Source organism: Bradyrhizobium sp. 195 (assembly GCF_023101665.1).
GTDB lineage: Bacteria > Pseudomonadota > Alphaproteobacteria > Rhizobiales > Xanthobacteraceae > Bradyrhizobium.
Genome location: NZ_CP082161.1, coordinates 737,024 through 794,694, shown reverse-complemented (window position 1 = coordinate 794,694; position 57,671 = coordinate 737,024). Strand labels below are relative to the sequence as shown.

Sequence of the window (57,671 nt, the reverse complement as noted above, 5' to 3'; positions counted from 1 at the left end):
CGCGCGCTTTTCCTGCCCAACACGACGGCCGTCTTCGCACGGGTGCGACCGGCGCAGCTGCTGACCGCAGCCCGCGCCGTCGTGCCCGACCTGAACCATGTCGTGCTCGTCGGCGAGGCCTGGAAGAATCCGCTGACCTACGGACAGTGGAAGCAGGATTTCGCGGCCGCAATGCCCGACCTCGAAGTCACTGATCTGTCCGGCGCAGTGCTGCGCGAGGTCCGCGAACACCTCGCCTCCCTGCCTGCCCGCTCTGCGATCCTGACCTCGGCGATGTATTCCGACGGCGAAGGCACCTATTATTCGCCGGCCTCGGCGCTCGCACGCGTCGCCGAAAAGGCCAACCGCCCGATCATCATCACGTCCGATACGTTCCTCGGGCGTTCCGGTGTGGGCGGATTTCTGCTGCTGCCCGAAATGATCGGACGGGAGGCCGGCGAAGTGGCAACGCGGATCCTCGACGGCGAAGCACCGTCGAGCATCGTCCCCTTCGCCGGAGACAACGTGAAACCGATCTTCGATTGGCGGGAGCTGAGACGCTGGAACGTGAATGAAGCCAACCTGCCCCCCGGCAGCGAGATCCGTTTCCGTGAACAGACCTTCTGGCAGCAGTATCACTGGCACGCCACCATCGTCGCGAGCGTCGTTTTGGTGCAGGCGCTGATGATCGCCATCCTGCTGCGCGAGCGCCGCTTGCGCTTCGTGGCGGAGGTCGAGGCGCGTCAGCGCATGTCGGAGCTTGCCCACTTGAATCGCCGCGCAACCGCGGGCGAGATGTCGGTCTCGCTTGCCCACGAGCTGAACCAGCCGCTTGCCGCCATCCTGATCAATGCCGAGACGGCCCAGCAGATCTTGCGGAATCCGGCGCCTAACCTCGACGAGGTCAGGGACATATTGGACCACATTTGCCGGGACGATCAGCGGGCCGCGGAGGTCATCAGCCGGCTGCGCGCGTTTCTGAAGCGGGACCCGACCGAACGGCGCGAGCTCGACCTCAATGCGATGGTCGGCGAGGTCTTTCGATTCCTCTCCGTGCAGGCGCTGACGCACGATGTCGAGCTGGTGACCGAGCCCTCATCCGGAGAGATCCGCGTCAAGGCCGACAAGATCCAGCTCCAGCAGGCCATTCTGAATCTCGTCGTGAACGGCATAGATGCAGTGGCGCATCTACCGGACAAGCGGCGCCGCGTCGTCGGCCGAACCAGCCTCGCAGATGGCAATGTGGCCCTCGTCTCCGTCGCCGATACCGGTGACGGGATCCTCGCGGAAAAGGTGACCGAGATCTTCAAGCCGTTCTTCACGACCAAGGCGCAAGGCATGGGCATCGGCCTCTCGATCGCCCATACCATCGTCAAGGCGCATGGCGGGCGTATCTGGGCCGAAAACGTACCGTCGGGGGGCGCCGTCTTTCACGTCAGCCTGCCACTGGCAGCGCCGCGATAGCGGCGCCCGCAGGCGCCAGTGGCGCCGTCGGTCGTCACGCGAACGCCTTTTCCAGCCGCCGAGGACATCCATGCGATCGAATCTGAATGGCGAGTTCGCCCGCATCGGGTCCACTGGGGACGCGAGCGCGTCATTCGCGGCCAAGTGATGGCAGCAATGCGATCAACCCCGTTGATGCGACAATAAATCTCACGAAACCCACTCATGAGCGATTCGCGGCATCGCGATACTGCGTCGTTTCGACGCCTGCACTGGCCGGAACGCGGCGAAGGCCCATCTGTTGTCACACGACATTCAACTGGAGTGATGACATGAAGTATCTCATTGTCGCGATGGCGGTCGGAGCTGCGGCGCTTGCCGGCGGATCGGCGGCGAACGCGGCCGACAATTCAAGCGCGAAGCGGAACGCGCCGGCCGGCCAATCGACCGACATCAGTGCGCAGCACCGGCACCACCATCACGGCCATCGCCATCATTGGCGCCATCATCACCACCATCACGGTTATTACCGTCCGCACTACCGGAGCTACGGCTATTACCCCAGGCATCACGGCTATTACGGCGGCGGGCCGTACGGATATTACGGCGGCGGCGGCCCCAGCGTGACATTCGGCTTCGGCGGCAGTCGCTGGTGAGAGATGAGGCCCGCAGAGATGCGGGCCTTTTTATTGACGTCCTGATTTCCGCAGGATCATCCCGGCCGTCTCCAGGCCGCTCGCCAGGGCGGCTTCCACCGTGCCCATGTCAGCTCCGCGATAGAGCGCTTCACCGGAGAACAACACCAGGCCGTCGGCACGCGCGAGGATCGCTTGTGCCGCGCGCGTCCGCGGCGTCGCCCAGGAATAGGCGCCGCGAGCGAATGGTCCGCCGCCAGAAAGTCGATCAGCGCGCCATAGCCGCCATCGATGCGCGCCTGCGGCGCGTGCCCGCCATCCATCCATTCCTCGCGCAGTGCCAGCGTCGAGGCGCGCTCGGGGTCGGCCGCGTCATAGCCCTCGACCATCCGCCCGATCGAATGGCGCATCGGCGCATAATCATCCCCGGCAAAATGCCGGCGCAGGAACTCGGCGACGGTGAGATCGTCCTTCAAGTCCCTTAGCACGGCTTGAAGCTCCGCCTCGTGCGGATCGTCGCCCTGTTCGCGCGAGAGCGTCGTCCCGTCGAAGCTCCACTGCTCGCCCTCGATCTCCTGCAGCGACAGCCCGGCCTCGCGCAGCAGTCCGCGCGTGACCGGCGCCTCGCCATGAACGAATTCGGCGCCGCCCGCAGCGGGATAGCCGAACTCTTCAGCCGGCAGCGGATGGATGCGGCCGCCGCAGCGCCCGCGCGCCTCCAGCACCGTGACCTTGCGGCCGGCACGCGCCAGCTCGCGCGCCGCCATCAGGCCGGCCGCGCCTGCGCCGACGATGACGATATGCTCTGTTATCTCGGGCATGGCCGCGCGCTACCGATTCGCGGCTTGCGGATCGTTCTTGATCAGATAGCGCAGCAGCAGGACGCCGCCGCCGAGCTCGCGCGTGCTCTCCAGCGTCATCGCGGCGATCGGCGCGCGCTTGTCGCCCTCCCCCTCCGTCGAAGAAAACACGAAGGGCGCGCCCGTTGCGCCATCGATCGCGGGGCTGAGGATCAGGTTGAATTCGTCGATGAGACCGGCACGCAGGAACGCGCCATTGGCAACGCCGCCGCCTTCCACCAGCAGGCGCTTCACGCCTAGCTCTCGGGCGAGAATGTCCAGTGTCAGCGCCAGATCGATCTCGGACTTGCCAGCAAAGATGTAGGATACGCCCTCGCCGCGCAGCGCCGCGAGATGCGAATCCGGCACGCTCTCGGTCAGCACGACGACGATCGGGTCGCCACCGATGTCCGAGCGGCCCCAGCCAATCTTGCCCTGCGCATCGAGCACGACGCCATAGGTTTTCGCGTCGCGCCGCGCGAACCAGTTTTCGCGCGGGAGTTTCGCGTCATTCACGGGATAGGGCTGGCCCTTGGCGAACTCCGACCCGGTGACGCGGCCGATCACCCAGGCATCGCCGCCGAGCTCGTCATGAATCTTCTCGAACCAGTCCGTCCCCGCCCCCTTCGGTCGCCAACGGCTGGGGTGGGTGCGGCCATCGAGGCTGGAGTGCATCAGGCAGATGACATACGGTTTCATGCAAGCCTCCGGGCAGCGCTTCAGGCCGCTGAGCCATTGCCGGGCGCATTCTCCTTGGCGCGATCGTTGACGATCGCCGCGAGCGGATTGAGCTCCGGCGGCGCCACCAGCTGCAGCGTGTTGGTGTCGCGATGATTGAACGGCGCGCCGCGCACGAACAACTCGGTCTGGATCAGATAGGTCCAGCTGCCGTCGTCGTTGAAGGTGATATCGCAACGGTAAGCATCGGTGCGGAAGGCTTGTTCCAGAAAATCGGTCGAGCAGATCCCGTAGGCGGTGTCGCCGCGCTTCGCGGTGACGGAGATTGTCCTGTCATCAGGCCCGGCCTTGCCCGAGGCCAGCAGCACCTGACCGCGCGGAATGGCCAGCGTCTGCATGATCAGTCCGGTCGCGGGCTCCCACAGCCAATAGCCGACCTGGTCGTGGAAGGTGATGTCTTCCTCGGGCGTGTTGATGTGGATGTGATAGCGCAGCCCATAGAGGAGCTGCGGCCCGTTGGCCTGCGGATCGATCGGGTCCATGCGGATGCGCTCGATGAACGTCCGCCGCTCCGGACCCTCCGCCTTCGGATTGATGTCGATGCCCTTGTCCGCCTGCCAACGGCCTGCGAGGCGGCGGAGCGGGCCGAGATTGGCAAGGCCGTCGGGCGAGGCGTCCTCGCGCTCGGTGAAGATGTCGGCGGGAATGGGGAGCATGGCGGCCTCACGTCGTTGCGGAGGCAGCAATAGCATGAGAGCGCGGGCGTGGCTCGTGCTCAGACCTCACGATCGCGAATGACATAAGCGCCATGCGCAGGTGATCGTGGGTTTGTCGCCCGACTTGAAGCTCGACTGGCAGCCTTCGACGCAGTCGTTCGTGGTGGCGGCGAGCTTGGCAAGCTTCGCGACGTCCGACGTCGGCACGGCCGTTGACGGCGTCGAAGAGACCAACCTGTTGCCGCGAATGGCGGCATGATGCACCGGCTTGTGAGGTCTCGCCATCTGCTTCGGTGCTTCGACGGTGACACCGGGAAGCTGGGTGTCGGCTCCGGTCGGCGTCGGTTGCGACATCGCCGTGCCACTCAAGCCGCACAGCAGCAGGGCAATCGACGGGATGGCGACGCCGGCACGAGCGACCAAGCGTGGCGACAACGTCATGAACCATGTTCTTCCCAATGCGGGGACAGTCAATTCCGTCCCGAAAGTGAGAATATCACGCACGAATTGAGGTTGCATCGCGGAAACGTGCAACTCGAGACGCCATGGACACAATCAATGTCGCGTCAGCCCTAGCCGCGAACGACGACCGGGAATCTCCACCTGAACATATGCCCAATTTCGAAGTGTATCGTGGCCGTATTGCCACTCTCGCGCTTTTGCTGCAGGCCATCGATTGTTCTTTATTGCCACTGTTTTGCCGAGCCAGATATCGTAACTCGTCAGAAACATTCGGATCCTGAAGGGCCGGATGCGCCAAGGATTGGTGCACCAGCGAAGGTTCAGGATCGCACAACAGGCTTATGTGACGGAGCGATGTCGCTTTCTTCCCGCCTGCCGCTCGCATCGAGTTGTGCGCCTCGTCACACATCCCGGCTCGGGCGAGCCCTGCTCGTCACCACGGCTTTGTCGTCCTTTCCTGAGTTGGCCTCGGCGCAAAGCGTGTGGATCGGGATATCGGGCAACGGCAACAGCGGCGCCTGGGGAACGGCTACCAACTGGTCGCCGAACACGGTGCCGAACGCCGTGGGCGCGGAAGCGGTCTTCAGCGGCACGCCGCCTGCAGGCGCCTATGCCGTCGACCTCGGCAACAACACCTACACGATCGGCACGCTCCGCCTGCAGTCCGCCACGCGCTACGTGATCGCCAACTCCGCTGGGGCCGCCGGCACCATCAACTTTCAGGTGGCCGCGGGCAACGCGCTTCTGGCGGTGACCGCCTCGAACACGCAGACGCCCTTGTTCGCCAGCTCGGCGGACACCGTCGGCCCGGTCAATATCAATCTGAGTTCGAGCCTCGACGTGAACGTGGCCGCCGGTCAATTCCTTCGGTTCGGCAACGCCACCACCATCACGGGCGCCGGCGATCTGAACTTCATCGGCGCGGGCACGGTCCAGCTGGACAACGCCAACACCTATACCGGCCAGACACGGCTGACCGCCGGAACGGTCGTGCTGGAGAATCTCAATGCTCTCGGCAGCGGCTTTGTCCACTTCCAGGGCGGGACCTTGCGGGCAAATGTCAGCGGCACGCTCTCGGAAGGTTTCGTGGTCGATAGCGGCGGCACCGCGCACATCATTGCGTCAAACGGTGTTACGCTGAATCTCGGAGGTGCCTTCAGCACCGCTCCCAATGCTGCGGCGATCCAGTTCGGTGAATCCGGCAACACCGGCATCATCGTATGGAACAACTTACCTTCCGCCTTCAACGGTCCAAACGTCTTCACCCTCGACGTTCTCGGCGGAACGTTGCGTGCTGCGCCGGCCAGCAGCACGCTGAGCAATTTTGCGAGCATCGCCGTCGCGACCAACGTCGCAGCGGGGGCGACGCTCGATTTCGGCACCGGCGTGAAAAACGTCCGCAATCTCCAGGCGGCAGGCACCGTCAATGGCGACAACGGAGCGATCAATATCGGCGGCGGTCAATCCAGCGGTGCCATTACCGGCGCGACCGGACTTGTGGCCGCGGCCGCGGGCGCATTTACGAGCAATACCGGCATCCTGACCTTGTCCGGCGCCAACACCTACACCGGCGCCACGACGGTCAATGGCACGCTGGTGGTGAACGGCTCGATCGCCGCATCAACCCTCACCACCGTCAACAACGGCGGCACCCTGACCGGGACCGGCACGGTCGGAAACACGTCGATCAATGCAGGGGGCAGGTTCGCGCCCGGCTCCGGCCTGCCCGGCAGCGCCATGACCGTCGCCGGCAACCTCGCCTTCCAGTCCGGCGCGCTCTACCTCGTGCAGGTCGATCCGTCGAACGCCTCGAAGGCCAACGTGACCGCCGGCGGCGCGGCATCGCTGGCCGGCACGGTGCAGGCCTCGTTCGCGGCGGGAAGCTACGTCACGCGCAGCTACACGATCCTTTCGGCCGCGGGCGGGCTGGGCGGCACCACCTTCGACGGCGTGACGACGAGCAGTCTGCCCACGGGGTTCAAGGCCAGCCTCGGCTATGCCGGCAATGACGTGATATTGAATCTTATCGGCCAGCTCGGCGCCAGCGGGCTCAACCAGAATCAGCAGAACGTCGCCAACGGGCTGAACACCTACTTCAACAATGGCGGCGCGCTGCCGCCCGGCTTCGTCAGCATCTACGGGCTCACCGGCGGCAATCTCGCCAACGCCTTGTCGCAATTGTCGGGCGAAGCCGCAACCGGCGCGCAGCAGAGCGCGTTCCGCTTCATGGGCCAATTCCTCGGTCTGATGCTCGATCCCTTCGTCGACGGCCGCGGCGGCGCAGACGGTGCGAGCAACCTCGCGCTCGGCCTTGCGCCGGATCGTGACGCGCTGCCCGAGGACATCGCGCTGGCCTATGCCAAGGTGATGAAGGCGCCGGCGTACAAGGCATCGCCGCCTCCCGGCTTCGAGCAGCGCTGGACCGCCTGGGGCGCGGGCTTCGGCGGCTACAACAAGACGAGCGGTGATCCCATCGTCATCGGCAGCCACGATCTGACGGCGAGCGTAGCCGGTGTCGCCGCCGGCCTCGACTATCGTCTCAGCCGCGACGCGGTGATCGGCTTCGCGCTTTCGGGCGGCGGCACCAAGTGGGATCTCGCGCAGGGGCTTGGCGGCGGCAAGAGCGATGCCTTTCAAGCCGGCGTCTATGGCGCGGTACGTTCGGGCCCGGCATATCTCGCCGCCTCGCTCGCCTTCGCCAATCACTGGATGTCGACGGATCGCTTCGCGCCGTTCGGCGATCATCTCACCGCGAGCTTCAACGCCCGGAGCATCGGCGCCCGTCTCGAGACCGGCTATCGGCTGGGCACGCCCGCATCCGCCGTCACGCCCTACGGCGCGCTCCAAGCGCAGGGCTTGCGCACACCGAACTACACCGAGACCGACCTTGGCGGCGGCGGCTTCGGCCTGACCTACGATGCCCGCTCCGCAACCGACCTGCGCAGCGAGCTGGGCGCGCGCGTCGACCATCTGGCCGTGACCGGTCCGTCCGCGGTCCTGACGTTGCGCGGCCGGCTTGCCTGGGCGCATGACTGGGTCAGCGATCCCTCGCTGACGGCCGTGTTCCAGGCGCTGCCCGGCGCAAGCTTCGTGGTGAATGGCGCAGGTCCGGTGAAAGATTCCGCGCTTGCATCCGCCGGCGCGGAGTTGAGTTTCGCGAACGGCGTGTCCCTGCTTGCCAAGTTCGACGGCGAGTTTGCGAACCATGGCACCAGCTATGCCGGCACCGGCACGCTGCGGGTGAACTGGTAGTCATCGCCGCCGCAGCCGAAGTCCGCTCTCAAGCCGCTTCCGACACTGATTTCGCACGCTCCTCGAGCACGCCGATCGTGGAGACCAGATTGTCGCGCCGCGCTCGAAGATTAAGCGCAAGCAGCGGATATGTCGGCTGCTGCACGTCAAACACCCCGGATTTGGCCTCCTCCTCGAGAATATCGGTATTCAAGAGCCGAACGCGCCACCACAAATCGGCGATCAACGCGTCCAGCTTGAGTTCACCGGTAGCACCAGAACGGGACACTTCCTGCATCGCTTTGCCTCAACCTGAAACGGCCTCCCTGCTGAGGCCTGGATTTAGGGTTGATTTAGCAAGCGAAGTGCCAGGAAGGCGGGCGCAAATCTGGCTCGAGAATTAGTTGCGCGCGGCGCGATGCTTCGGTTTCAGCCGAAGCCGAACGTGCCATAGGGGCCCGCCTAAGCCCCATCCTGGCAAGCCATCAACAATACGAGACAACTTTGGCGAACGAAAGTCGCCTGCTCAGCCGCTCTTCCGTGCGCGACCTGTCCCCACTCGCCCCGTCTCACGCCACACGTCGTCTCCGGCGCGCCACGGGGACCTGCCAGGACAAGTCGGCGAGCGGCACTGGTTTGCTGAAGTGGAACCCCTGGCCGAGCGGGATGCCGAGTGATTGGAGCCGTCTGACCTGTTCGGAGGACTCCACCCCCTCGGCGACGATCGACAGCTTCAACGTCTTCGCGAGCTGCACGATGGACTTCAGCACGGCGACGGTCTCGCAGCGATCGATCCTGTCGATGAATGACTTGTCGATCTTGACCTTGTCGAACGGAAACGCCGTCAGATAGGACAATGACGAGTATCCGACACCGAAATCATCGAGGGCAATGGAGACGCCGAGCGCCTTGAGGCGCTGGAGCGTCTTGAGGTTCTCCTCACTGTCGGCGAGAAATACGCTCTCAGTGATCTCGAGCTCGAGCCGGGTTTGCGGGAGTCCGCTCTGCGCCAACGCAAACGTCACGTTATCGACGAGATCGGTGCCGGCAAATTGCAGAGCGGAGAGGTTGACAGCGACCTTGACGTCGGCCGGCATGCTCGTCGCATCGCGACAGGCCCTGGCGAGCACCTGATTGCCGAGCTCGACGATCAAGCCCCCCGCCTCCGCCACCGCAATGAACTCCGCCGGAGGAATGTAGCCCCTGCTGCTGTGATGCCAGCGCGCCAGGGCCTCGACCGATTTTGCCCGACCGGTGCCGAGCTCGATCACGGGCTGATAAAACACCTCGATCTCCTCGCGCCAGATCGCTTCACGCAGCTCGATCTCGAGTACGTTGCGCTGATCCGCTTCGGCCTTGAGCTCCGCTGAATAGACGTGGAAGCAGCTTCGGCCGGAATTCTTTGACCTGTAGAGCGCAAGATCGGCGTTGCGAAGTATCTCGTCGACCCGCGTGCCGTGCTCGGGCACGAGCGCAAGGCCAATGCTACAGCCGATCACGACGGGATGGCCATCGATGTGATAGGGCTCGGCGATGGCCTGGACCAGCCGCGCCGCCAGGCTCTCAGCGCCGTCGCGCAACGCGGCCCGGCCCGGCGCCACGATCACGGCAAACTCGTCGCCGCCGATTCGCGCCGCCGTATCGACGTCACGAATTTGCGCCTTGATCCGGTCGGCAACCTGCTTCAGCAACGCGTCGCCGCATTGATGGCCAAGCGCATCATTGACGGACTTGAACTTGTCCAGATCGAGCAAGAGCACCGCGAACGCGGGCTCCAGCCGGCGCGAGCGGGCCAGCGCCTGGTCGATGCGCTCCTTGAACAGGTTGCGATTGGCAAGAGCGGTCAGGCTGTCGTAATGCGCCAGCCGCTCGATGCGGTCCGCCGACGCCTTGCGCTCGGTGATGTCCTCATGAGTAGCAACCCAGCCGCCACCCTCGCGCCGGCCGTAGGAGATGTAGACGACCCGTCCATCGGGAAACTGCACAGTGTTCGAGATCTGCTCCGACTGGGCGAGCCGGTTCTTCAAATCGACGAGGTACGCCTCGACGTCGAGCACGGCGGTCTGCTTTGCGAACACCTCCCGGAAGTCCATGCCGATCCGAATGTCTTCCGGTACGAGTCCGTAGAGTTCGAGCCACTGCCGGTTGAACGCAATCAGGCAGTCACGGCCGTCGAACATGCTCAAGCCCTGGGGAAGGGTCCTGAGCGCATCCTCGAACTTGCTGGCAAAATCGCGCAGCTCGCGGTGAGCGCGATTCAGCGCCTGCTGCCGCCGCCAATGGAATGTCGTCGCGGCCAGGATGATGAACGTAAGCAGCAGCGCGCCGCCGAGATAGACCTTCTGCCTGAAAGCGGAGCGGGAATAAATCTCCTGCTCCGAAATGCCGACGGTGAAGATGAGCGGAAACGCGCGCGACCTGCGCGCGGTGATCAGCCGGTCGCTGCGGTTCGGGCGGTTCTCGTTCCAATATTGCACATAGAAGCCGTCCCCCAGCTCACCCTCGACGCGGCTCGGCGCGCGCTGTCCCAGCACGGAGCCCTGGTCCACGCCCCGGGCGGCAAGCACGACGTGGTTCGCATTTCTGAGCACCAGCGTTCCTCCGACGCCGAGCTTTGCGGTGTCGTAAAACCTGCCGACGACGTCGACGCTGAGCGAGCCGACGGCCACGCCTACCGGATTCCCGGCAAGGTCGAACAGCTTTCGCGCGAGCTGGATGGTCCATTTGTGCGACGCCCGCCCCAGCACTGGGGTGGCGACGTAGAGGCGGTCATCGGCTTGCGCCATGACATTGATGAAGTGCTCGCGATCGCCAAGATAGAGCGGCGGGCCCGAATAGCCCGTGGTCGTATTGATCATGTAGCCGTCCAGTCCGATCAGCGCGAACTGAACCACGTCGCCGGTCGCAATGCGGGCCTTGTGGACCATGACTTCAGACTAAAGGTGAGCGGCTCCTGGGCGTAGAGCGTTCGCACCACCAGCAACGACTGATCGACGCGCTCGAAGATGCGTTCGGTGTTCTCCTCGAACAGTTCGGCGACGCTGTCGCCGTGCGACCGCGCCTGCCCGACCGCGTCCGCCCGCTCCGATGACGTAATCGCGATGTAGCCGATCCAGACCAGGGGCAGGAAGAAGAATGCGATCTGCAGCGGGGCATTGCGCAGAATCGTCAACGCCGCCCTGCGAATTGATCTCGTGAGCATTACCCTGCCCAATCCCCGCGTCAGCCACAAAGGCAGTGCAGAGCTCATCGCCGAAAATAGCACCGCCTCTCTCCGCCTTGCACCGGGGCGGCCCGGCCGGGAACCGGACGCGGGCCTGTCCATGGCGCCGAAGTTAAGCGGGACAGCCTTAAATTTTGGTTGGAACAATGCTCAATTCTTAGGTTTGCGGCGTCCGTATGATCACGGAAGTCAGCCGTTTTTGAGCAGCCGCGCGATATTGGCATATTGGGAGCAGCATTTGAGCGGCCCCCCAGTTCAGGCCTCACACCGCGCGCGCAAGAACGATTGCGCCCGACAGGACGAGGATCGCGCCTGCCGCATAGCTCAATCTTCGGCCGAACGGCAGCAGCTTCTCGCCGGCGACATAGAGCATGATGCCGACGATCCAGACCAGGTTCATCACGCCGCCGACGAACAGCAAGACCATCAGAAACCAGCAGCAGCCGACGCAGTAGCTGCCGTGGCGCAGCCCCATGCGGAATGCCCCGCGCGTGCCGGGCCGCCAATGCCGGCTGAGAAACAATAGCGGGCTCTCGCAGTACCTCAGGCAGGCGTGTTTGAGTGGCGTGAACTGGTAAAGTCCCGCGGCAAGCAGGATGACGCCGCCCAAAACCGCGCTGGTGCTTGCCATCGCCATCGACAAGAGGCCGAGGCGTTCAAGCACCCATTGCGCCAGGACTGCTGCGAGACTGAACCCTGCCCATGTCACGAGGTACCCGGCGAGAAAGATCCAGGCATCGATTGCCGCGCGGGGTGCCGTCTCGTGCTTGTGCCTGACGGTCGCATACAAGAGGACGGTGGGCGCCGCGCTCGGCGCCATCATCGCGATCATCATCACCCACCACATCGCAAACAGCAGCGCGGCAGAGCGCAGCGTCCACGGCATCGGGGCCATGTCCGGCATCTCGGCCATCATGTCGGTGTCCATGCCGGCGCCGCCCGCAAGATAGGCCCAGGCGAGCGCCGCCACAGCGGCAGTCCCGATCGCGACGATCAAGCGATCGCGGGAGAGCAGGTGTTCCAGTATCGCGGGCCCGTGCATTGGTTGACCGCCAGCGCAGTGACGAATCCGGGAGCCGGACCTTCATCCTTCACGACGCGCGTTGTCGCGCTCCCCGGAACATAACGAGCTGACACCGATGGTACGGCCTCGGTGTCAGCGCTGCATCACGCCGCAACGCCCTCGGGCGTCTGTACGACATTGGCGAGCGAGCTGTGCGTGCCCTGGGTCTCGAATAGGATCGCGCCGGTCGAGCGGATATTGGCGGACGCGACCTCGGCAGCTCTGTGCTCGAAGCCTTCGGGCATGACCACCTGAACTCGATGCGGAGCACCGGTCACGGGATTCTTGATCGGCTCAACCTCGGTCTCGAGCAGATCGCCGGCGACGAGTTTTGCGACACGGCCATCCTTGTCGAAGGAGAATTCGAACGGCGCGAAAACCGGATCGTGAATCGTCGTCACGATCAGGCTGAAAATGTGGAACAGCGTGCCTTCCGCCGAATGCTTGCCCGACAAAATGTTGAACAGCGCCTGTCGCTGCTCCGGCGTGGCGCGCTGGTCGACGATGGGCTGCATCTTGCCGTTGCCTTGATGCAGCGCGCCCGGAAAGTCCACCACGACCGCAAAACAAATGCCGTCGAGCTTGACGCCCTCAAAATGCCCCGTGGTGATCCGCATGCCGACCATGCCTTTGCAATAGCCGAGGGTCGGTAGAGCGTTGAAATCGCAGGGGCAGCCAAACGCGCAATTGCAATTCTTCATCCATTCGCCTTCGAGACGCCAGTCCGATGCAGCCATGGCACATCTCCCAATGTGAGCGGGGACAGCGGCAGCCATTGACGAATTTGTTCGGCGTTCTTGTCGAGCCGAAGCGAAAAGCGCGCGAGCGGGATCGAATCCGATCAGAAGGCCGGCATCGCAGAAAAAGGTACGGTGGCGAGCTGCCGTTTACCGTCCCAATAGCGAGAGATCATATCAGCGGCAGCCGGTCTCGTATAGCGAACCAGGATAGTGGCTCAAGAGCAGCCACATCTCGGGGAAGTCCGACGTCAGGGGCATGGTGCGCCATTCAGGACAAAATTGCGAACTCGTATGCCATTGAATTAGCTATACAATTAAGACACAAGCACCTGAACCGCGTGCGCGGATCTCATCCCGGCCTGGCTGTAACAGCAGTCCACCTTCCAGAACGTCCTTAGGCCGCATTGCCTGTGCGCCGGCCAGCAACAGCTTCAGCCGCGTGTTCTCGTCCTCGAGCGTCTTCGGCCGCTTGGCCTCCGACACCTCCATCCCGCCGAGCGTCGCTTTTCATTTGTAGCTGCTGGCGGCGCTGACGCCATGCTTGGGGCAGATCGGAGGCCGAAACGTCGGCCTCATGCTCATTCAAAATTCCGATGATCTGCCGTTCTGAAAAGTAGCGATGCTTCGTGATCCGGTTGCGGCGCGTCATTACCGCAATCCGCGTCGTAGCGTCGCATCACCGGGAACATTCTTGCCAAACCCCGGCGCGCGTCTTTGTCTTCTCCTCATAAAACAGGGTGATCCGCAACGGATCGCCACACCAGAGGGAGGAAGCCATGACCAAATCAGGTAAAGGAGGTACGTCCAGTCGACGCCGCTTCCTGAAAGTTGCTGCCGCTGGCGCCGCCGCCACGGTCGCCGCGCCGGCCATCGTCAGTGCGCAGGGCCCGATCAGCATGCGCTGGCAGAGCACCTGGCCATCCAAGGACATTTTCCACGAATACGCCCTCGACTACGCCAAGAAAGTCAACGACATGACCGGCGGCGACCTCAAGATCGAGGTGCTTCCCGCCGGCGCCGTGGTGCCTGCCTTCGGCCTGCTCGACGCGGTATCCAAGGGCGTGCTCGACGGCGGCCACGGCGTGCTCGTCTATCACTACGGCAAGCAGACGGCGCTCGCTTTGTGGGGATCGGGTCCGGGCTTTGCGATGGACGCCAACATGCTGCTGGCCTGGCACCGCTACGGCGGCGGCAAGGAGCTGCTCGCAAAACTCTATGAATCGATCGGCGCCAACGTGGTCTCATTCCCTTACGGGCCGATGCCGACGCAGCCGTTCGGCTGGTTCAAGAAGCCGGTCACCAAGCCCGAGGATGTCAAGGGTCTGAAATTCCGCACTGTCGGAATCTCCATCGATGTGTATTCGGGAATGGGCGCGGCCGTGAACGCGCTGCCCGGCGGCGAAATCGTAGCTGCCATGGACCGCGGCCTCTTGGACGCGGCGGAGTTCAATAATGCCACCTCCGACCGCGTGCTTGGCTTCCCCGACGTCTCCAAGGTCTGCATGCTGCAGAGCTATCACCAGAATGCCGAGCAGTTCGAGATCACGTTCAACAAGGACAAGTACAACGCGCTGCCGGACAAGATAAAGGCGATCATCGCCAACGCGGTGGACGCGGCTTCGGCGGACATGTCCTGGAAGGCGATCGACCGCTACTCCAAGGACTATGTGGAGCTGCAGACCAAGGACAACGTCAAGTTCTACAAGACTCCCGATGCCATCCTGAAGCAGCAGCTTGAGATCTATGATAGCGTGGTGAAGAAGAAAGCGGCGGAGAATCCCCTGTTCAAGGAGATCGTGCAGTCGCAGATCGAATTCGCCAAGCGCGCGACGCAGTGGGAGCAGGATACGGTGGTGAACCGCCGCATGGCCTACGACCACTATTTCGGGCCCAACGCGGCGGCCAAGAAGCTCTAGCGGCGAAATAATACCGGCAAGGCACCGTCCGGATCATCACCTGGGCGGTGCCTTGTGCTACGTTCAGCTATCCTCTTTTCGCCGAGGCGGCCGCATCACATGAGCGTCCAGAGTTTACTGCACACGATCGACGGCATCTCCACCTGGGTCGGCAAGGCGACCGCCTGGCTGATGATCGTCCTGATGGGCGTCGTCTGTATCGAGGTGTTCAAACGCTACGCCGTGAACATGCCGACGGCATGGATCTTCGACGCCGAGAACATGCTGTACGGGTCGCTGTTCATGCTGGCCGGCGCCTATACGCTGGCGCAGAACGCCCATGTCCGCGGCGACTTCCTGTATTCCTCGATGCGGCCGCGAACGCAGGCCGCGCTCGACCTCATTCTCTACTTCGTCTTCTTCATTCCGGGCATCGCTGCGCTGATCTATGCAGGCTATTTCTACGCCGCCGATTCCTGGCACATCAACGAGCATTCCAACGTCACGGCGGATGGCCCGCCGGTCTACCACTTCAAGACCGTCATTCCGATCGCGGGCGCGCTGATCATGCTTCAGGGGATCGGCGAGATCATCCGCTGCATCGTGTGCCTGACGACCGGCGAATGGCCGAGCCGGCTTGCCGACGTCGCCGAGACCGACGTCATCGAGGAACAGCTCGCACACTCTGAATTCGTGGACGAGGAATCGCGCAAGCTCGCCATCGAGGGCGCGGCGCGCATCGATGAAATGGCGCGGCAGCGTGGTATGGGTGGGGACCTGAACACATGAGCGACCCGGCACTTGGCCTGTTGATGCTGACGCTCATCGTCGTCGTCATCATGATGGGCTTTGCCACGGCCTTCACGCTGATGGGCCTCGGCATGTTCTTTGGCTTCATCGCCTTCTACGACCCGTCGCAGAGCTGGACGCACAACAAGGTTTTCGAGCTGATGGTCCAACGCACCTACGGTGCGATGACCAATGACGTGCTGATTTCCATCCCGTTGTTCGTGCTGATGGGCTACGTGATGGAGCGCGGCGCGCTGGTCGACAAGATGTTCTATTCGATCCAGCTCGCCTTCCGCCGCCTGCCTGCCTCGCTCGCCGTTGCGACCCTGATCGTGTGCACGTTCTGGGGCATCGCCTCCGGGCTCGTCGGTGCGGTGGTGGTGCTGATGGGCGTGATAGCCTTCAACCCGATGCTGCGCGCCGGCTATGACGTAAAACTCGCCTCCGGCGTCATCACCGCGGGCGGCACGCTCGGCATCCTGATCCCGCCTTCGGTGATGATCATCGTCTATGCCGCGGTCGCCGGCCAGTCCGTGGTCAAGCTTTACGCGGCGGCGATGTTCCCGGGCTTCTTCCTGGCGTTCCTCTATCTCGTCTATGTCATCGGCTGGGCGATGATTAACCCGAAGATCGCCCCGCCGCTGCCGGAGGAACAGACCCGCGTCCCGCTGCCTGAATGGATCAAGAGGTTCGCGACACTGTATTCGCCGAATCTGTTCGTCGGCCTGTTCAAGGCGCTGTTGTCGCCCGCAAAGGCCATGACCCTCGAGATCGACGGCAAGCCGGTGGGCTATGGCGCGATCATGAAGCACTTCTTCATTTCGCTGGTGCCGTTGCTGCTGACCGTCATCATGCTCGGCACGGTCTGGTGGTATGTCGTGATCCACCAGCAGGCCGGCGCGGCGAGCGAGGCCGTCGAAGGCCTGCAGCAGCTCGGCAGCGCGGTCGAGACGAAGGAGCTGTCGCCGGCCGAAAAGGGACCGGACACCCAGTTCTATATCTGGTTCGCGATATCGGCCGCCGTTTTGGCGGCATGGACCGTGCGCTCTTACTTGCGCATGGACGGCGAGCGTTTCGAAGTGCTGAAGCTCCTGACGTCGTCGGTGATGCCGCTGGGTATTCTCACCATCGTGGTGCTGGGCGTGATCCTGTTCGGCATCACGACGGCAACCGAATCCGCCGGCGTCGGCGCCGCCGGCGCCTTCATCCTTGCGTTCCACGCCCGCACGCTCAACTGGAAGCGCACCAAGGAAGCGGTGTTCCTGACCGCGAAGACGACCGCGATGGTGTGCTGGCTGTTCGTCGGCTCCGCGCTGTTCTCGGCGGTGTTCGCCATCCTCGGCGGTCAGGCGCTGCTGGAAAGCTGGGTGCTCTCGCTCAACATGTCGCCGGTGCAGTTCATGATCCTGTCGCAGGCGATCATCTTCATCCTCGGCTGGCCGCTGGAATGGACCGAGATCATCATCATCTTCGTGCCGATCTTCCTGCCGATGCTGAAGCATTTCGGCATCGACCCGGTGCTGTGGGGCGTGCTGGTGTTCGTGAACCTGCAGGCGGCGTTCCTGTCGCCGCCGGTGGCGATGTCCGCGTTCTACCTCAAAGGCGTCGCACCGAAGCATGTCACGCTGAACCAGATCTTTTCGGGCATGATGCCCTACATGCTGATCGTGATCCTCTGCATGGTGATCATGTATCTTTGGCCCGGTATGACGCTGTGGCTGCCGAACTATCTGTACGGAAGTTGAGGCAAAGCGGGGAGCACCGGGCGCTTGTCACACGGAATGGTGCCCAGGGGCGGACTGGACATCAATCTACCAAAGTACAGCAAAATCAACGATTTACTGCGCCGACTGATTTGGCGTTTGTACCACCCAAATGTGCTTTTGTCGACAGCGCCACTCCTTCCCACCTGCCAAGCCGCACCGCCGAGCGGCACACAAGCCCGCGGAACTGGCACCGGGCTGCAAATTTCCGGTCTGCCCTCTTGAGCCGACATGCATCGACGCTGCATCAACGGAAGCGACGGCCAGAAGCTGACCTCTGATGTTATTCGATCACTTCGTCGGCGGTAGCGAGCAAGTTCGCGGGAAACTCCAGGCCCAGCCCACGCGCTGCCAGCCGATTGAGCACCAACTCGAACTTTGTCGGTTGGTAAAATGGCATATTGTCCGGTCTCGCGCCTTTAAGCACCTCGACTGTCATGTCGGCTAGCCTTCCGAACAAGGACAGTTCAACAACAGATTTCGTTCGGAGAAGATCAAACGTCGGCTCCCACAGCGGCTCTTCGCTCCAACTTCCGCACAAGATCGACACCGCGTTCTCAATGCGCCAACTCCACTCGACCATCAGCTGGAATTCGCCTTGTGGGCCAGCCAGCTTCCCCAGAAGAGCGGATTCCGGGTGTGAGACGCCCGAACTCCAGGAAAATGGCGGAGCCGTACAAAGCCAGCCGCCAACATGCGTCGAGCTTGAGCGCGGCTGAGCACGCTCCGGCCGCCGAAGAGTCCGTCCTGTTGTTGACGAAGTGCAGCGAGGCGCAGCTGAGATCTGGTCTTGCGCGGTCGGGCGCTAGGCGGGAGGGGCTCGCGCTTGGCCGCGTTGCGCCAAGTGAATACCGGAGAGCGCGCCGCTCTGGCCGCAGTGAAGCCCGCCACATCACCTCATCCGGTTGATGAAGCGCTTCGGCGCGAGCGGCTCCTCGCTGGATCTCCGTGGCCTGCCGAACGACTGGCTGAGGCCAGCAGCATCAGAAAGAGCGCCCGATTGGCTTGGTACCTAGCAGCCGCGCGGCTGGGTTCCGCGCCCTGCATGATCGGGTGCCCCTCGGGCGTGCAGAGATACCATCTGCATGACCGGCGGCGGCGCCTGAGGTGGATTTGGAAGAGCGGCAATTCGTTCGGCATTTCCGGTGTCCCACTTACTGCATTGTCTTTGCAGCAGGCTCGAGGTTCAAGTGTTCATGAAAAAGGATTTGAAAGGTCGAATCCTTGGATATAGCCTCTCTCCGTCGGAGCTCACGTTCTTGCAGCAAGCGCAGAATGCGAGTGAGCGGCGGGCCAAGGCCGCCCCGTACCCAAACTCCATCTTTGACAAACGATTCGCATGCGGGAGCGGTGCTTCCGCTGGATCATGCGGGCTGCCAACATGCCATCTTCGCCCAATAGGATTGCTCTGTTCATCGACGGCGCCAATCTTCACGCGACGTCCCGAAGCCTTGGCTTCGACATCGACTACAAGCGCCTTCTGAAGGAATTCCATGGCCGAGGTATCCTGCTGCGGGCCTTCTACTACTCGGCCGTCATCGAGGATCAGGAATTCTCCTCGATCCGACCGCTGCTCGATTGGCTCGACTACAACGGCTACACCGTCGTGACCAAACGAACGAAGGAATTCGTCGACTCATCCGGACGGCGCAAGGTCAAAGGAAATATGGACGTCGAACTGGCCGTGCATGCCATGGAGCTGGCCGGCGAGGTCGACGAAATGGTTCTGTTTTCGGGCGATGGCGATTTCCGTTCGCTGGTGGAGGCGGTGCAGCGCCGCGGCGTGCGCGTGACCGTGGTCTCGACCATGGCGACCCAGCCGCCAATGGTCGCGGACGAGCTCCGGCGGCAGGCGGACGTCTTCACCGACCTGGTGGAGCTGCGACCCGAGATCGGCCGGGACCTCTCCGCGCGCCCACCAGCTCGGGAGCGCGGCGATGTTCGCGGGCCGCCGTTGCGGGGCGCCACCACGCCGGCTCCGCGTCCAGAGCCGGACGAACTCATTCCGTAGCGCGTCGAGCGCACCCGCGGGGGCGCGAGTTCGGCTTGCCGGCATTCGGTCATGAGTTTGCGACGTCGATCATAAACTCCGGCGAAGCCAGGCGCTCCCGTGGCAGAGCTCGACTGCGCGACCTGGCTGTATGGGGCAGAGATGCCGCGACCGCCCGGTTTCGTCCGGTCTAAACCTAGCCGTTCCCACAAGAGAGTCGTCTCAGCTCCAGGATTGTGCTATGTTGGAAGCATCGCAGCACCCTTCATCGGCGCGCTGACGGCTGAGAGATCCGCGCGCTCCCGCCTAAACACAGGAGGGGCGCTTGGTCTCTTCATTCAATTCCACCACCAACAATCCCATAATCCGGAAGCTTCAAACTGTTCTTTCTCTCTCGGATGAAGAACGAGCAGCGATACTGGCGCTCCCTCTCGACGAGAGAGAGGTTCGCGCGCGCCAGGAAATCGTGCGCGAGGGAGACCGTCCGACCCGTTCTTTCGTCATTCTGGAAGGCGTGGCTTGCGCGTTTAAGTTGACCGGTGAGGCGAAGAGGCAAATCCTCGCATTCCACATCGCCGGTGACATGCCCGACCTGCAGAGCCTGCATCTGGAGACGCTGGACATCAGCATTGCCACCATTTCAGCTTCCCGGGTCGGCTTCATTCCGCACGCAGCCCTACGTCATCTGTGCGAGCGCAACACTCGGGTCGCGGCTGCGCTTTGGCGCGAAACGCTGGTTTACGCGTCGGTATTCCGAGAGTGGATGACCAACATCGGCCAACGCGAGGCGCTAAGCCGGGCGGCTCATCTCATGTGCGAATACGTGGTTCGCATGCGGGCGATGGGTCTGGCGGAGGATCACTCCTGCCAAATACCAATGACGCAGGATGATCTGGGGGATGCCATGGGGATCTCGACGGTCCACGTCAACCGCGTGCTCCAGGAACTGCGTCGGCTAGGCCTAATCAAGCTCGGGAGCGGGAACTTGACTGTTCTCGATTGGGAGCGGCTCAAAGCAGTCGGAGACTTCGATTCTGGTTACCTTCACTTGCGACGTGCCGAACCAGCGACGGCGTAGCGTTCGCCCGTGCTCACAGTCACAAGGCGAATGATCGGTTTGCATATCGAGGCGGCTTCTTAGGTGGTCAACCTTGCGGCCGCTCCACGTCTGACGCTTGTTCAAGCGCCTCTTCGCCTGGGAAGACAGATCGGCAGCCTTGGAAAGAAGGCCGGCCGCAACGTCTGGACTGGTCGGCCTTGGCAAACTTCAGAAGGGCGGCGGCTTGCTCCGCCAGATACTTTTTACCGGCCATCGTCAGTTGCAAATGCCCCTGCGACGACTCTCTCTGCGGTACCTCGAAAATGCTCAAAATGCACAGACGGATTTCGGTTCGTCGAAATCGGCCGCATCCAAAACCAGGGCCACCGGGGTCGTAAGCAGGGCGGCTCGTGACCCAGAGCAGAGTAGTAGAGGATCGCTCTCTTCGTAGAACGCGGCACAGGAGGGTCGCTACGCTCGATCTATATCGACAAGATACGCTAGGACCAGGTCTTCGGTCTGAGCTTGGATAGCTGCGTTTCGATAGATGACAATCTCGGCTTCGTCAGCTCTGCGAACTGTCAACTTGGCCGTCGAGGAGCAAAGCGGGAGGCGTTCGAGGTAATCGTGGTGAAGTCATCACGAACCCAGTCCTCTTTGCACAACTCCAACGCTTCCCGGAAATTCTTTGCCTCGAACGCGAACGTAGCTTTGCCGTCAACGTCCATCGCGAACACCAAGCCCAAGAAAACAGTCATTGACACTCACTTTCACCAACGCAGCCGCGGTTCGCAATCCGTTTTCGCTTGCCGACTTGTTCTCACTCGCTGCCCGGTACTGGCCTGTTTCCGAGCCCGGTGGCGTAGCTTAATTTCAGCAGTGGCCTAGTTTGTTCTATGCTATTTTCGCGCGTCCGGGGAACAAGCTGGCCTGAACGTCCATCAATGAAAATGAGCGATCCGATCAAGGGGATTGGTCATGGGCATCGAGAGAATGCACTCTCCGAAGTACTGGCGGGACCGCGCGGAGGAATTACGCGCCAAGGCAAACAATTGCGCATATCCCGAAACGCGGGATGCTCTTCGCGCCGCTGCTAAGAACTACGACGATCTCGCGCGGAGCGCCGAGGAAACTCGACGTACCGCTGAAGCTCGCCTAGCAGCTGAGGAATATGCCGACGATCAGCGCGAGCTAGAGAGGAAGCTCCGTGGCCAGATGAATTAAAGCTTCGTCAGCGTGCTTGCGCCAAAGGGGCATTTGACAGACGAGGCCCGCACAAGAAGTTGGCGGCTTTCCTCGATCCGCTCCCGCGTTTCAGCGATGGCAGACCTAAGCAGTTCCGCCTCCATCGTATCTTCTGCACAGCTTCCTTGGCTTCGTCGCGGGCGCGGCGTTCATCGTTTTCCATGGCGAGCAAGATCATCTGGATTCCACTCGCATGAATGCAGCACCTGTTCGCGCGGTCGGCCATGCCGGCCACCAGACTCGTGCCTCGCCTTGCAGCAGAGGCGTTAAGGCGGAAGAAACCAAGCGCCTTTACGCGTCCTTTCTGTGTTCTGCCTTAGCTTGACGCCGGCTAGGGCTAACTCGATGGGCATACTTAAGCAAATCCGTGGCGCATTCTCAGTGGGCGATACGACCGATCCAGTCGGTCGCTCGCTGCTGGTCGAGCAATTCCGTATCCTGCGCAAACAGGTGCCGGCGCTCTACGCGGCGCTGCTCGTCGACAGTATCAGCGTAGGGTTGGTCCTCCCGTCCACCGTCTCGCCATGGCTGAGGTTCGGCTTGCCGGCCGCGCTCCTCGCCATGTGTCTCGTTCGATTGTCCCAATGGATCCGCCTGAACGGCACCGATTTCTCGCCCGAAGAGGCTTACCGTCAACTTGCCAAGACCCGCCTTGTTGCCGTCGTGCTCAACGCCGGCTTCGTGTTCTGGATCCTGGCGCTGTTCGGGACAGTTGAGCCTAATCTGCGAGCACCGGTGGCATTGCTCGTCTTCATGGGCTGTGTGGGCACCGCCTACTGCCTCGGCAGCTTTCCACCTGCCTCTCGGGTGACGATGCTGATTGCCGGTGCACCGATTGGGACGTTGCTGCTCCTCTCCGGCGACGGAATGATGATCTCACTCGGGATCAATCTGTTGCTGCTGCTCGGTCTGCTGGGCCGCATGATCAACACGAACTTCCGGTCCTTCGTTCAACTAGTCCAGACCCAAAGCAAGATGACCGAGGAAGGTGCGCGCGCGCGGGCTGCCGAGCAGACCGCCACCGCTTATGCCGAGCGGTTCGACACCGCCCTCAACAACATGTCACAAGGGCTCTGTTTCTTCGACGAGGACCAGCGCCTAATCGTCTGCAACCGCCAGTACCTGGAAGTCTACGATCTCGATCCGGAACTCGTTTGGCCGGGCATGAGCCTGAATGCGATCGTGGACCTTCGGTACTCGGTAGGCAGTGCACCAAAGATGTCGAAGGCCGAATATCTCGTCTGGCGCAACAGCGCCCCGGTGATCGCGCGACAGTCCGATACCACAGTCGAACTGACGAACGGTCGCATCGTGCGTATCCGGCACCGGCCAATGGAGGGGAACGGATGGGTCGCGACTCACGAGGACATCACTGAGCGCCACCGGACCGAAGCCGCACTTGCCGAGGCCAAGGCCGCTGCCGAGCAGGCGGAAGCTGCCGCCCGGTCCGCGCATACCCACCTCACGGATGCCCTCGACGTCGTCCCGGAAGGGCTGGCGGTATTCGACAAGAACGATCGTCTGGTTCTTTGGAACCGACAATACGCCGAGTTCTATACGGCCAGCGAAGAGGCGCTCGAGACCGGAGCGCCGTTCGAACATATTCTCCGGGTTGGCCTAGCTCGGGGGCAGTACCCGGACGCTATCGGGCGCGAGGATGAATGGCTTTCAGAGCGCATGGCCTGTCACGTCATGCCGCGCTACTCCCATGAGCAGCATCTGGCCGGTGACCGGTGGGTGCGCGTGGAGGAGAGACGCACGGGGGACGGAGGCAGTATCGGGGTCCGGATCGACATCACCGACCTGAAGCGCCGCGAAGCGTCCTTCCACCTGCTCTTCGAGGAAAACCCTCTCCCCATGTGGGTGGCTGACGCCAAGACGCGACAACTCATTGCCGTGAACGGCGCGATGTGCCGCCATTACGGATATGCCCGCGAAGCTCTCCTAGCCATGTCCGAAACGCAGCTCGAGCATGGTGAGACCGATGACGGTGCCGAACGCGATTTCGAACTGCACAAGAGCGCCTGCGGGGACGCAATCCAGGTCGTGATCGAGTCGCGACCGCTCATCTATGAGGGACGCCAGGCCTACGTTAGCGTCGCCTTCGATGTCACGGAGCGCAATCGGACGCAACAGAAGATCAGCTATCTGGCTTGCCACGACGCGCTCACGGACCTGCCCAACAGGACCGCATTGGATCAGCATCTCGTTGCCGCGATCCAACGAGCGGAAGTCTCGGACCGCGGGCTCGCGGTGCTCTGCATCGATCTCGACCACTTTAAGGAAATCAACGATCTCTTTGGACACGCGATCGGAGACGCCGTCCTTCGCGAAGCATCCAGGCGTCTGCAGGAGGCAGCGCAAGGCTCTTATGTGGCGCGCGTCGGGGGAGACGAGTTCATCGGTCTCACCGACCAACTACCTTTGCCGGGCAGTGCGGAATTGCTTGCCACCAGGATGCGAGCAGCCTTCGATCAGCCGATCGAGGTCGAAGGTCACGCCTTGAAGGTAGATTTGTGTGTCGGCGTTGCCCTCTTCCCGAGAGACGCCGGTGATGTCGTCTCACTGTTGGCCAACGCCGATGCAGCACTCTATCGCGCGAAACACGAAGGCAGGGGCGCAATACGTCTGTTCACGAGCGCCATGGATCAGCAGCTGCGCAACCGTCGCGCCCTCGAGCACGATCTCCGGCTCGCCGTAGAACGGGGAGAGTTGTACCTCGAGTACCAGCCGCAGCAGCGCCGGGATGGGCGGATCGCCGGATACGAAGCGCTTGTGCGTTGGAAACATCCCGTGCGCGGCATCATTGCTCCGGGAGAGTTCATCCCCGTCGCCGAGAAGAGCGGGGCAATCGCGCAGATCGACGACTGGGTGCTGATGGAAGCGTGCAGGGAGGCCGCCTCGTGGGATCAGCCGCTCCGGATTGCGGTGAACGTCTCGGCCGCGCAGTTCCGCCGGGAGAATCTCGACGCGCATGTCCGCAAGGCACTTCGTGAAACCGGGCTGGCGCCATCGCGGCTCGAGCTCGAAATCACGGAAGGCGTCCTGATCGAGGACATCGCCCGCGCCAAGAAGACAATGCAATCTCTCAAGACCTTGGGAATTTTGTTCGCACTCGACGATTTCGGCACGGGGTATTCCTCCCTGTCGTACCTCGAAGCGTTTCCTCTGGACAGGATCAAGATCGATCGGTGCTTTGTTGCATCGCTCGGCCAGAGCGAACGATCGCTCGCCATCGTCCGAGCCGTTCTCGGCCTCGCTCACGGGCTAGGCGTGCCGGTCCTTGCCGAAGGGATCGAGACCGACGCGCAGATGTCGCTCCTGCTGCACGAAGGCTGCGACGAAATGCAAGGCTACCTGATTGGGCGTCCCCGGCGCTTGGCGGTCAACAGAGAGACCAAGCACGACGTGAAGCAAGCGGCATCGTAAGGCACGGGACGGTCCGGCGGCAGGGTCTCGGCTCCTGGGCACGAACTGCCGCCCTCGCGCAAGCGGCTGCCAGTAAACAGCAGACCTCCGGAACAAATCTCGAATCAAGACGTTCGATGTCGCGGAGCCATCGCCCGCCGTTCACAACGGCGCCAGTCGCGGATAGCCAAAGGTCGACGGACCCGCTGTTATTCACCACTAGCGCTCGCGCGGATAGCCAAAGGCGATGGCTCCGTCCCGAAGCATTTCATGTCCGCGACATGTGAAGCAAGGCCCACCTCGTCACCGGCGGTTGATGAGGCGACAACCTCCGATAGGCTCGAATTGATACGGCGGTAGTTTGCCGACCAGATCAGGCCTTAAGGCGTACGCTTGCTTGTGAAGCCGTAGCAGTCGGAGAAGGCACGATGACGCCGCCGTCGAGCTTCTCCTCTTTGCGGCTACGTCCAATCTGGTTTCCTAAACCTTGCGACACTTGAACTTGCCCCGACGGCTTCTAACTTAAATAGTTGCCGGGCAGCAGTTCGGCAAAGTGAAAATCAAGAGGGAAGACAAGCGCTCCTTTCGCGCGGGAATTTTGGAGGAAAGTGACATGAGAAAGCTTGCTCTTGCAATCGTCGCGGCAGCAACGCTCCTCATCGGATCGGTTGCGCCGGCTTCGGCTCATTGGCGTCATCATCATTGGGGCGGCCCGGGCATCGGCCCCGGACTTGCTCTCGGGCTATTTGCCGGAACATTGGCTGCTGCGGCCGCGCCGCCGGTCTATTATGGACCGGTCTATGGCCCGCCACCCTACTACTACCGTCCCGGATACCGGGTGGTCCGCTATTATCGGCCGGCCTATCCCTATTGGTACGGTTGGTAGCCCAGAAGGAGGGCCCGGTTTCAAGCGAACCGGGCCCTTCCTGCGAACGCGCAGGCTTCAGCGCTTTGCTGAGATGATCCTGTTGATGTGCCTCCGTCCTGTCCGGCACTCGTCCTGAAACCTCGCCTGTTCTTACTAGTTGTTCCAGAGACCAACAGCCCGTCGCTACTCAAATCGAGCCTATGGCATGACTCAGAAGAGCCGATTTAACTTCGCGTATGCTGTTTTCGCGATCTTTGCGCTGCTGTTCATTCAGTACGTCGTCGCTGCGGCGAACAGAATCGCTGTCATTCCCTACAGTGAATACCAGCAGCTGCTCCGGGACGGCAAAGTCGACGCCGTCGGTATTTCGGATCGCACGGTGCAGGGGACGCTGAAAGAGGCATTGCCCGGCGGGCAGAAGCAGTTCGTGACCACCCGCGTCGATCAGGACGTGGCGCAGGAGTTAGAAAAATACCACGTCCGTTTCACCGGCCAGATCGAGAGCACGTTCCTCCGCGACTTGCTTTCATGGATCATGCCGGTGCTCCTTTTCTTTGGCGTATGGTGGTACATCGGCCGCCGCGTTGCCGAAGGAGGTGGCCTCGGAGGAGGCCTGATGCAGATCGGGAAGAGCAAGGCCAAGATCTACGTCGAGTCCAACACCGGCATCACCTTTGCGGATGTCGCTGGTGTGGACGAGGCCAAGGACGAACTTCGCGAGGTCGTCGACTTTCTGAAGAAACCCTCCGACTATGGCCGGCTCGGCGGCCGTATGCCCAAAGGCGTGCTGCTGGTCGGTCCGCCCGGGACGGGCAAGACCTTGCTCGCCAAGGCGGTTGCCGGCGAAGCCAAGGTGCCGTTCTTCTCGATCTCGGGTTCGGAGTTCGTCGAAATGTTCGTCGGTGTCGGCGCGGCACGCGTGCGGGACCTGTTCCAGCAGGCACACGAAAAGGCGCCCGCGATTATTTTTATCGACGAGCTCGACGCGCTGGGCCGGGCCCGCGGCATTGGCCCTTTTGCTGGCGGACATGACGAGAAGGAACAGACACTGAATCAGCTCCTGGTCGAGCTCGACGGCTTCGACTCGCGCTCGGGCCTGGTGATCCTCGCTGCAACAAATCGGCCAGAAATACTCGATCCTGCGCTGCTCCGGGCCGGCCGCTTTGATCGCCAGGTGCTGGTTGATCGGCCGGACAAGAAAGGCCGTATCGAGATCCTGAAAGTTCACATGAAAAAGGTGCAGATCGCACCTGACGTTGCTCCGGATGCCGTCGCCGCATTGACACCGGGCTTTACCGGCGCCGATCTCGCGAACCTCGTCAACGAGGCGGCACTCCTCGCCACTCGACGCGGCGGAGATGCGGTCACGATGAGCGACTTCAATAATGCGGTAGAGCGCATGGTCGCAGGTCTGGAAAAGCGCAACCGGCTACTCAATGCCAAAGAGCGCGAGATCGTTGCCTATCACGAGCTGGGCCACGCGCTGGTCGCGCTCTCATTGCCCGGCGTGGATCCGGTGCACAAGATCTCGATCATTCCTCGGGGCGTCGGAGCCCTCGGCTACACTATTCAACGGCCCATCGAAGATCGCTTCCTGATGACCAGAGAGGAGCTCGAGAACAAGATGGCGGTCCTGCTGGGCGGTCGAGCGGCGGAGTTGATCGTCTTCGGTCATTTGTCAACCGGAGCGGCGGACGATCTGCGCCGTGTCACCGACATCGCCCGCAGCATGGTGACCCGCTACGGCATGTCGGAAAAGCTCGGCAGCGTCGCCTATGAACGCGAGCCTGGCAATTTCCTGGCGAGCACGGACCGGCCCTACCCGGTTCGCGAGCGTGACTACGCGGAGGAAACCGCTGCCACCGTGGACCGCGAGGTCAAGGACATTGTCGATCGGGTTCTGGAGCGGGCCGAAGCCATCCTGACGACTCGCCGTCCGATCCTCGACCGCGCGGCCAAGAAGCTATTGGAGAAAGAGACGCTGGAGCAGAACGATATTGACGCGCTGATCCGGGAGATGCCCAAAGAAGCTCTGCGGGCCGTGTGAGCAGGACGTTCGCGCTCGCGAGGCGGCTCAGCCGGCGTGGTTCCGCTCAGGGCCCTTGCGCGGCTCAGTCGTCTTCTCATGTGCTGACGGCGTGTCCAGATCAGGGTTGGCAAAGTAGATCACGGTCGCGGCGAGTGGACCGGTCGGCTTGCTGGTGTTGCGGTGCTCGAATTAGAGCTACCCGCCGACAAACATGATGCCGGCCCACAACAGTGTCAGGCTTACAGTCACGAGATCTCGATAATCCCTCTCACCGCGAGATTGACGGACCACTGAACGTCGTCATTTGCGCCCGTGTGTCACTTGCTTAACCGGAACGCTGGACCGGTATACGCCCCGTTCTGGCGTCGGCCTTACAAGGCGAAAGGCAATTGCAGAGCCGGGCATCGGATCTTCGCCCGCTCGTGTGAGTAGCCCGCGCCCGATGAGGTGTTTCAAGGCGAGTGCCAGCTCCTCTGGCCGCCCCGCGATGCCCGGTGTGGCGGCCAGACTCTCGATCGTCATGGCTCCACCGTCAGGGCCATGACGTTCGAAGGCCGCAAGAAGCTCGCGCTCAATCTGCTGGACGTTCATTGAAGTCCCGCTTTCCATGGCTTTCTTCCTGTGATGCGCGCGGAGATCAACAGCAATGGCTGTTCCGGCGGGTGCAGCCAAGGTTCTTCCCCGCGCAGCAGCCGCGCCGGGGAGAAGTCAGCGGCAGAGGCTCAGGACGTCTGCTGGTGTTCTCACTGGTGATTGTCGTTGCCGGCCTGAATCGGATCTGCCGCGGCTTCATCGCATCAGGAACCTCACGCACCCAGCTCGATCTTGAGCATGCCGTCCACGAAGGAAGCGGCCTTTACTTGGACGTACTCGGCCAGATCGAACTGCCGCCGGAACGGGCGAGACGAGATTCCCTGATACAGCAACTGATGCGCACCTTTATTAGCCTTGCGGCCTTCGACGGTCAGCACGTTCTGGCCCGCGCTGATGGTCACCTCGCGACGCACGAACCGGCCAGAGCGAGCGATATCTGATAGCGGTCCTCTTCGCTCCACTCGATGTTGTGGGGCGGATAAGCGCGCGGACACCGTATCCGGGCCGGTAGCCGGCTCCTAAGAAAAGGCACCCGGAGCAGCACATCAAGCAGCTCTGCACCCTTTGAATTAGAATGGACTCGTTCACTTTCAAGGCCTTATGCCTCGCAAGCTGATGCCGAAGAGAGCTCCACCTGCGAGCTTTGGGTGCTTTGCACGGCCGGGCTACGGCTCGACCCGCCACTGACCGGTTTCATATCCTCTCGCTGGGCCTGGGCTTTTCAATACCGGGCGCAACCAGGCCAGCAGACGCACTCGGGCGATGCCGACCACTCCAGGACGATCAGGATGTTCAGCGGAACGGCAGCACCCTTTCGAGCTTGTCGGCAGCGGACGTCATCCAACAGCGACACCTGTGCAGGGGCTATCCCGCATCCGGACGCCAGCGCCTCTTAGGGGCAAGTCCATGATCAACGCCCGAAGTCGCCAGAGGGGCCGCAGATCGCGCGTACTCCAGGCACGGCGGTGCGAACAGCTGGCCACGGGGTGTGGGACGAAGCCCTGCTCCATCGTCCGGTCGCATTTCGCGGGCGAAGGTCGACGATCTCTGCCTGCCGCGAGCGGGACTCTTCCCGCAAGGCCGAGAGCGAGGTCGAGCGCCGCACTGGATCATGCGATCTACTCAGGGTCGGGAAGAGGAAGGTCAACGATTCGGTTCATCAAATCGCGGAGATCAGAGGCCTCACGTTCGCCCACGGCCTCTTCAAAGGCGGTCTGCGCGCGCCGCCATGCGGGCAGGGCTCTGGTATGCGTTCTGTGACCCAGCTTTGTGACGGTAACGATCCGTTCCCGCCGGTCAGTTTCGCCGACTGAAATCTCAACGAAACCGTCACGCACCAGCGGTCTGAGGTTATGGCCTGTGGTGGCGCGGTCCATGGACATCAGCTTGGCGAGACGCGCCATCGTCATTGGCCCCGACGTCACCAGATAACTCAACAGACCATATTGCGTCGCTTTGAGCCCAGTCGGGGCGAGGGCGAGGTCATAGTAGCGCGAGAGACGACGGGCTGCGCGGCGGACCTGATTGCAGTTACAGCGCGCCGGGTCATCAACGAAATTCGATGCTCCTACAGCTGCTCTCGTCATCGATCCCCTCCGATGCGCAAGATATCACCCGCGCGTGTTTGCTGTCGATAGTTCCAGAGCGGCGGGATCCGAGGGACCAGTTGAACGAGGGCTCCTTCTGCTGTATATCCGATATAGTTTGATATGCCCCTATTTTGGCCCGACGCCGCCTCGGCTCGCTGGGGGCTCCGGAGGAGGAGATATGGATTGTCCTGTCTTGATCTCGGATGCCGCAGGGACTGTCGATCATGCCGTATGCGAGCTGCTGATCCGACAGGTCTCCAAGGTCAGAGCTCTCGTGCGCCACGCGGATTGGTACACGGCTGGACATCCGGGCTGCGCGCTATGAACCGCATGGGCTTGTCGCTGGGCCTGATCATGGTGGCCACCTCCGCGCTGGCGCGTGACGATGGGCGCTACACCGGCTCACCACTGAAGCCTTGGTTCGAAAGCCTGTCCAGCGACTTTGGGCAGTGCTGCTCGGATGCGGATGGATACTTCGTCGCGGATGTCGACTGGGAATCCGACCACGGCCACTATCGTGTGCGCATCAACAATGAGTGGGTGATGGTGCCGGACGGGGCCGTGATCACACAGCCTAACAAGGTCGGGCGAACTATGGTTTGGAACTACTACATTGATGGCCACCCGCGGGTGCGCTGCTTTTTGCCGGGCACCATGATGTGACATGAGGGCCTCGAGCCGCAGTCACGCCGATCATGCGCCCTCCAGTGCTTTGCGGATACGCGGATTGTGTTCGAGAGCCCATCGGACGGTCTTTGGAGCGCGCCCAAGCAATCGCTCGAGCTCGTCGGTGACAACGTCATAACGTCCGCCTGCGACCAGGCGGGTGATGGCTTTCAGGTGGTCCGCAATGTGCGGATTGCGAGATGCCAGAGCCCTGTCGATGTATGTGCCGATCCAGGCGTCCAGGTCCTGGGGTACGTACGAAACCTGGCGCCCCAGCGCGGCGCCGTAGTCCTCAGCAAACCCGTGCATGTCCTTCAACACCGGTCCCGTGAGCGCATACGACATTGATATGTGCGACGGCGGGTCGGTCAGGATTTTCGCGCAAACTTCCGCAACGTCATAGGCAGCGATTGGCGCGATCTTCTGAGTGCCAAACGGCAGATGAAGTTCGCCCGCGCTCAGCAATTGCTTGAGCGGAAACCAGGAAAGGATCGGGTTCTCGGCGAATATCGTTGCTCGGATGTTGACGACCGGGAGACCGGACCATTGCAACGCCTGCTCCGAGGCCCAATGTGCCCGCTGTTGGGGCGACCACTCGGCGACAGATCCGCCCAGCCAGGCTATTCGCGCCTCCCGCTCGGCGGTCATTCGATCGAACGTCATGAAGGTCTGCTCGAACTCCGAGATGTTCACGAAAACCTCGATGCCGCCTTGCGCACGCGCAGCGGCGGCCATCAGGATGGTCGCGTCGCTATAGTAGGGGTTCAAGCTCATGCTGAAGTAGATCCGCCGACAACCTTTCAGGGCAGCCGCGACATCGGAGGCATTGAGAAGGTCGCCGACGAATACCTCGGCTCCGGCCTGTCGAAGCGCCTCAGCCCGCTCGTCGTCCGTCCTAACGAAGGCGCGCACCGGACATTGCTGCAGCAGCATCTTGATCATCGTCCTGCTGACAGAGCCAACCTCGCCACCGGCACCGGTGATCAATATTGGGGGCCGCTTCGACATCGATTTGTCCTGTTGGCTGAGTGACCGAGTGCTTCGTGGACAGGTCCGATCCTCGCGCGCGGGATCGGTTAGGTCCTTATGAAGCGGAGGATGTGGTCGAAGACGGCGTCGGGTTGTTCGAGATGGAGAAAGTGCCCGACTTCAGGCATCACGACACGCTCAAGACCATTCGTGAACGCCGCCTCCATGCCTTCGCTAAGCTGGGCGGAGATGCAGCCGTCGTCTGCCCCATGAAGATAGAGCGACGGGACCGTAATTGGGCCAGTCGCGAGAGCCTCGAGAGCTTGCGCTGCCGCGTCGGATGGCGGGGCGAACAACTGCCGATAATAGGCCAGAGTCTGCGTGAGGACGCCGGGCTGCGCAAAGGCCTCGTTGAGTGAAGATCGAGCCGGAGCTGGCAGCACATAGCCCGGTGACCATTCCCGCCACAGGCGGTCGAGGAATGCAAAGTCGTTCAGCTGAACGGCGATCTCGGCCAGACGTGTCTGGAAGAAGAACATGTACCAGCTTCGTCGCTGCTGATCACCGTCGGCAACGAACGCCGACGCCAGTCCCTTTCCATAGGGCACGGCCAGCCCGACAAGCTTGCGGACGCGTCCCGCGTCGAGGCTTGCCGCAGCGTAGGCTGCACGTGCGCCCAAATCATGGCCGACGAGAACGGCTTGCTCAGCTCCAAGCGATTCGATGAGCGCTAGTACGTCCTGACCTGTTGCCAGGGCGCGGTACGACCCGTCCGGTGCGGCGCCGCCGACCCAATATCCACGCAGCGCCGGCGCCACCGCCCAATATCCTTCTCGCTCGAGGCGATCGAGAAAGGGGATCCAACTCTGCGCATGATCGGGAAAGCCGTGCAGGCAGAGCACGAGGGGACCATGTCCAGCCTCCAGAATCGGGAAATCGAGCCCGTTGGCGTGAACCGTGCGGTTGCGGATATGGCCGCTCGCCAGAGAGTTCTCCCGCGAGCGCCCTGGACTATCGGCGTGCCGTTGTTGGGCCGTTGAAGCGGAGGCGTTCATGCTCGGGTTTTCCTCGTAGAGCCTGTCTGAACTAACGAGCGCGCGCTTCCCGACGAGAGGCCCCACGAGCGAGGCGCCGCTGCTACGCGGCCATTAGCAGCAGATCGACGATATCGGCTTCGTCTTACGGAGTGCCTGATCTTCTCGATCTCGTCGGTGTTGGAGTTCAGGGCCCGACTGGCAATGAGGAAGACGCGCTTTGCGTCAAGTCGCTCCGCCTCGGCGCGGATAGATTGGGAGGCGGCTTTGCCATAGATGACGCGGTCAATTGCCGGAAATTTATGTACACCGGCGTTGCGCATTTCTTCCTCCCATTAGATGCCCGATATGGACGTTATCTTATTGATCATCATTCTAGTTCGAGTCGGCATCTCAGCACGCTGGAGCCCTGCGGCGGGCGATTAGATCGCGACTGTTCATGGATGCGCTGCCGCCAATGTCAGGCGAGCCAGCTCGGACGGGTGCGCGACAGGGGCCTACGCTATTCGATCGCGCCCACACGCAACCGCTCCAGGCCTCAAGCGTCCATTATTCTTTTCATCGTGGCCCTTTGCATCGATCGCGGCGTCAGGCGATTTGAAAAGGCAGCCATGTTGTTCGTCAGGCCAGGGATCACCATGGCCTTTCCTTGCGAGAGCGCCCGAACGCCGCTCTCGGCAACCGGACGCGGCTTCATGGTGAGGAGCCGCAGCATGGCCGATGTGGTTGCGCCGGCCGCCGCATCGAAACCGGTCGCGGTGTGCCCCGGGCAGAGACTGGTAACGACCACGCCGTGCGGGCGGAGTTCTTCATGCAGGGCCTCGCCAAAGGCGAGTACATAAGCCTTGGTCGCCGCATAGGCCGCGTAGCTGGGAACGGCCTGGAAAGCCAGGAGACTGGCGACCAGAAGGATATGTCCAGACCGCCGCTTGGACATGTCGCGGCCGAAAAGATAGGTCAGCTCTGTGAGCGTCGTGATGTTGAGCTGGATCATGTTCGCGGTCTGCTCGATCGGCGTGTCCAAAAAATCGCCGTGCAAGCCGAATCCGGCATTGTTCACCAAGATGTCGATCGTCACCGACCTCGCGTCGAGACTGCTTTTCAGGCGGCTGGCCGCGCTCGGCGCGGCAAGATTGATCGCCTCGACGAGCACATCCACCCCGTATTTGCTGCGGAGATCGGAGGCAAGCTTTTCCATCCACTCCCGCCGTCGGGCCGCCAAGACGAGATTGACTTTCTGCGCCGCCAGGAGACCTGCGAATTCAAGACCGAGGCCACTCGACGCTCCCGTGACCAGCGCCCATTTTCCGGCGAAGCTGTTCAGTGCTTCATTCGACATCGTTCTCGTCCTCATCTGTTTGGTCGGCGAATGGGGCTCGCCCAGATCTCAATCAGAAACACCGGCCCATCCTTTCAAGCTGCGGCGGCGCCGCGAACCTGTTTCGCCGCGGCATCCAGAACGGCCTGAGCCAGATCAGGATCGTTGATCACGCGCGACAGCGTCACCGCGCCGACCATCGTCGCGAGAATGGCCATGGCCTTGCTGCGGGAAGCCTCGTCGCCGGCCCCGGCGAGAAAGCGGTCGAGCACGTCGAGATGCGCTTTGATTCCTGCTTCGAATTCCGCCTTCACCTCGGGGCCCTGCCGGGCGGCGTCCGAGCCGAGTGCCACGATGGGGCAGCCGTCCATCTTTTCTTCGCGATGGTCGCCGCTGAGGTAAATCCCGATCACCGCGCCGAGCGGATCATCGGGATTCTGAGCAGCCGCGTCCGACCATCGGCCCGACGCGCTCTCCAATGCTCGCCTCGAAGCCTCGACGGCCAAATCCTCTTTCGACGCGAATTGCTTGTAGAAGGCGCCTTGGGTTAGCCCGGCCCCTTCCATCAGATCCTTGAGCCCGATCCCATCGAAGCCGCGCTCCCTGAACAGGCGACTTGCCACATTGATCACGGTTTGGCGGTTCTCTGCGGCCTGAACGCGACTGACTCGCATCGGCACCTCCAACTTAGATTGCATTTGAACTCTATTACCACAATATAGAAGCCGAACGCAATCTATCAAGGGCACCGAGGCCGAATCTCTTGGTAGGAGCGCTTCAGCCGTCCCTTTTACGGTTTCCAAGGCCTGAATCACATTTTCGTCGCCTCCCTTCCTTTTTAGATTGCGTTCGAAAGCTAAACGGAATACAGAGTTCGGACGAAATCTAAAATTGGGAGATTGCCATGAGGATGCGGGGCTTTGCGGTTTTGGCTGGTATTTTGATCTCGGCCGGGGTGGCGACCTTCGTTGCCCTCGGGATCCCGCCCCGGGAAGCCTCCGCGGTCGGTGACCCCAGGCAAGAGCCCCCAATGGTCCGTCTCGTGATGGCCGCGCCGGTCAGCGGATCCGACCGCGGCTTCACCGGCACCATCGGGGCGAGGGTGGAAAGCAATCTCGGTTTTCGCGTCGCCGGTAAGATCGTCGAGCGGCTCGTCAGTGTCGGTGAGCAGGTCAAATCCGGGCAGCCGCTGATGCGGATCGACGAAACCGACCTCCGCCTGGCGCTCGCAGCGAAGCGCAACGCCGTCGCCGCTGCGCGTGCAGCTGTCGTTCAGACCGACGCCGATGAGCGGCGATACGCCAACCTGGTCAGCGACGGATGGACTTCCAAACAGCGCTACGAGCAGGCGAAGGCCGCCTCGGATACAGCCAAAGCGCAGCTCGCAGCGGCGGAAGCCGACGCCGGGGTTGCCGAGAACCAGGCGACCTATTCCGTCCTGGTGGCGGATGCGGATGGAACGGTCATGCAAACGCTGGGCGAGCCGGGACAAGTGGTCTCCGCAGGCCAGGCGGTCGTTCGGCTGGCACAGTCCGGTCCTCGCGAGGCTGTGGTGGCGCTTCCCGAAACGATCCGGCCGGCGATCGGGTCGCTCGCTGAGGCGAGCCTGTACGGGACCGATGGGCGCTTTACTGCGCATCTGCGGCAGTTGTCGGATTCCGCCGATCCTCAGACCCGCACCTATGAGGCCCGCTACGTGCTCGGCGGTGAGGCCGCGGCGGCACCGCTTGGCGCGACGATCACCATCCGGTTTGCAAGCCATGGGAGCCAGCCGGAAGTTCAGGTGCCGCTGGGAGCCGTGCTCGACGACGGCAGAAAGACCGGCGTTTGGGTGTTCGACGGCGGCACCTCGACGGTCCGCTTTCAGACCATCAAGCTTGTGCGTGTGACCAGCGAAAATGCCGTTATCTCCGGCCTGAGCTCCGGTGATCGGGTTGTCTCTCTGGGCGCACACCTCCTGCAGGAGGACGCTCACGTCAGGACAGCCTCTCAAGACAGGAGCAACTGATGAGCTTCAATCTTTCGGCGATCGCAGTCCGTGAACGGGCCGCAACGCTGTTCTTCTTGCTTTTGCTGGCAGCCGCGGGCGCCTACGCCTTCTTCATGCTCGGACGGGCCGAGGATCCCTCCTTCACCATCAAGACCCTGACGGTCACGACCGTGTGGCCGGGTGCGACCGCACGCGAGATGCAGGACCAGGTCGCCGAACCGCTGGAAAAGCGGATCCAGGAGCTGACCTGGTACGACCGGGTGGAGACGACCACACGGCCGGGTTATGCGTACATGACCGTGACGCTGAAGGACAACACACCGCCATCGAGCGTGCAGGAGGAATTCTATCAGGCCCGCAAGAAGCTGGGCGATGAAGCCCGCAAGCTGCCCCCCGGTGTGCTCGGCCCCTTCATCAATGACGAATATTCGGACGTCAGCTTCGCCCTTTATGCCCTGAAGGCCAAGGGCATGCCGATGCGGGAGCTCGCCAGGCAAGCCGAGACCATTCGCCAGGATCTTCTGCACGTGCCCGGCGTCAAGAAGATCAACATCCTCGGCGAACGCCCCGAGCAGATATTCGTCGAGTTCTCCTATCCCAAACTGGCGACCCTCGGCGTATCGGCAACGGATATCGTTGCCGCCTTGCAGCGGCAGAACACGGTCACACCGGCGGGTTCGATCGACACCAAGGGGCCGCAGGTCTTCATCCGGGTCGAGGGGGCCTATGACAGCGTCCAGGCGATCGCCGACACGCCGATCGTCGCAGCCGGGCGAACGCTGAAGCTTTCCGACATCGCCGAAGTCCGTCGCGGTTACGAGGATCCTCCCACCTACCTGATCCGGCACCAGGGCGAGCCCACCATCATGCTGGCGGCGGTCATGCAGGAGGGCTGGAATGGTCTCGCGCTCGGCAAGGCGCTGGAGGAGAGGTCCGCAGCGATCTCCCGGACACTGCCACTCGGGATGACGTTGGCCAAGGTCAGCGACCAGGCCGTCAACATCTCCTCATCGGTGAACGAATTCATGATGAAGTTCGCGATGGCGCTCGGCGTGGTGCTCCTCGTGAGCCTGCTCAGCCTCGGCTGGCGCGTCGGCATCGTTGTCGCGGCTGCCGTCCCACTGACGCTTGCCGTCGTGTTCCTCATCATGCTGGAGACCGGCCGTTTCTTCGACCGCATTACACTGGGCGCTCTCATCCTGGCGCTGGGCCTTCTCGTGGACGACGCCATCATCGCCATCGAGGTGATGGTGGTGAAGATGGAAGAGGGCATGGACCGCATCTCGGCGGCGGCGTATGCATGGAGCCACACCGCGGCACCGATGCTGTCGGGAACACTCGTGACGATCGCAGGCTTCCTGCCGGTGGGCTTCGCCCGCTCGACGGCCGGGGAATACGCCGGCAACATCTTCTGGGTCGTGGGATTCGCCCTCATCGTCTCCTGGATCGTCGCGGTGGTCTTCACGCCGTATCTCGGCGTCAAGATGCTGCCCGCGATCAAACCGATCGAAGGCGGCCACCACGCGATTTACGGCACGCCCAACTATCGGCGCTTGCGCGCTCTCATTACCTTCGTCGTGCGCCACAAGTTCGTGACCTGCGGCGTCGTCGCCGTCGCTTTCGCGCTTTCCGTCGCCGGCATGGGCGGCCTCAAACAGCAGTTCTTCCCGACGTCCGACCGCCCTGAAGTTCTGGTGGAAGTTCGTCTGCCGGAAGGCACCAGCATCGGGACGACGACCGCCACCGTCGCAAAGCTTGAACGCTGGCTGGAAGGCCAGTCGGAGGCCAAGATCGTCACGAGCTATGTCGGTCAGGGTGCGCCGCGCTTCTTCTTCGCGATGGCGCCGGAGCTGCCCGATCCGGCCTTCGCCAAGATGGTCGTGCTGACACCGGACGCGGAAGCCCGCGAGGTCTTGAAGCATCGGCTCCGACAGGCGGTGTCGGATGGGCTTGCGCCTGAAGCCAATGTGCGTGTCACGCAGCTTGTGTTCGGACCCTATACGCCATTCCCCGTCGAGTTTCGGATCATGGGGCCTGACCCCGCGCAACTATACGCGATCTCCGAAAAGGCGCTCGGTATCATGCGTGGCGTTCCCGATGTGCGCCAGGCGAACCGCGACTGGGGTGATCGCACGCCCGTGCTCCGCTTCATCCCGGATCAGGATCGACTGAACCTCATCGGCCTTTCGCCGGCGGAGGTGGGCCGGCAACTCCAGTTCCTGCTCACGGGCATTGCCGTGACGCAGGTCCGCGAGGACATTCGCAATGTCCCCATCGTGGCGCGCAGCGCCGGCGGCGAGCGGCTGGATCCGACGCGACTGGCGGATTTCTCATTGATGAGCCGAGACGGCCGCGCCGTTCCTCTCGACCAGGTCGGCCATTCGGAAGTCCAGCTTGAAGAACCGATCATGAAGCGTCGCGACCGCACCCCCGTCGTCATGATCAGGTCGGACATCAATGAGGCGACTCAGCCTCCGGAGGTCTCCAAGGATATCAAGACGGCCCTTCAGCCGCTGATCGCATCCCTTCCGGCCGGTTATCGCATCGAGTTGGGCGGATCGATCGAGGAGGCAACCAAGGCCAACGACGCGTTGGCGACAATCTTTCCGGTTATGATTGCCGCCATGCTGATCGTCATCATGCTGCAGGTGCGATCCTTCTCGATGATGGCCATGGTCGTGCTGACCGGACCGCTTGGCCTCGCCGGCGTCGTGCCGATGTTGCTGATTTTTCACCAGCCCTTCGGATTCAACGCCATTCTGGGCCTGATAGGCCTCGCGGGCATCCTGATGCGCAACACACTTATCTTGACCGACCAGATCAAGGAGAACCTTGCCGCCGGCCTTGACGACTATCACGCCGTCATCGAGGCCACGGTGCAGCGCACCAGACCCGTGATCCTGACCGCATTGGCTGCGGTGCTGGCCTTCATCCCTCTTACGCATTCCGTTTTCTGGGGATCGATGGCGTATACGTTGATCGGCGGCACCGCGGTCGGAACGGTTCTGATCCTGCTGTTCCTTCCTGCGCTCTATGCCGCCTGGTTTCGGATCAAGCCGACCGCAGACGACATGCATGAGGTTTCACCCAAGAGGCCGGAACTGCAGCCGGCATTGGCTGCCGAATAAGGCGCTGTTGCTCCAATGGATCGTTCGGTCCGAACGGGAAGAGAGTCCGACGAGGCCCGCGCCCGGATCCTGGGAGCGGCGGAAGAGCGCTTTCGGCGTGTCGGTCACCACAGGACGTCGGTGGCCGACATCGCCGCCGAGCTCGGCATGAGCCCGGCGAACATCTACCGGTTCTTTCCCTCCCGGAATGCAATCGACGAGTCCATCTGCGGGCGTCTATTGAACGAGCTTGCCGACTTCGCCTTTGCGATCGCACGGAGGAACGCGCCGGCCGCCGAGAAACTCGAGGAACTGCTGAGCACTGTTCACCACCACAGCAAGATGACGTTGGTCACGGCGAAGCCCATGCACGATCTGATCGTCGCCGCCACGCAGGAGAACTGGCCGATCATCAAGGCGCATATCGAGCGGATGGAGACGATCTTCGAGGCGATCATACGCGGGGGCGCCCAAGCGGGACAGTTCGATGTCGAAGATGCCGCGGAAGCGGCGCGAGCAGTCAGATCCGCGTTTATGCCATTCTTCCATCCCATTCTGATCGAGCACTGCGTTGTACACGGCGAAGACACGGAAGCAGGCCTGCGCGACCAGATCCGTTTCATACTGAAAGCACTCGGCAAATCGGGCTGAGCGGTCTGCTGCGTTCAACCCCTCCATCCACAACACGGAGCCCATCACCATGGATGACGTCATCATCATCGGCGGCAGCTTTGCCGGTCTCGCCGGCGCCCTGCAGCTCGGCCGTGCCCGCCGCAAGGTCACCGTTCTCGATACCGGCCTGCCGCGCAACCGCTTCGCTGGCCACTCGCATGGTCTGCTCGGCCACGATCACAAGCCGCCGCTAGACATCCTGGCCGAGGCGCGGCAGCAGCTGGCGCGTTATCCCACGATCAAGCTGGTCAGTGCCCGGGCCGACAGCGTCTCCGGCGCCATCGACAATTTCTCTGTCCTTACCGGCGATGGCGAAAGCCTTGGGGCGCGTCGCCTGATCCTGAGCTATGGCGTCGCCGACCAGATGCCTGATGTTCCGGGCTTTGCCGAAGGTTGGGGCACCTCCATCGTGCCCTGCCCCTATTGCGACGGCTTTGAAGTCGCCGGCCAGCATTGGGGTCTCGTCTGGTCCGGCCCGCAGTCGCACAATCAGGTCAGGCTGTTCCACGATTGGACCGACAGGTTGACGGTCTTCGCCAATGGTCATGACATTCCGCCCGATATCCGGGCCGATCTGACGCGCCGCAACACGCCTGTCGTCGATGGCCGGATCATCGAGATCGCCCATCACGGGAGCCATAACGCCACCGTCAAGCTCGATACCGGCCCCAATGTCGCGGTCGACATCCTGTTCGCGCATCCGCGCAACAAGCCGTCCGCAAGCCTGCATGAATCACTAGGCCTCGCCACGATCGATACGCCCCTCGGCATCATCCTCAAGGTCGACGAGCGCCGCCAAACCAGCATGCCCGGCATCTACGCCGCCGGCGACCTCGCCAACCCCTTTACGCCGCCATCGGTCACCCTGGCATCATCGCACGGCGCGATGGCGGGTATCTTCGCCCAGCAGTCGATGCTGGTTTGAGCGCACAGATTGGAGATGAGCATGGCCGTCGAACCGGACAGCGCGGGTGTGCGCGTCCCTCCGCCCTTCGTCTATCTGGGAGCGCTGCTGTTGGGGCTGGCGGCGGAGCGGTTCGTCACGCTGCGCTCTTTCGGCATCGACTGGCGGTTGCTGGCCGCGACGGGCGCGCTGCTGTTCTTTGCCGGCGCGGCGATGATGCTTGCGGCGGCGGGGCTGTTCCGGCGGCTGGGCACCAACGTTCCGCCGTCGCAGCCAACGACCCTCATCGCAACGACCGGCCCTTATAGGTGGACCCGCAATCCCATGTATCTCGGCATGGCGCTTATCTATGCCGGCGTTGCGATCGGCTTCGACGGGCCGATCGCCTTCGCCTTGCTCCCGTTGGTGCTGATCGCGATCCAGACGCAGGTGATCGCCCGCGAGGAGCGCTATCTCGAAGCGAAGTTCGGCGACGACTACCGCCGCTACAAGGCCGAGGTTCGCCGCTGGCTCTGACTGTTGCGCCGCTGCCGTCTGCGTGGCCGCCCGTCAGCCAGCTTTCCCAACGGATCGCCGCCGTTACCTGGAGCAGCTTTCGATATCTGGAAAGTATCCATCCCGTCTTGCAGAGCCGTCGGCTATCCGACAACAGGGGACATCAATGGTCTACAGTCTAATTGTCAAAAAAGAGATCCGCAGAAGCTTCGATCATGTCAACGAACCAGCGTTGGGATGATGCTGCAAAAGGCCTAACACCGAACGCGTATCACTGGGTTGCCGGAGATCATGCGTTGGGGGGGGAGCGACATGGAAAGCAATCGGTGAAGCAGTGGTTCGAGCGCATGGGCCGTGTTTTCCCGAAGCTGCACATAGATGTTGAGCAGGTCGAGGTGACGGGTTGGCCATGGAATACCACAGTGTTCGTCAAGTGGCGGGCCAACGCGAGGCTACTTGACGGCCAAAGCTCCTATGTGAACAGGGGCGTCCACGTCTTCAAGTTGCGATGGGGCAAGGTTTATTCGATTGAGGAATACTTCGACTCGCAGGCTGCAGAACGAAGCCTCGCTATCCAAGCTCGTGCCGGTTTGGATGAAGCGACGGCTGGACCGATCGTGAGCTAAAGCGGATCATTCGTGTGATGCCGCCATCAGCTTATCAGGTCGCCGACTGGAATGCCCAAACCGGGAGCGCTGGGTCGCCCACCAGGCCCGGCTCGATGCCGGGCTGGCGGTGTTCGGCCAGGCCGCGATCGAAGCCGCCGCGCCCGCGGCGGGCGAGCGCGTGCTGGACGTCGGCTGCGGCGCGGGCGCGTCGAGTCTGGCTCTGGCCGCCCGCGTCGGCGCGGGGGGCCAAGTGCTAGGCGTGGACGTATCCGAACCGCTGATCGGCCGAGCGCGCGCGCTTGCGCCACAGGATACGCCGGCCCTGTTCCGGGTGGCCGACGCCAGCAGCGCCGAGCTGCCCGAGGGCGCGTTCGATATCCTGTTCTCGCGCTTCGGAGTGATGTTCTTCGACGATCCGACGGCGGCGTTCGCCCATATGCGCCGCGCGCGCTCAAGCCGGGCGGGTGGGTCGCTTTCGTCTGCTGGCATGATGGTCCGCTTCCTCATCAACGAATGCCTGAACGGCGAACTCGTCGCCACCGCCAAGGCCCGCGAACCCTAGCCGTCGCAAGAGCAATACTATCCGGGTAGTCGTACTAGGACGTGACGCTTCGCCGTATGCTCGCCGGTTAGCTTGCCCTGCCCCTCACCTCGGGCGCGCGCCCGATCTTCGCTCTCGGCGATAGTCACAGCGGATCGTTTGCGGAGGTGGGGAGGTCAACCTTTCAGATCGAACTGGTTACGCAGCCTATTGGCAATGGCTTCGATCATGTCGCAACGCTCCGCGTCCTGCGGCGGCCCGTCCGTCATGATCTCGACTTTCCAGGAATCTTCGTGCGGCACGACCGAGATGGCCAGGTCCGTCGGCCAGTCGCTGACGTCTTCCATCTCCAGCTTGATGGCGGCCTCAAGTTCTTCGCGGGTTTTCGCCGGCTTCTTCAAGCTGATTCTTTCAAGGCGCCGAACGGGACCACCGCCTTTGGCTATCCGCGCGAGCGCATGTTTTTGAACAGCGGGCGTGAGCCTTTGGCTATCCGCTACAGGACGCCGTACTCAAACGGCGGACGATGGTCCGCCGAGTCAAATACGTCGCCGGTCGCCTGCCAATTGGCTGGTCATTCTCAATCCTTTTGGTGAGTAATGGCGGCGATGCTACCTCCAGTTGTGGTGAGCGCAGCGCTGTCCTGGCGCTGGCTCCTCAACAGAAAGGCATGGGAGCTACCGATCTTGCCAATCCTGGACTTCATGTCTCCATCTCGCCGGCAAGCTCCCTGCCCGGCCGAGCGGGTATCCTATCACGCGGTCGGCGACGCGTTGGGCATCCAAGACCGTCTACGCGCCGGGGCGGCCTGAGACGGCTCCAAATCGATTGACTTCGACGGCCGGGGAGGCCATTCGGGTGGTACACAGCGGTGGTCGCAAACCTTCGCCGGCCTCTTTCGGGAATGCTGATTTTACGGTCGTTTCGGGCTGTCCGGTTCTCGGTCGGGAAATCCCTCCCTCTCCGCCACAATCTTCAGTTACGGAAAAGTCCTGTTCTTGAGCCGCGGCTATTAACGGTGGAGCACGGTGGATCTCATGTAGCACGCATCGCGTTTACGAACGAGATCCCACGCGATGCGTCGCGAGCCTTATCTGTTCGGCGTTTGATGGCAGACCGGGTGTCTAGCTTCGATGACAGCGAGGGCGATGCACATGCCTTTTGCCGTCGCGAACGAGACGTGTCCGGTGATTTTCGATCCCTTTGGGGCGAGGCGTCGAGCTCGCCGCAGAGCACCGCCCGAAAGTGCAATCTTTGGCGCGCCCGATCCGTCCGTAGAAATTTCGATGTCCTGCCAGCCCACCCGCTCGATGACGCCGGTGCCGAGCGCTTTTGCGCAGGCCTCCTTGGCGGCGAATCGTCGGGCGAAGAAGCCAACGCCGCGATCACGCGCTGCCTGATTGAGAAGCACGGCTTTACGGTCGTTGCGGTGGAAGCAGATTGGCCCTGACGCCGTGGCGATCGACCGACACGTTCGCCAGCGATCGTCCCGCAGTTCGACCGGGAAGCCGTTCCAGCGCTTCCCGACCTGGATGTGGCGCAATACGGATGTCGCCGCTTTCGTCGAGTGGATACGCGAATACAACGACAGAAAGCCCGCTGGCGAGCGGGCCGCATTCTTCGGTCTCGACACCTACAACATGCGAAGTTCCATCGCGGCCGTCCTCACCTATCGGGATACATCCTGCAGCAGCAGCAATTGCGCGCGAGCGTTATGAGTGCCTGCCCCCTTGGCAGCGCAACATCGACCTACGGTCGTGCCGTCCTGACTGAAGGTTATCGAAAATGCGAAGCGGAGGTGGTCCGACAGTGCCAAGAGATCCTCGGAAAGCACCTCTACGCCGCGAACGACCCGGACAGCTTCCTGGACGCGGCGCAGAACGCGCGTCTCGTCGCATCCGCCGAACGCTACTATCGGATCATGTATTACGGAGGCGCCGAATCCTGGAATCTGCGCGATACGCACATGTTCGAGACCTTAGGGCATATCCTCGAGGCGCAAGGTCCCCAATCGAAGGCAGTGGTCTGGGCGCACAACTCTCATATCGGCGATGCCCGTTCACGGAGATGGGTGTCGTCCGGGAGGAGCTGAACCTTGGGCAGCTTTGTCGAAACAAGGTTGCCGGCGCAGCATGCTTGGTCGGATTTGGCACCCATAGGGGTACCGTGGCCGCCGCGTCGGACTGGGACGGCGAGATGGAAGTGATGCAGGTGCGGGCCTCTCGGCCGGACAGCTACGAGCGCCAGTTTCACGATTCCGGTGTCGCGCGCGGCCGCCTTGAGTTTCGTCGCGATGAGAGCCTTCGCCGTCGCTTGATCGAGCCGCGCCTCGAACGCTTTATCGGAGTTATCTACCGACCCGACACCGAACTGCAAAGCCCCTACGCGCAGGCCTCCTTGGCCCAGCAGTTTGACGCGTTCTTGTGGTTCGACGAGTCTCACGCAGTCCGGCCTCTAGGGCCCGAACATCGCCGTGCCGGCGTCCCCGACACCTATCCATTCGGCCTGTGATGCGAGCTGGCGCGATTGTAACTATCGAAGCTGCAGTCCTGCTACCAGACAATTGGCGAGTTCGCGGCGGGCGCACAGGCTCGAGATGGAAGCCACTGTTCGTGTCGTAGTATTTGTGGGAGCAAACGCACATTGCCCGAAGCGGCGGCACAACCCGACTCCCGCCCGACGACGATCCTTCTGAGACCTGCAGTCGCGGAAACGCGTTTGGATCGTTTCCGCGCGATGCGAGTTCTTGTCGACGTTGCAATCGCCGCGCGCGTTAGATGCAGTCCTGCCAGAGATCATCGATGATGGAGATCGGCTATTCTTATGCGCTTTCTTAGCGGCGCGTCTCGGCGGCGATGCTCGCGCTGATTATTCTGTTTGTCTCGCCCTGCCGCGCGGAAAGTGCTCGTGTCCGTATCAACATCGCGGGCCTGGGCACCGAGAGGTGCGATGTCATCGAGACCGGACGCGCCAGTAAGAACGAGGTGACGAAGTGGGTTGAAGGGTTCTGGAGTGGACTAAACTACGTGGCTGCGGCAAGCGGCCAGAAGCAGTCGATCGTCGACACCGACTTGATCATAACTGAACTTGAGAAGGCTTGCCGCCGCCGTCCGTCCCAGATTTTGGCGACTGCCGCCTGGAACGCATTCCTTTCGCTGAATGAAAAGTAAGGCCGCCTGGAGTTACTGAGTCAGTTGGGTGGCGGGAGGCCTGGACGTACGCCGGCCTCCCTCCGCCAGTTGGACCAGGCCTTACGCTGTGGCCTGCGTATGGCCGCCATGGGCGTACCAGATCCGAACAGCAGCGATCAGAGCCACCAGCGTGCCGGCGACAACGTGGACCGGCTTCGCGGTGGCGCTGTTCGAGAACTGCACAAACCACGGCGATAGCGTGACCCACACGCCGACGGCAAGAGCGATCCACTCCTCCCATTCGGCGAACGCGGTCAAGGCGGCAAGGGCCAGCGCGGCGATGACGAGGCCGCTTGCCCAGGCATTCCAGCTTGGCGTACGCTCATTGGAAAAGCCCAGGAGCCAAGGGGATATGAACAAGCCGACCCCGAGCAGAAGATTGAGCACGTCGGGTATCAGCTCTTTTCTCCAAGTGCTGTACATCGTTCGTCTCCTTCATGATCCAGGTGCCCGGCGGGAAGCAGAGCCTCCCGCCGGTTCAACACTCATTTGCCGTTGATTGCGATCCGTTTCACCTTCTGCTGAGCGGTGGGAGACTTCGGCAGCGTCACCGTCAGCACGCCATTCTTGAACGACGCAGCGACCTTGTCCTGGTCGATGTCGTCAACCGGGATAGCCCGCTCGAACCGTCCATAATAGCGTTCGCTGAAGCGGCGCTCCTTGTCCTCGGTCTCGCTCTTCTTTTCACCGCTGATGGTCAGCAGACCATTGCGCAGTTCGACGTTGACGTCCTTTTCTTCGAGACCGGGCAGTTCCGCGACCACTTTGACATCCTTCTCGGTCTCGTTGACTTCGACGCTCGGCCAACCGAGCCCGTTTGACTTGAACGGGGCGATATCAAACGCACGAAACGCATTATCGAACAGCCGGTTCATTTCGCTGTGCAGCGCGAAGAACGGATTGGCCTCATTGCGTTGGAAGGACATCTCCCGTGAGCCATTTCCGAATGGAATGAGATCTCGCAGTGCCATGGGATTCTCTCCTTTGTTTGCTTTTTGCTGTGCGTGCGGACGGGCGCGCGGCAACGCCGCGCACCACCCGCAGCTCTGACCGGTAGACCGGTCAGGCTACTTGCTTCTGCTCGATTTGCTGGTTGTCATTGCCGGCCACGCCGATCTCGATGTGACGCGGTTTCATTGACTCCGGCACTTCCCGGACCAGATCGATCATCAGCATACCGCTCTCGAACGTCGCATTCTTCACCTGGACGTGGTCAGCCAGGTTGAACACGCGGCGGAACGGCCGCATGGAGATGCCCTGGAACAGGAAGTTGTGATCACCTTTGTCGGCCTTGCGGCCCTCCACGGTGAGCTTGGATTGCTCCGCAGTGATCGTGATCTCATCCGGGGTGAAGCCGGCCAACGCCAGCGAGATTCGGTACTGGTCCTCGCCAGTCCGCTCGATGTCGTACAGCGGATAATTGTCCCTGTCGTTCATCGCGTCGTTGGCCAGGTCAAGCATTCGGTCGAAGCCGATGCTGGAACGCCAGAATGGGGACAGATCATAGGTCCTCATAGCCACATCCTCCTTTGAGCAACATGGATAAGAGCGCGCCGGGATCTTCCGGCGGTTTCTGCCGGACCGTAGAACGCGTCCGGCGCCACACCGGTGGCAAGCAATCATTTAGAAGCACGTTTTTCGACGTCAAGAGATCCCGCCCGCTCTTCTGCTGAATTTTCGAAGTCACGGGTGTGCTGCTCAGCACCCGGCACGCCGGCGGCGGGGTTCCTAGGAGGACCGTCTGCCGGCCGTTGCATGGGCCCGCGTCTGCGCCTCACAGAGAGGCCGTTCCGATCCGAGAGCAGAGCGGGACGAGGGCTGTCGGGCAAGCGCTCAGCCGCGCGCCATCATCTTCCGTCTGCTGGTCGGACGCGGAGGGCACCCGACGAGGAACAAGGAGACAGACGACACGCGCTGTAGTGGCAACTCCAAACTATTCGCCACGGCGGCGGTTTAGTTTTAGGTGCATTCAATGCGCGTATGTCGCCTGGTTCCTTCAGCCACAGGATCCAGACCGGGCCGTCCGTTGCGCGAATCCGTGCCACGCAAGCGGGACGGCGACTATGCAGAGAGCTGCCATCGGAATGAATGCTGCCCCGGCATACGCCTCGTAGAGAGCGCCGGAAACGAGAGTCAGCAGCGTGCTCACCAGTCCGGAGCCGAACGCGTACACCGCCTGGGCTGTCGCCGCGATGGTTATGGGCACTACGGCCCGCGTGAGGCGCATGCAAGCGAGATGAAGCAGAGCAAAAGTCAATCCGTGCAACGGCTGTATCATCGCAAGGAGCAAAACCGAGCTCGTCAGTCCCGCAACGCACCAACGCACGACGCCGGCGGCGGCCGCCAGAACAGCGGCGGCACGGGCGCCAAACCGATCAAGCATGGCCGGACCGACCAGCAAAAAGACGAAGACCTCTGCCAGGACCGCTTCGGCCCATAGGAAGCTGATTGTCGACGGGGCCAAGCCAGAATCGCTCCATCGGATGACCGCGAAGGCGTCATGCATTGCGTGACTGCCGTAGACCAAAGCTGAAGCCGCCATAACCGATCGGAACCCCGGAATCTTGAGAACTGCGGACACTTCGTCCACAGCGGAGCGGAGCCCGCCGCTCGATGAGGCTTGAGCGACCGGACGGGGAACCCATGCCGTTGCGCCGGCGGCCGCGATCAGGAGGATCGCATTCACCCAGGCGACCGGCGCGAGATCCGTGGAAGTTATGAGCTGCCCAACTGCCAACGTGCCCAGCACAAAAGCGACCGAACCCGCACCTCGTATCCAGCCGTACTCGAGGGGCCTCCCTGCCGTCTGCGGCCGCGCGGCATTGACCGACAACGCATCGGCAATCGCGGTCGTAGGAGCAAGAGCCGCCGCCTGAACCAGTGCGGCAAGGAGCAACAGCACGAATGTATCCGTCCCGAGCAAAGCAGCGGCGGCGCCTGCGGCAACGATCGCACAGCCGGCGAGCACAAGGCGCAACGATCCGATCAAGTCGGCGAAGGCTGCGACAACTGGTCCGGAGACGAGCCGCATCAGCATCGCGGCGGCGAGTAGCCCCCCGATCTGCTGGGCGCTCAGCGCCTTCGCTTCGAAGAACTTCGGCCAGAACGGTGATGCCACGCCAAATGCTGCGTATAGCGCGCCATACAACATAACATAGGCGAACGGTCCGGTTACGCGCACGAGTCCGCGCCCTCAAATCCCACAGGCCCGAATGCATAGCTGGCGCAAGTAGGGCCAGCTAGTCGCGCCCCCACTTGCCCCAGCAACTCCGCACTTTCGAACGGATCATCGCCGTCCGCAACGGCTCGATCCGGTCTTGTCGATCCTAGGCGCGAACCAGCATGTCGCAAATTGGTTATGGCGTAGCAGCGAACGCGGGCCTTCGGAAACGGAACAGGCAGCATGGCGAACAACGAGGAACAGAGCTATCTCGAGTCGCTCGTCCGCGCCGACTTCGAGCGTTGCCACCCCGACGATACGTTCGAGGATCTCAAGCGGCGGGCGGCCTTCTCGAAGGAAGACAAGGGGCTGCTGCGGGACTGGATGGCCATTGCCAAGGCTCGTGCCGCAGCGCAGCGCGCCAAGCCGTCACCGATGCACCCCGCGGCATAGAGGCAGGAGAGCCGATGGCAACTCGGCGCCACCACGCAACAGGGCGCGGGCGATTTGACGCTGATCGCCGGCAGCCTGGTCGCCTTTGGCCGTTACTCTGCTTCGCCGCGCCAGACAAGATCCAGCACCAGCAAAGCCGAACGGTGTTAGACACCTTCATCAATTCGCTCCACAGCTGATGCTGCGCTTCCAGCCAGCTCTCTCTTGAGGCGCTGCACGTCGCCCGCGGGGCGGTCATGCCGTCGTAGGCTATGGGCTTGCCAATCCCGGCAGCTCACTTCGAATGCCCGTCATAATGAAATTCACGCCGATCGCGGCGACGATAAGGGCCATCACGCGGGTCATGACACTGATGCCGGTACGACCCAGCACCCGCTGGACCGCTGCGGCCATCCATAACGTCAGTCCGATCAGGAAAGTAGCCACGAGTGCGGCGGCGCCCAGGAATGCCTTGGCAAGCCACCCCGGATTGTCATTGGAAAGAGTGATCAGGATGCCCATCTCGGCCGGCCCGACCAGCAGCGGAAAGGCAAAAGGGGTAATGGCGAGCCCGTGGACGTCGACTTCGCTGCGGCTCGCCTCGTCCGAGCGCGGTATCAGTTTGCCATGTTGCGCCTGAAACATTTCAAACGCGATCACCAGCGCGAGCAGCCCGCCCGCAATGCGGAAATCGTCCAGTCCGACATTGAAGAACTTCAGGATCTCCTTGCCAAGGAGCACCGAGCCGACGAAGAAGGTACCTACCGCTGTGCACGCCAGGAGTATCACCCGGTGCGCCTTTCCGGTGCCTGCATGTCGAGTGAGCGCCAAGAAAATCGGAATGGCGCCGATAGGGTTGCTCAGTGCGTACAGGAGCATGGTAGTTCCGACAAATTGATTCCAGGCCATGGCTCGTCCCCACATTGCTCTTGCGATGACCGCTGCCGATTTCGCCTATATGGGCGCATGAGCTCGGAATGGCAGCGACAAGCTTCTCCGGCACTCAAGTCTGTCTGCCACCGCGGCGCCGGTCGGGCATCCCCAGCCGAGCGCCTCTCCAACCGATGCTCTTTCCAAGGCGCGACGGGAACAATGCGACTGGTTCGTGATTTTGTGAGCGCGACCGATGCGCTTGGGTGCCGCTCTCGGGCCCAAGGCGCACCCTCGGTGCTCCAACCCACTTTGCTCTCAGGAGGAATTGGATATGAGCTCCCTGTCACTTCCATCAACCATGCCCACCGTTTATTCTGAAGGCGGACTCTCACGGTACCTAGCGGCCATTCGCAACTTCCCGCTGCTCAATCCGACCGAAGAAGCCGTGTACGCCGAACGATGGCGCGAACACGGCGACCGCGAGGCCGCATACCGTCTGGTCACAAGTCACTTGCGGCTGGCTGCGAAGATAGCCCTTCGCTATCGCGGCTACGGTTTGCCCGTCGCCGATCTGATCTCAGAAGCGAACGTCGGGCTGATGCTGGCCGTGAAACGGTTCGAGCCCAAGAAGGGCTTCCGTCTCGCCACCTATGCTATGTGGTGGATCAAGGCAACGGTCCAAGAGTACATCCTGCGATCCTGGTCGTTGGTCAAGATCGGCACGACGGCAGCGCAAAAGAAGCTGTTCTTCAACTTGCGCAAGCTCAAGAACCGAATAGGAGCGGGCGAGGAAGGCGAGCTGTCAGCGGAGCAAGCCGCGTACATCGCCAGGCAATTAAAGGTTGAGCCCCGCGAAGTGGTCGAGATGAACGGAAGGATCCGAGGAGACGTTTCGCTCAACGTGCCCATGGCGCAGGCGGACACCTCCGAGGAGATGCAAGACCGTCTGGTCGATCCCTCGCCTGATCCTGAAACGCTGGTCTCCGACGCACAAGATCGCGAGCGGATAAGGGACGCCTTGAAGAATGCGCTCGCAGCCCTGACTTCGCGAGAGCGCAGCATCGTCGAAGCGCGATTCCTGACGGAACAACCGAAGACATTCGACGAGCTTGCTGTCACGTTTGGCGTGTCGCGCGAGCGCATTCGCCAGATTGAGGCGCGCGCGCTGCAGAAGATCAAAAGCGCAGTCGGCGCTCGCTTGGACGCAGCTCCGTTGCCTCCAACCCGCCTGCATGCCGAACTTCGGGGCTGACCAGCCAGCTCCCCGAGTCAGCTCCCAACCCTGACTTGCCCGTGCCGCCGAGGCCGTTTGGCAGGTCGGGTTCTCGGGACGACCGGCTAAACAACAGAAGTGCCCCGCGGCTCAGCGGGGCAGTTCGGCGAGCAAGTCGTCGAGCTTAAGGGGCTCGCCTCGCGCCGCGAACCACTCCCGTCGCGCAGCCGCACGGCGGCGACCGCGTCCGTCTACCGGTACCCTCAATGCATCCAGGACGCTCTGCACCTCGCGCTCAGCCACGGAATGCGCCGCATCGGCATCAATACCGGGCACATCGCCGTCCAGCCCCGAAAGGCCACGGGGAAAGAGATTCCGATAAACCGGACGCTCAGGTAGCCCAGCGCCGGTTCGAAAGCCCAGCGCCAATCCCAGTTCGTTCAAGCTTTCAGATAGCACCGATTTACTTGAGGCCGGATCAGGGGAAAACCGGTTGCGCAGCACGATCCAATCGATGAGGGTGCCGTCGACAGACCGGCGATGGCGACGCATTTCGCGCACCAATTCCCCGTAGTGGCTGACGCCAATGATGCCCAGCGTCACGGCATCGAGGCTCGCCAGCACGTCCAGATCGACAAAACTGTCGTTGAGCGGTGTCACAACTGTGTCCGCGATGGAATGCGCCAGCCGCATCAAATAGCTGTCGTGCGGTGGGGTATCGATCACGAGGAAGTCGTGGCGGCGCCCGATGGATGCGATGGCTTGCTCGAACTCTTGCAGCTCGGCGACCTCGTTTTCGTCCACCTTGAGACCGTCGGCACGCGTGACGGTGAAATGAGTCGGCCGCTCGAGCTCGATATGACATCTGCGAGCCCAGTTGCGCCGGTTCTGAATATAGCGGGTAAGGGTGCGCTGGCGGCCGTCGAGATCAATAGTCGCCAATCGCTGGCCGACCTTCAACAGGGCGACGGCGATATGCATCGCGACCGTCGTCTTTCCCGTACCTCCCTTTTCGTTTCCAACCACAATGACGTGGGGCGCGGCGTCCGCTTGTATGTCGACGTTCAGCATGATCCGGCCTCTGAAACGGACGGCGCCACAATGTGCCGACCGAGTCAGTATTTCTCTCGGGCAGTTTCTCCGTCGCGACCGTCGAGTGGCTCAATCGAGGCGGGGCATCGCGAACAACCAAGAGGAAGCTGCGTGGTTTCAAACTAGATGGCAAGTTTAGCTCGACTGAAGTTCGTGGCGAGGCGGCAGCTCGCGAGCGACCGTGCTTCAAATGGTACAGAATGCCTGCGCCTGTCCCCGCGCGTGCTCAGCTCGAGCCACTCGCGCAAGCGACGCATTTGCGAGCGGTCAAAGGAACTTTGATGAGCCGTGCCCGTTCGACTGCCAAGCGCTTGAATTTGAGGGCGAGAGATGAAAGCTGTACCGAGATTACTCGTGGTCATGGGCTTGGCCGTCACCGGATGGCTTGGCCCCGGCCTGGGCACTGCGTTTGCGCAGACAATCTATCTGGATCCGTACCCCCCGATCTTACCACCGGCGATAACCTACTTAGTACGGCGGCCGATCATGGAGCCGCCCGCAGCAATCGTCCGCGAGCGGACCGTCGTGGTGAGGCGCCCCGTCTATGTGCCCGCGCCGGTATATCGCGCGCCGCTGCCGCCCTACGGGTATCTTGCCGAGGTCGACTACGTGGCACCAGGTTGGTGATCGACGCCCAAGCCGTTCTACGGTGAAACTAGGCTCTAGCTCGCGGACTCGCGCAAGATGGCCCAACGGCTGAGTGCAGCCCTGCCGGTCAGCCGTTCATGACGGCCGCGGACGGATCGACAGCAATGGGCTTTGCGCCTGAGATCGCTTCAATTTTCGCCGCGAGATCCGCCAGGGAATAAGGCTTGCTGAGAAATGCCTCCTTGCTGATGCGCTTTCTATTCTCCTCGATCAGGTCTGGAAAGCCGCTGCAAAACAGAATGGGAAGGCGCGGCGAGCGTTGCCGTAGTTGCCGCCCTACATCCACTCCGGAAATCTTCGGCATGGCCAAATCAACCAGCGCCAGGTCAACGCTCTCTCGGCCGAGAGCTGCCAACGCGGCTTCGAGGTCATCAGTGGCAACGACCCGGTAACCTAAGGTCTCCAACATGCCACCGGTCGTTTCGCGCACGTCAGCATCATCGTCGATAACCAGAGCCGTCCCCCTCGCAGACGCCGTCGGTTCGCTGGATCCCTGGCCGGCAACGACGGCCTCAGTCGAACGAGGCAGGAAGATGCGGACCACGGTGCCTCGACCGAGCTCGGTTTCGATCTTGACCGTCCCACCGGATTGGCGGGCGAAGCCGTAGACCTGTGACAGACCGAGGCCCGTGCCTTTGCCGGGAGCCTTGGTGGTAAAGAACGGATCGAAGGCACGGGCCAGAACATCCGGCGGCATGCCCGTGCCGGTGTCCTTGACGGAGATGCACACATATTGCCCTGCTTTGAGCTCGCTCGCCAGTTGGTCGGGGACGCGGTTCAGAGCGGTAGTTTCGATGACGATGGTGCCACCCGTCGGCATGGCATCGCGTGCATTGAACGCAAGGTTGAGAAGCATGAGTTCAAGCTGGGTGGGGTCGACCAGCGCCGGCCACAAGCCATCTTCGGTGGCGACTTCAAGGCGGATGCCGGTCCCGATCGTCCGCGACAGGAGCTCGGCGACCACTCCGGCAAGCTCGTTGATGTCGATGGGCTCTGGCGCGAGGTGCTGCTTACGCGAAAATGCCATGAGCTGCTTCACCAGCTTGGCGCCGCGTTCCGCCCCGTGCATGGCGTTGCGCAGGTAACGCTGGAGGCGCTCGTCCTCGATGCGCAAGCCAAGCAGCTGCAGATTGCCCATGATGGTCGTCAACAGGTTGTTGAAGTCATGTGCGATGCCACCGGTGAGTTGTCCCACGGCCTCCATTTTGTGGGCGTGGCGAAGCGCGACTTCGGTCCGCTCGCGCTCAACCATTTCGGCCATCAACCGCCGATTTGCATTCGCCAATTCGTGGGTACGATCCTCGATGCGCCGTTCCAGCGTGTCGGTCAGATGTGTCAACTGATCCAGATAGCTTTCAGTCTGTCGCTGCTTTACCCGCGCCCGGACGGCCGCTTTGACCGCGCTCTTGAGCGAAGCCGCAGCGAGGGGCCGTTCGAGCACGGTCACGTTTCCGAGCAACTCGACGAGATCTGGCTGCGGATTGCGCGCTGCCCTCAGCGTCAGCAGGACAAAAGGAAAATCCGACCATGGCGGCTGGTTGAGGATCCACCGCGCAAGGCTGCCGCGATCCTCGTGGGTCAAGGCCTCTTCTGCAATCACGGCGGCTGCCGCCTCGCCCAGATTGCCCACCAGCTCGGTAAGGCTCCGCTGCTCACGAGCAAAAGTGCCGTCAGCCTGCAGCATCGAACAGATTACTGCCGCATCCCTGCCGACCGGCGCCAGTACAAGCGCAGGCCCATTTTGAACATGCTCACGTCGCGCCATTCGGGCTTTTTCCAAGCAGAATCTTGTGTTGGCCTGTATAGGTCGGCGATCCGGATAGAACCCCTTGAAATTCCGACAGTGGAGGACCGACCGTGATTCCGCGATCATCGAGCCGGTATTCCCTGATCTCGTCCTCATGGCGGCCAGTCCGCTTCTTCAGGACCGAAATGGCCCTTCTGATCTTTCCCGCGGCCTCAAAGAAGCGAAGCAGAAGCATGGTATCGCTCAGATAGGTCAGATCGACGCTGGACTGCATGGGGCCGATGAGACCATGTTGCGCGAGCGTGAGAATCGTCACGACCCCCCGGTGGTTCAGATAGGTCAGCGTCTCATGCATGAGCAAAAGCATGAACTGCTCGGCCGGCATCGCGTTCTGGTAGCCGCTGAGACTATCCAGGACCACGATGCGGACGCCTTCGACCTCCACCAGGCGGCGCACCATTCCGGTCAACTCACCCGGAGACAGTTCAGCCGGATCCACCTGCTCCAGAATCAATTGGCCGCCCTCAATTGGTCCGGCGAGATTCCAGCCCATTCCTGCCGCGCGCTTGTTCAAGATGCTTTTGGTCTCGTCGAACGTAACGAAGAGTGCGCGCTCGCCTCGCCGAAGCGCGGCCATCACGAATTGCATGGCGATCGACGATTTGCCGGATCCGGAAGGCCCCATCAGAAGGGTGCTGGTGCCCCGGTCCAGCCCGCCTCCCAACAGTTGATCCAGTTCGGCAATCCCTGAGAGAATCGGCTCCGCAACCTGCTGACCGTCCGCGTATTCGGCTGCGACCAGTCTCGGGAACAAGGCAATGCCGCCCTTCCGGATCAGGAAGTCATGATAGCCCCCGCGAAAACTTCGGCCGCGCATCTTGAACACGCGCATCCTGCGCCTCTCAGCGCCGTACTGAAGGGCGTAGTGCTCGAGGCGAATGACGCCATGCACCAGGCTGTGCAAATTTTGATCGTCGCCCTCCTCGGTCAGGTCGTCCAGAAATAACGTGGTGCAGCCCTGCTGAGCAAAGAAGTGCTTCAACCCGATCACCTGCCGACGATAACGCAGCGGGTTTTGCGCCAGCAGGCGGATTTCCGACAGGCTGTCGAAGACCACGCGAGACGGCGTAACGCGCTTCACCTCGTCGAAGGTCATCTTCGTCGTCTCACCGAGCTCGAGGTCGGAGGCGTAGACCACGGTCTGCCGCTGCTGAGGATCCAGACTGAGTTCGGCCGGAACCAGTTCAAAGATGTCGATTCCGCCAAGATCCCAGCCATGCGTCTCGGCGACCTGCTCCAGTTCTTCCTTGCTTTCAGACAGCGTGATGTACAGACACCGTTCGCCCGCCGCGACACCCCGCATCAGGAATTGCAGGGCGAGCGTGGTCTTTCCGGTGCCGGGTTGCCCCTCAACCAGATGTACCCTGTTGGAGGCATAACCGCCGTCCAGAATGCCGTCGAAGCCATCAATACCGGTCGAGACTTTCGCGGTAGCTTTGCTGCGGTCCGATCCCTTCATGATCCTCTCGTCGAGCGGGCGCGCCGTCGCGCGCGGAGTAACTCCTTCGCTCGACCAGCAAGGTGACAAAATTCGGTTGGCTTCCCAAGGTGTGTCGCCAAGGCCCAACAAGGCACCGAGGTCCTGCAAATCCTTCGGACTGCACTACTTTGCAACGAAACCATGGGGATTTGTCAAGAACCTATCCGAAGGAAGCGAGGACGAGCTCGCGCGCAGTGAACTGTTGGCGAAGTCCGATTGCGGCCAGCAGTTTCGGGGCGATGGTTTCCATCACGTGCTAACACTTGTGACGCGCAGAGTAGCTTCATGTGTCCCTCTGGCCCTTGTGCAAGTAGCGGTCGTTGAAGCCGCCCATTTTCGCCACTTTGGCTGCATCGGTAAGGCTGACCATCTTCCTGCGCACATCCAGTACGCCATCACCCCGGAGTTCTCGGATGACCCGATTGACGTGAACGGGCGTGAGCCCAAGTGCGTCAGCCAAATCGACCTGGGTGATCGGAAGTGCAAATTGCTGTCCGGCGACCAGCCCGACCGCGGCGAACCGCTCCCGCAGTTCGGCCATGAGGTGGGCCAATCGCGCAGGTGCGGATCTGGCCGCGAGATTCACGATCCACTCTCGAAAAACCGCGGCGTCGACCAGAGTGTCGCGCCAGAGCGCCTGGGCCACTGACCATCGCGCCTTGGCAACCTCCAGCAGGGCGTGATGGCTGACGAAGCCAAGCTTTGCCGTCGACATTGCTGTCAAGTCGTGATCCATCGTTTCGAGGAAGAGGCTTTGCAGGTCCGGCATGTCCCCCGGGATGTGGAATGACACGATCTGTCGCTTGCCCGTTTCAGCTATTTTCGACCGACATGCCAATCCATCTAGCAAGAAGCAGCAGTATTGCGGATGATCGCCCTCTCTCACAATGAGAGACCCGGCCTCGATCTGTCTGACCTGAACCGAAAGCCTCCTAAGCGCGGAGACGTCATCCTCCCTCAATCTTGTATTGACCCGCAACTTGCGGATCATCATTTCGGCGTCTTGGGGGCCGGCCGGGCGCTGGGGCACTGCAGTGATCCGATCGTCAATGGCTATCCAAGCCGAAGCAACCGGGAGCACTTTCACACGTTCCTATGCTCCGGCCGACGCGGGAAGAACGCCTCCGGAGTGGATGCGGATCTCGATCGGGGCTTGAGACGCCGACGCTGGTTCCTCAATGTTCGTCAGGGACCGAGTGTGGCCATCCTGCCAGCATTCCGGCGGGCCCAGAAAAGTTAACGGGGGCGCGAGG

Annotated in this window: 48 protein-coding genes and 5 pseudogenes (1 of these 53 cut by a window edge); 24 read left to right on the top strand and 29 right to left on the bottom strand. The window is 62.1% G+C overall.

Features of this window, described 5'->3' with window-relative positions; all coding sequences use genetic code 11:
• On the top strand, positions 1–1,443 hold the 3' portion of the coding sequence (locus IVB26_RS03720) for a sensor histidine kinase (protein ID WP_247970625.1). It extends 408 nt beyond the left edge of the window; the window shows 1,443 of its 1,851 coding nt (coding positions 409–1,851); its start codon lies beyond the left edge, outside the window; its stop codon occupies positions 1,441–1,443.
• Between the two features lie 311 nt (positions 1,444–1,754).
• The gene (locus IVB26_RS03715; protein ID WP_247970624.1) at positions 1,755–2,078 is read left to right on the top strand and encodes a hypothetical protein; all 324 of its coding nucleotides are present in this window, start codon (positions 1,755–1,757) and stop codon (positions 2,076–2,078) included.
• 30 nt (positions 2,079–2,108) lie between these two features.
• Here IVB26_RS03715 and IVB26_RS03710 read toward each other — a convergent pair.
• The 4 genes and pseudogenes from IVB26_RS03710 to IVB26_RS03695 all read right to left on the bottom strand — a co-directional run bounded on the left by IVB26_RS03710 (position 2,109) and on the right by IVB26_RS03695 (position 4,731).
• Positions 2,109–2,878, bottom strand: a pseudogene (locus IVB26_RS03710) (FAD-dependent oxidoreductase).
• Between the two features lie 9 nt (positions 2,879–2,887).
• On the bottom strand, positions 2,888–3,595 hold the full coding sequence (locus IVB26_RS03705; protein ID WP_247970623.1) for a RibD family protein: 708 nt from the start codon (positions 3,593–3,595) through the stop codon (positions 2,888–2,890).
• Positions 3,596–3,615: 20 nt separating this feature from the next.
• Positions 3,616–4,290: an FABP family protein gene (locus IVB26_RS03700; RefSeq protein WP_247970622.1), complete on the bottom strand. Its 675-nt coding sequence runs from the start codon at positions 4,288–4,290 to the stop codon at positions 3,616–3,618.
• A 66-nt stretch (positions 4,291–4,356) separates the two neighbouring features.
• Positions 4,357–4,731 carry a hypothetical protein gene (locus IVB26_RS03695; RefSeq protein WP_247970621.1) on the bottom strand — a complete coding sequence of 125 codons (375 nt, stop codon included), beginning with the start codon at positions 4,729–4,731 and terminating at the stop codon, positions 4,357–4,359.
• A 501-nt stretch (positions 4,732–5,232) separates the two neighbouring features.
• On the opposite strand from IVB26_RS03695, the gene IVB26_RS03690 reads away from it, so the two are divergent.
• The gene (locus IVB26_RS03690) at positions 5,233–8,004 is read left to right on the top strand and encodes an autotransporter outer membrane beta-barrel domain-containing protein (protein WP_247970620.1); all 2,772 of its coding nucleotides are present in this window, start codon (positions 5,233–5,235) and stop codon (positions 8,002–8,004) included.
• 28 nt (positions 8,005–8,032) lie between these two features.
• Here the strand turns inward: IVB26_RS03690 and IVB26_RS03685 are convergent, their stop codons facing one another.
• The 6 genes and pseudogenes from IVB26_RS03685 to IVB26_RS03650 form a co-directional block, all read right to left on the bottom strand.
• Positions 8,033–8,281: a hypothetical protein gene (locus IVB26_RS03685; RefSeq protein ID WP_247970619.1), complete on the bottom strand. Its 249-nt coding sequence runs from the start codon at positions 8,279–8,281 to the stop codon at positions 8,033–8,035.
• 271 nt (positions 8,282–8,552) lie between these two features.
• On the bottom strand, positions 8,553–10,910 hold the full coding sequence (locus IVB26_RS43090) for a bifunctional diguanylate cyclase/phosphodiesterase (RefSeq protein ID WP_276578706.1): 2,358 nt from the start codon (positions 10,908–10,910) through the stop codon (positions 8,553–8,555).
• Positions 10,859–11,155 carry a hypothetical protein gene (locus IVB26_RS03665; RefSeq protein ID WP_247970618.1) on the bottom strand — a complete coding sequence of 99 codons (297 nt, stop codon included), beginning with the start codon at positions 11,153–11,155 and terminating at the stop codon, positions 10,859–10,861. Before IVB26_RS03665 ends, IVB26_RS43090 begins: the two co-directional genes overlap by 52 nt.
• 313 nt (positions 11,156–11,468) lie before the next feature.
• A complete protein-coding gene (locus tag IVB26_RS03660; protein WP_247970617.1) occupies positions 11,469–12,248 on the bottom strand; it encodes a DUF2182 domain-containing protein in 780 nt (259 codons plus the stop codon).
• 125 nt (positions 12,249–12,373) lie between these two features.
• A complete protein-coding gene (locus IVB26_RS03655) occupies positions 12,374–13,006 on the bottom strand; it encodes a DUF1326 domain-containing protein (RefSeq protein WP_246927988.1) in 633 nt (210 codons plus the stop codon).
• 414 nt (positions 13,007–13,420) lie between these two features.
• A pseudogene (locus IVB26_RS03650) lies at positions 13,421–13,658 on the bottom strand (transposase); the annotation flags it as partial.
• Positions 13,659–13,785: 127 nt separating this feature from the next.
• Here IVB26_RS03650 and IVB26_RS03645 point away from each other — a divergent pair.
• The 3 genes from IVB26_RS03645 (at position 13,786) to IVB26_RS03635 (ending at position 17,438) form a co-directional block, all read left to right on the top strand.
• Complete coding sequence (locus IVB26_RS03645) at positions 13,786–14,925, top strand: TRAP transporter substrate-binding protein (protein WP_247970616.1); 1,140 nt, start codon at positions 13,786–13,788, stop codon at positions 14,923–14,925.
• Between the two features lie 99 nt (positions 14,926–15,024).
• Positions 15,025–15,693, top strand: coding sequence for a TRAP transporter small permease subunit (locus IVB26_RS03640; RefSeq protein WP_247970615.1), 669 nt, complete (start codon positions 15,025–15,027; stop codon positions 15,691–15,693).
• On the top strand, positions 15,690–17,438 hold the full coding sequence (locus IVB26_RS03635) for a TRAP transporter large permease (protein ID WP_247970614.1): 1,749 nt from the start codon (positions 15,690–15,692) through the stop codon (positions 17,436–17,438). The genes IVB26_RS03640 and IVB26_RS03635 overlap by 4 nt, the downstream gene beginning before the upstream one ends.
• 301 nt (positions 17,439–17,739) lie before the next feature.
• Here IVB26_RS03635 and IVB26_RS03630 read toward each other — a convergent pair whose 3' ends face one another.
• The gene (locus tag IVB26_RS03630) at positions 17,740–18,039 is read right to left on the bottom strand and encodes an ABC transporter substrate binding protein (protein WP_247567240.1); all 300 of its coding nucleotides are present in this window, start codon (positions 18,037–18,039) and stop codon (positions 17,740–17,742) included.
• 798 nt (positions 18,040–18,837) lie between these two features.
• Here IVB26_RS03630 and IVB26_RS03625 point away from each other — a divergent pair.
• The 6 genes from IVB26_RS03625 to ftsH all read left to right on the top strand — a co-directional run bounded on the left by IVB26_RS03625 (position 18,838) and on the right by ftsH (position 28,053).
• A complete protein-coding gene (locus IVB26_RS03625; protein WP_247567238.1) occupies positions 18,838–19,467 on the top strand; it encodes a LabA-like NYN domain-containing protein in 630 nt (209 codons plus the stop codon).
• Positions 19,468–19,771: 304 nt separating this feature from the next.
• Positions 19,772–20,524 carry a Crp/Fnr family transcriptional regulator gene (locus IVB26_RS03620; RefSeq protein WP_247567235.1) on the top strand — a complete coding sequence of 251 codons (753 nt, stop codon included), beginning with the start codon at positions 19,772–19,774 and terminating at the stop codon, positions 20,522–20,524.
• 939 nt (positions 20,525–21,463) lie between these two features.
• Positions 21,464–21,709: a hypothetical protein gene (locus tag IVB26_RS03615; RefSeq protein ID WP_247453566.1), complete on the top strand. Its 246-nt coding sequence runs from the start codon at positions 21,464–21,466 to the stop codon at positions 21,707–21,709.
• Positions 21,710–22,111: 402 nt separating this feature from the next.
• On the top strand, positions 22,112–25,159 hold the full coding sequence (locus IVB26_RS03610) for an EAL domain-containing protein (RefSeq protein WP_247567232.1): 3,048 nt from the start codon (positions 22,112–22,114) through the stop codon (positions 25,157–25,159).
• Between the two features lie 592 nt (positions 25,160–25,751).
• Positions 25,752–26,024, top strand: coding sequence for a hypothetical protein (locus IVB26_RS03605; protein ID WP_083926592.1), 273 nt, complete (start codon positions 25,752–25,754; stop codon positions 26,022–26,024).
• A gap of 187 nt (positions 26,025–26,211) precedes the next feature.
• The gene (ftsH, locus tag IVB26_RS03600; RefSeq protein ID WP_247453562.1) at positions 26,212–28,053 is read left to right on the top strand and encodes an ATP-dependent zinc metalloprotease FtsH; all 1,842 of its coding nucleotides are present in this window, start codon (positions 26,212–26,214) and stop codon (positions 28,051–28,053) included.
• A gap of 282 nt (positions 28,054–28,335) precedes the next feature.
• Here the strand turns inward: ftsH and IVB26_RS03595 are convergent, their stop codons facing one another.
• The 3 genes and pseudogenes from IVB26_RS03595 to IVB26_RS03585 all read right to left on the bottom strand — a co-directional run bounded on the left by IVB26_RS03595 (position 28,336) and on the right by IVB26_RS03585 (position 30,215).
• Positions 28,336–28,644 carry a hypothetical protein gene (locus IVB26_RS03595; protein WP_247970613.1) on the bottom strand — a complete coding sequence of 103 codons (309 nt, stop codon included), beginning with the start codon at positions 28,642–28,644 and terminating at the stop codon, positions 28,336–28,338.
• Between the two features lie 166 nt (positions 28,645–28,810).
• Positions 28,811–29,110 (bottom strand): annotated as a pseudogene (locus tag IVB26_RS03590) (Hsp20 family protein); the annotation flags it as partial.
• A 637-nt stretch (positions 29,111–29,747) separates the two neighbouring features.
• Entirely contained in the window at positions 29,748–30,215 is a 468-nt protein-coding gene (locus tag IVB26_RS03585) for a MarR family winged helix-turn-helix transcriptional regulator (RefSeq protein ID WP_247567227.1), read from the bottom strand.
• Between the two features lie 324 nt (positions 30,216–30,539).
• On the opposite strand from IVB26_RS03585, the gene IVB26_RS03580 reads away from it, so the two are divergent.
• The gene (locus IVB26_RS03580; RefSeq protein ID WP_458309311.1) at positions 30,540–30,881 is read left to right on the top strand and encodes a hypothetical protein; all 342 of its coding nucleotides are present in this window, start codon (positions 30,540–30,542) and stop codon (positions 30,879–30,881) included.
• Between the two features lie 30 nt (positions 30,882–30,911).
• Here IVB26_RS03580 and IVB26_RS03575 read toward each other — a convergent pair whose 3' ends face one another.
• The 4 genes from IVB26_RS03575 to IVB26_RS03560 all read right to left on the bottom strand — a co-directional run bounded on the left by IVB26_RS03575 (position 30,912) and on the right by IVB26_RS03560 (position 34,879).
• Entirely contained in the window at positions 30,912–31,826 is a 915-nt protein-coding gene (locus IVB26_RS03575) for an NAD(P)H-binding protein (protein WP_247567225.1), read from the bottom strand.
• A 134-nt stretch (positions 31,827–31,960) separates the two neighbouring features.
• Complete coding sequence (locus IVB26_RS03570; RefSeq protein WP_247970612.1) at positions 31,961–32,908, bottom strand: alpha/beta fold hydrolase; 948 nt, start codon at positions 32,906–32,908, stop codon at positions 31,961–31,963.
• A 517-nt stretch (positions 32,909–33,425) separates the two neighbouring features.
• Entirely contained in the window at positions 33,426–34,226 is an 801-nt protein-coding gene (locus tag IVB26_RS03565) for an SDR family NAD(P)-dependent oxidoreductase (RefSeq protein WP_247567218.1), read from the bottom strand.
• 74 nt (positions 34,227–34,300) lie between these two features.
• The gene (locus IVB26_RS03560) at positions 34,301–34,879 is read right to left on the bottom strand and encodes a TetR/AcrR family transcriptional regulator (protein ID WP_247567279.1); all 579 of its coding nucleotides are present in this window, start codon (positions 34,877–34,879) and stop codon (positions 34,301–34,303) included.
• Positions 34,880–35,109: 230 nt separating this feature from the next.
• Here IVB26_RS03560 and IVB26_RS03555 point away from each other — a divergent pair, with 230 nt between their 5' ends.
• The 7 genes and pseudogenes from IVB26_RS03555 to IVB26_RS03525 form a co-directional block, all read left to right on the top strand.
• Entirely contained in the window at positions 35,110–36,213 is a 1,104-nt protein-coding gene (locus tag IVB26_RS03555) for an efflux RND transporter periplasmic adaptor subunit (protein WP_247567214.1), read from the top strand.
• Positions 36,213–39,323, top strand: a complete 3,111-nt coding sequence (locus IVB26_RS03550; protein ID WP_247970611.1) for an efflux RND transporter permease subunit — start codon at positions 36,213–36,215, stop codon at positions 39,321–39,323. Before IVB26_RS03555 ends, IVB26_RS03550 begins: the two co-directional genes overlap by 1 nt.
• 15 nt (positions 39,324–39,338) lie before the next feature.
• Positions 39,339–39,953 carry a TetR/AcrR family transcriptional regulator gene (locus IVB26_RS03545; protein ID WP_247412434.1) on the top strand — a complete coding sequence of 205 codons (615 nt, stop codon included), beginning with the start codon at positions 39,339–39,341 and terminating at the stop codon, positions 39,951–39,953.
• Positions 39,954–40,002: 49 nt separating this feature from the next.
• Entirely contained in the window at positions 40,003–40,899 is an 897-nt protein-coding gene (locus tag IVB26_RS03540; RefSeq protein WP_247412432.1) for an NAD(P)/FAD-dependent oxidoreductase, read from the top strand.
• Between the two features lie 21 nt (positions 40,900–40,920).
• Entirely contained in the window at positions 40,921–41,394 is a 474-nt protein-coding gene (locus IVB26_RS03535) for a methyltransferase family protein (RefSeq protein WP_247412429.1), read from the top strand.
• 194 nt (positions 41,395–41,588) lie between these two features.
• Complete coding sequence (locus tag IVB26_RS03530; RefSeq protein WP_247970610.1) at positions 41,589–41,999, top strand: nuclear transport factor 2 family protein; 411 nt, start codon at positions 41,589–41,591, stop codon at positions 41,997–41,999.
• Positions 42,000–42,016: 17 nt separating this feature from the next.
• Positions 42,017–42,467: pseudogene (locus IVB26_RS03525) on the top strand (class I SAM-dependent methyltransferase); the annotation flags it as partial.
• Between the two features lie 231 nt (positions 42,468–42,698).
• On the opposite strand, the gene IVB26_RS03520 reads toward IVB26_RS03525, so the two are convergent.
• Together IVB26_RS03520 and IVB26_RS43130 are read right to left on the bottom strand one after the other, a co-directional pair.
• Complete coding sequence (locus IVB26_RS03520) at positions 42,699–42,923, bottom strand: hypothetical protein (RefSeq protein WP_247565297.1); 225 nt, start codon at positions 42,921–42,923, stop codon at positions 42,699–42,701.
• Between the two features lie 689 nt (positions 42,924–43,612).
• Positions 43,613–43,933, bottom strand: a complete 321-nt coding sequence (locus IVB26_RS43130; RefSeq protein ID WP_458309356.1) for a holo-ACP synthase — start codon at positions 43,931–43,933, stop codon at positions 43,613–43,615.
• On the opposite strand from IVB26_RS43130, the pseudogene IVB26_RS43310 reads away from it, so the two are divergent.
• Together IVB26_RS43310 and IVB26_RS03505 are read left to right on the top strand one after the other, a co-directional pair.
• Positions 43,817–45,033 (top strand): annotated as a pseudogene (locus tag IVB26_RS43310) (erythromycin esterase family protein); the annotation flags it as partial. The gene IVB26_RS43130 and the pseudogene IVB26_RS43310 sit on opposite strands and share 117 nt — an antisense overlap.
• Positions 45,034–45,377: 344 nt before the next feature.
• Positions 45,378–45,692: a hypothetical protein gene (locus IVB26_RS03505; RefSeq protein WP_247565300.1), complete on the top strand. Its 315-nt coding sequence runs from the start codon at positions 45,378–45,380 to the stop codon at positions 45,690–45,692.
• Positions 45,693–45,773: 81 nt separating this feature from the next.
• Here the strand turns inward: IVB26_RS03505 and IVB26_RS03500 are convergent, their stop codons facing one another.
• The 4 genes from IVB26_RS03500 to IVB26_RS03485 form a co-directional block, all read right to left on the bottom strand.
• Entirely contained in the window at positions 45,774–46,136 is a 363-nt protein-coding gene (locus IVB26_RS03500) for an SPW repeat protein (protein WP_247453525.1), read from the bottom strand.
• Between the two features lie 62 nt (positions 46,137–46,198).
• Entirely contained in the window at positions 46,199–46,684 is a 486-nt protein-coding gene (locus IVB26_RS03495) for an Hsp20/alpha crystallin family protein (RefSeq protein ID WP_247400952.1), read from the bottom strand.
• 91 nt (positions 46,685–46,775) lie between these two features.
• Positions 46,776–47,228 (bottom strand): Hsp20 family protein, encoded by a 453-nt coding sequence (locus IVB26_RS03490; RefSeq protein ID WP_247453523.1) that lies wholly within the window; start codon positions 47,226–47,228, stop codon positions 46,776–46,778.
• Positions 47,229–47,709: 481 nt separating this feature from the next.
• The gene (locus IVB26_RS03485; protein ID WP_247565303.1) at positions 47,710–48,831 is read right to left on the bottom strand and encodes an MFS transporter; all 1,122 of its coding nucleotides are present in this window, start codon (positions 48,829–48,831) and stop codon (positions 47,710–47,712) included.
• Between the two features lie 285 nt (positions 48,832–49,116).
• Between IVB26_RS03485 and IVB26_RS03480 the strand changes: the two genes are divergently transcribed.
• Positions 49,117–49,326 (top strand): hypothetical protein, encoded by a 210-nt coding sequence (locus IVB26_RS03480; RefSeq protein WP_247400817.1) that lies wholly within the window; start codon positions 49,117–49,119, stop codon positions 49,324–49,326.
• Between the two features lie 249 nt (positions 49,327–49,575).
• Here the strand turns inward: IVB26_RS03480 and IVB26_RS03475 are convergent, their stop codons facing one another.
• Entirely contained in the window at positions 49,576–50,214 is a 639-nt protein-coding gene (locus IVB26_RS03475; RefSeq protein WP_247453519.1) for a MarC family protein, read from the bottom strand.
• A gap of 295 nt (positions 50,215–50,509) precedes the next feature.
• On the opposite strand from IVB26_RS03475, the gene rpoH reads away from it, so the two are divergent.
• Positions 50,510–51,430 (top strand): RNA polymerase sigma factor RpoH, encoded by a 921-nt coding sequence (gene rpoH, locus IVB26_RS03470; RefSeq protein ID WP_247970609.1) that lies wholly within the window; start codon positions 50,510–50,512, stop codon positions 51,428–51,430.
• Between the two features lie 111 nt (positions 51,431–51,541).
• Here the strand turns inward: rpoH and IVB26_RS03465 are convergent, their stop codons facing one another.
• The 4 genes from IVB26_RS03465 to IVB26_RS03450 all read right to left on the bottom strand — a co-directional run bounded on the left by IVB26_RS03465 (position 51,542) and on the right by IVB26_RS03450 (position 57,412).
• Entirely contained in the window at positions 51,542–52,462 is a 921-nt protein-coding gene (locus tag IVB26_RS03465; RefSeq protein WP_247565306.1) for a division plane positioning ATPase MipZ, read from the bottom strand.
• A gap of 736 nt (positions 52,463–53,198) precedes the next feature.
• Positions 53,199–54,896: an ATP-binding protein gene (locus IVB26_RS03460; protein WP_247453514.1), complete on the bottom strand. Its 1,698-nt coding sequence runs from the start codon at positions 54,894–54,896 to the stop codon at positions 53,199–53,201.
• Positions 54,883–56,397 (bottom strand): ATPase domain-containing protein, encoded by a 1,515-nt coding sequence (locus tag IVB26_RS03455; protein WP_247970608.1) that lies wholly within the window; start codon positions 56,395–56,397, stop codon positions 54,883–54,885. The genes IVB26_RS03460 and IVB26_RS03455 overlap by 14 nt, the downstream gene beginning before the upstream one ends.
• A 304-nt stretch (positions 56,398–56,701) precedes the next feature.
• Positions 56,702–57,412: a Crp/Fnr family transcriptional regulator gene (locus tag IVB26_RS03450; RefSeq protein ID WP_247565311.1), complete on the bottom strand. Its 711-nt coding sequence runs from the start codon at positions 57,410–57,412 to the stop codon at positions 56,702–56,704.
• Positions 57,413–57,671 lie beyond the last annotated feature (259 nt).

Coding starts and splice junctions, on each gene's coding strand:
- IVB26_RS03715 (WP_247970624.1), top strand. CDS start 1,755: ATGAAGTATCTCATTGTCGCGATGGCGGTCGGAGCTGCGGCGCTTGCC.
- IVB26_RS03705 (WP_247970623.1), bottom strand. CDS start 3,595: ATGAAACCGTATGTCATCTGCCTGATGCACTCCAGCCTCGATGGCCGC.
- IVB26_RS03700 (WP_247970622.1), bottom strand. CDS start 4,290: ATGCTCCCCATTCCCGCCGACATCTTCACCGAGCGCGAGGACGCCTCG.
- IVB26_RS03695 (WP_247970621.1), bottom strand. CDS start 4,731: ATGACGTTGTCGCCACGCTTGGTCGCTCGTGCCGGCGTCGCCATCCCG.
- IVB26_RS03685 (WP_247970619.1), bottom strand. CDS start 8,281: ATGCAGGAAGTGTCCCGTTCTGGTGCTACCGGTGAACTCAAGCTGGAC.
- IVB26_RS43090 (WP_276578706.1), bottom strand. CDS start 10,910: ATGGTCCACAAGGCCCGCATTGCGACCGGCGACGTGGTTCAGTTCGCG.
- IVB26_RS03660 (WP_247970617.1), bottom strand. CDS start 12,248: ATGCACGGGCCCGCGATACTGGAACACCTGCTCTCCCGCGATCGCTTG.
- IVB26_RS03655 (WP_246927988.1), bottom strand. CDS start 13,006: ATGGCTGCATCGGACTGGCGTCTCGAAGGCGAATGGATGAAGAATTGC.
- IVB26_RS03645 (WP_247970616.1), top strand. CDS start 13,786: ATGACCAAATCAGGTAAAGGAGGTACGTCCAGTCGACGCCGCTTCCTG.
- IVB26_RS03640 (WP_247970615.1), top strand. CDS start 15,025: ATGAGCGTCCAGAGTTTACTGCACACGATCGACGGCATCTCCACCTGG.
- IVB26_RS03635 (WP_247970614.1), top strand. CDS start 15,690: ATGAGCGACCCGGCACTTGGCCTGTTGATGCTGACGCTCATCGTCGTC.
- IVB26_RS03630 (WP_247567240.1), bottom strand. CDS start 18,039: ATGGTCGAGTGGAGTTGGCGCATTGAGAACGCGGTGTCGATCTTGTGC.
- IVB26_RS03625 (WP_247567238.1), top strand. CDS start 18,838: ATGCCATCTTCGCCCAATAGGATTGCTCTGTTCATCGACGGCGCCAAT.
- IVB26_RS03615 (WP_247453566.1), top strand. CDS start 21,464: ATGGGCATCGAGAGAATGCACTCTCCGAAGTACTGGCGGGACCGCGCG.
- IVB26_RS03605 (WP_083926592.1), top strand. CDS start 25,752: ATGAGAAAGCTTGCTCTTGCAATCGTCGCGGCAGCAACGCTCCTCATC.
- ftsH (WP_247453562.1), top strand. CDS start 26,212: ATGACTCAGAAGAGCCGATTTAACTTCGCGTATGCTGTTTTCGCGATC.
- IVB26_RS03595 (WP_247970613.1), bottom strand. CDS start 28,644: ATGGAAAGCGGGACTTCAATGAACGTCCAGCAGATTGAGCGCGAGCTT.
- IVB26_RS03585 (WP_247567227.1), bottom strand. CDS start 30,215: ATGACGAGAGCAGCTGTAGGAGCATCGAATTTCGTTGATGACCCGGCG.
- IVB26_RS03580 (WP_458309311.1), top strand. CDS start 30,540: ATGAACCGCATGGGCTTGTCGCTGGGCCTGATCATGGTGGCCACCTCC.
- IVB26_RS03575 (WP_247567225.1), bottom strand. CDS start 31,826: ATGATCAAGATGCTGCTGCAGCAATGTCCGGTGCGCGCCTTCGTTAGG.
- IVB26_RS03570 (WP_247970612.1), bottom strand. CDS start 32,908: ATGAACGCCTCCGCTTCAACGGCCCAACAACGGCACGCCGATAGTCCA.
- IVB26_RS03565 (WP_247567218.1), bottom strand. CDS start 34,226: ATGTCGAATGAAGCACTGAACAGCTTCGCCGGAAAATGGGCGCTGGTC.
- IVB26_RS03560 (WP_247567279.1), bottom strand. CDS start 34,879: ATGCGAGTCAGTCGCGTTCAGGCCGCAGAGAACCGCCAAACCGTGATC.
- IVB26_RS03555 (WP_247567214.1), top strand. CDS start 35,110: ATGAGGATGCGGGGCTTTGCGGTTTTGGCTGGTATTTTGATCTCGGCC.
- IVB26_RS03550 (WP_247970611.1), top strand. CDS start 36,213: ATGAGCTTCAATCTTTCGGCGATCGCAGTCCGTGAACGGGCCGCAACG.
- IVB26_RS03545 (WP_247412434.1), top strand. CDS start 39,339: ATGGATCGTTCGGTCCGAACGGGAAGAGAGTCCGACGAGGCCCGCGCC.
- IVB26_RS03540 (WP_247412432.1), top strand. CDS start 40,003: ATGGATGACGTCATCATCATCGGCGGCAGCTTTGCCGGTCTCGCCGGC.
- IVB26_RS03535 (WP_247412429.1), top strand. CDS start 40,921: ATGGCCGTCGAACCGGACAGCGCGGGTGTGCGCGTCCCTCCGCCCTTC.
- IVB26_RS03530 (WP_247970610.1), top strand. CDS start 41,589: ATGTCAACGAACCAGCGTTGGGATGATGCTGCAAAAGGCCTAACACCG.
- IVB26_RS03505 (WP_247565300.1), top strand. CDS start 45,378: ATGCTCGCGCTGATTATTCTGTTTGTCTCGCCCTGCCGCGCGGAAAGT.
- IVB26_RS03500 (WP_247453525.1), bottom strand. CDS start 46,136: ATGTACAGCACTTGGAGAAAAGAGCTGATACCCGACGTGCTCAATCTT.
- IVB26_RS03495 (WP_247400952.1), bottom strand. CDS start 46,684: ATGGCACTGCGAGATCTCATTCCATTCGGAAATGGCTCACGGGAGATG.
- IVB26_RS03490 (WP_247453523.1), bottom strand. CDS start 47,228: ATGAGGACCTATGATCTGTCCCCATTCTGGCGTTCCAGCATCGGCTTC.
- IVB26_RS03480 (WP_247400817.1), top strand. CDS start 49,117: ATGGCGAACAACGAGGAACAGAGCTATCTCGAGTCGCTCGTCCGCGCC.
- IVB26_RS03475 (WP_247453519.1), bottom strand. CDS start 50,214: ATGGCCTGGAATCAATTTGTCGGAACTACCATGCTCCTGTACGCACTG.
- rpoH (WP_247970609.1), top strand. CDS start 50,510: ATGAGCTCCCTGTCACTTCCATCAACCATGCCCACCGTTTATTCTGAA.
- IVB26_RS03465 (WP_247565306.1), bottom strand. CDS start 52,462: ATGCTGAACGTCGACATACAAGCGGACGCCGCGCCCCACGTCATTGTG.
- IVB26_RS03460 (WP_247453514.1), bottom strand. CDS start 54,896: ATGGCGCGACGTGAGCATGTTCAAAATGGGCCTGCGCTTGTACTGGCG.
- IVB26_RS03455 (WP_247970608.1), bottom strand. CDS start 56,397: ATGAAGGGATCGGACCGCAGCAAAGCTACCGCGAAAGTCTCGACCGGT.
- IVB26_RS03450 (WP_247565311.1), bottom strand. CDS start 57,412: ATGATGATCCGCAAGTTGCGGGTCAATACAAGATTGAGGGAGGATGAC.